This is a genomic window from Pseudoalteromonas sp. BDTF-M6, assembly GCF_018334135.1.
Lineage (GTDB): Bacteria > Pseudomonadota > Gammaproteobacteria > Enterobacterales > Alteromonadaceae > Pseudoalteromonas.
On sequence record NZ_JAGXTQ010000004.1, the window covers coordinates 230,687 to 288,080 of the forward strand.

A 57,394-nucleotide genomic window follows, 5' to 3' on the forward strand; every position below is an offset into this window, starting at 1 on the left:
AGTTTAGACCGAGTTAGTGATCTTTACTTGGTATTTTTACGGTAGTTTTTGTTACCAAGGTGGTTTTTTGTTTAATCTAGCATGCCAATAAGTTACTGGCATGGCGCCGCTATGGAGCTAACCATACCTGATTAGTGGACAAAAGCAATGCGTACACCGCCTATAATAGACGGTGTACTGTACTGATAGCTATAGGTTTTCTTCAGCAAAAGAGGCTAAACGACTGCGCACCACGCCATTGAGGTTAACCGTCGCACTGCCCTCAAAGTCCTTAAAGCGCTCAACAATGTAGGTTAAACCCGAAGTCAGCGGGGTTAAATAGCTGCTGTCGATTTGCGCCAGGTTGCCGGAGCAAATCAGTTTGGTGCCGGCGCCACAGCGGGTAATAATGGTTTTTAACTGTGAGGCGGTGAGGTTTTGGCTCTCATCCAACAGCACCACGGCATTCTGAATACTGCGCCCACGCATAAAGTTCACCGACTTAAACTGAATGTTAGCCTTTTCCATAATGTAATTGCGGCTGGATATGGGGTTTTCATCGCTCTTATGTAACACCTCCAAAGAGTCGGTGATCGCTGCCAGCCAGGGCGCCATTTTTTCTTCCTCGGTACCCGGGAGGAAACCGATGGATTCGGCTATTTCCGGGGTGTTACGAGTTACAATCAATTTATCGTACACGCCTTTTTCGATGATCATTTCCAGTGCACAGGCCAAAGCTAGAATGGTTTTACCGCAGCCTGCCGGGCCGGTCAGCAGCACCAACTCAACATCGGGGTCGAGTAAGGCATCCATGGCCATGCCCTGGTAGATATTCTTTGGCTTAACACCCCAGGCATTACGCGACATTAAGCGTTCAACGCCGAGATCTTTTAAGGTGATATGGGTATCGTTATACTCCACCACCCGAGCGGCAAAATGCCCGGTTTCATCAAGCAGATATTCGTTGGCAAAAACATCCGGCACCAACTCACGTGACACATGATGCAAGGCATCGCGCCCTTGCTGCTCGGTTTCACACTCGCCAACTTGTTGCCAAAAATCCCCTTCCACCTTTTTATAGCCAGAGGTCAATAGGGCCACGTCGTCGATCAACTGATCGGTACGGTAGTCCTCAACATAATGCAGCCCGGCACCCTTGGCCTTTAAGCGCATATTGATATCCTTGGTGACCAATACCACCTTGGCATCGCTGTATTGTTTTTGCAGATACACCGCACAGTTGATAATACGATGGTCATTTTCATTGCCCGGCAAACCGGAAATGCTGTCGGCAAACAAGTGGTCATTCACTATGATCAGCTTGCCGCGCTGCTGCTCCGGCGCCCGCTTGTCGTCTGGCAATAACACCCCCTTCAGCATTTGCTCCGGGGTGGCATCACGCAACACTTCGTCGAGGGAGCGAATGGCAACGCGGGCATCGCGGCTGACATCGCGTTTTCGGTCCTTAATATGGTCGAGCTCTTCGAGTACCGTCATAGGAATGACGACGGCGTGTTCTTTGAAACAGAGGAATGCAAGGGGGTCGTGAAGTAATACGTTGGTGTCGAGCACGTACATTTTACTGCTTTTAACGAGGCGGTCTTTATCCATAGCGCGTTCCTAATTTGTCTTTATTATAACTGCACCTTTACAGCTACACTAACAAGGTGGTTATGCCTTAGTGGCATACTTCAAGTTTAGTCTATGGTCACAAAAAGACGCTTTGATGACGGCAAAAAAGTAGAGAAAAAGTGCCGTTTTGCATTTGCAAAAAGCGCCGTCTTTTGCTGCTGTATATTTTCTAAACAAGCACCACACTATTTATCAGTTTTCAGGTGATAATCACCAAGTTGCACGCTAATATAGCCGCCTTTTTTTGCTCGGGCCGCCACGGCCCAAGCCTAGATAACCCAAAGTCGAGATTGAACACGAAATGAATTTTTCCTTAGGTCAACGTTGGATCAGTGATACCGAGTCGGATTTAGGATTAGGTACCGTAGTTGCATTGGAAGGACGCCAAGTTAACATCTTATTCCCCGCCAGCGGCGAGAGCCGAGTTTATGCCCAGGCCGAAGCGCCGGTCACCCGAGTGCTTTTTAACCCCGGCGATGTGATCCGCAGTGCCGACGAGTGGGAACTCACGGTCAGCGAGGTGGTCGAGCAAGATGGTCTGTATACCTATAAGGGCACGCGCGTTGACAACGATGAACCGACCGAGCTTAAGGAAACTTTTCTTGACCACTTTATTAAATTCAATAAGCCGCAGGACCGCCTTTTTGCCGGCCAAATTGACCGCTTTGACCGCTATACCCTGCGTTACAACACCTGGCAGCATAGGTTTCACCGCGACCAGTCGCCCCTTAAGGGCCTGATCGGCCAACGCGCCAGCCTGATTGAACACCAATTGCACATTGCCCGTGAAGTCGGTCAACGTTTCGCCCCTCGGGTTTTACTCAGCGACGAGGTGGGGCTAGGTAAAACCATAGAAGCGGGGATGATCTTACATCAGCAATTGCTGACCGGTCGCGCTGCCCGCGTTTTGATCGTGGTGCCGGAAAACCTGCAACACCAGTGGTTGGTAGAAATGCTGCGCCGCTTCAATCTGAAATTTGCCATTTTCGACGAAGAGCGCTGCGCCGAGGCCTTTGCCGACAGTGCCAATGTGTTTGAGACCGAGCAGTTGGTACTGACCAGCCTGGAGTTTCTGACCAAGAAAAAACGCTGGTTCGAACAGGCCACCCTGGCCGATTGGGATCTGCTTGTGGTTGACGAAGCACACCACCTAAGTTGGTCAGTGGATAAACCCAGCACCGAATACCTGCGCATCGAGGAACTTAGCCGAGATATTGCCGGCCTCATCCTATTGACGGCCACCCCGGATCAATTAGGCCACCAAAGCCATTTTGCCCGTTTGAAACTACTCGATCCGGATCGCTTCTATGACTATGACGCCTTCGTTGAGCAAGAGCATCACTATAAAGACATAGCCGATGCCGCCAATGGTATATTACAAGAGCAAGGGCTTAGCTCTGAGCAACAGCAAGTACTTACCAACTTGCTGGGCAGCCAAGGTGAAAAACTCCTGACGCAATTTAACGAGGGCGATACTCAGGCCAAGGAACAGATACTCGAGCAACTGCTGGATAGACACGGCACCGGACGTATTTTGTTCCGTAACAGCCGCAGTGGCATTAGCGGCTATCCGCAGCGCATCCTGCACAGCTACCCCATGACCATGCCGAGCCAATATAAAACCGCCATGAATGTGATGGGCAGTCTAGGCAACAACGGTCCCATTGAACTCAGTGCCATGCGTGCCCTGTTCCCGGAGAAGATCTTCCAGGAATTCGAAGGCGCCAATGCCAGTTGGACTCAATTTGACCCGCGCGTGCAATGGCTGATCGACACCCTCAACGGCAACAAGCCCGAAAAGATGCTGGTGATCTGTGCCAAGGCCGAAACTGCACTGAGCCTCGAGCAAGCACTGCGCGAGCGCGAGGGCATTAAAGCGGCGGTCTTCCATGAAGGCATGAGCATCATCGAGCGCGATCGTGCGGCGGCTTTCTTTGCCGACATCGAAGACAGCGCTCAGGTGTTGATCTGTTCTGAAATCGGCTCCGAGGGTCGTAACTTCCAGTTTGCCCACCATTTAGCGCTGTTCGATCTGCCGCTTAACCCGGACTTGCTGGAACAACGCATCGGTCGTCTTGACCGTATCGGTCAAACCCAGGACATTAAAATTCATGTGCCTTACTTTGAGCACAGCGCCCAGCACACCCTGCTACGCTGGTATCACGAAGGGTTGCATGCCTTCGAGCACACCTCAACCACGGGCCATATGCTTAACCAGGAGTTTGGCGATGAGTTGCTGCAGTTGCTTGCCCACAATAGCTATCAGGATGAGGTGTTAAGCGAGTTGGTTGAACGCGTCGATGGCCGTTATGGCGAGCTTAAGGCGCAAATGGAGTCCGGTCGAGATCGCCTGCTGGAGCTACACTCCAGTGGTCAGGGTAAGTCCGAGCATCTGGTAGAAGATATCAAGGTGGTCGATAACAGTTTTGAGCTGCCCACCTATATGATCAATGTGTTTGATACCTGGGGCGTCAACCAGGAAGACAAGGGCGAGAACAGTATTGTGCTCAAACCCACTGAGCACATGCTCGGGGCTAATTTCCCAAGCCTGAAGGATGAGGGCATGAGTATCACCTTTGACCGTGATACCGCCCTGGCTCAGGAAGATTTGCATTTTATCAGCTGGGATCACCCCATGGTTGAAGGGGCGATGGAAATGATCTGCGACGACGATTTCGGTACCGCGTCTGTGGCCTTGCTGAAAAACAAGAAGCTGCCGGCGGGCACCTATTTTGTCGAGCTGATTTATATCGCCGAGGCCATGGCACCGAAATCGCTGCAACTGGGGCGTTACCTGCCACCAACTCCGGTGCGCGTACTACTTGATAAAGGCGGTAATAACCTGGCGGAAAATGTGGCCTTCGATGCCTTTAATCAACAGCTCAATGCGGTTGGCAGACAAACCGCTTCTAAGCTGGTGAATGCCCTGCAAAGCGCCATTCACCCGCTTATTGAGCAGGGTAACACCTTGGCACAAACGCAGATGGAGCAATTACGTGCGACCGCCAAAACCGCCATGCATCAGGCCGTTGATAGCGAGCTGGAGCGCTTAACTAGCCTCAAAGAGATCAACCCCAATATTCGCGATGAAGAGCTTAAACATTTTCAGCGCAGCCGCGCCGAGATGGATGACTATATCGATAAAGCCAAGGTAAAACTCGACGCCATTCGCTTAATCGTTGTCAGTCACTAGGCATTTCTTTAAAATGGCCGGCCAAGGGTCTGTTGACCCTAGCTAGAGGTCGGCCATGCTTTTAAACTACAATCCCCCACGTTTCCCCTATCTGCAGATCATCTATCAGGATGACGACCTGCTGATCCTGGATAAGCCCAGCGGCCTGCTCACGGTGCCGGGAAAAGACCCTAAACATGCCGATAGCCTGATTCGACGCGCCAATGTCGTCTTTCCCAGCGCCAAAATCGTGCACCGTTTGGATATGGCAACCTCGGGGGTGATTTGCCTGGCGCTCAATAAAGAAGCGCACCGCAACCTCAGCATGCAGTTTCAAGATAGACAAACGGCCAAGGAATACATCGCCATTGTCGATGGCCATCTTAAAGAACAGGCGGGTTCGGTGGATTTGCCGCTGATCTGCGATTGGCCTAATCGCCCCAAGCAAATGGTCGATATGGAAAAGGGCAAGCCATCGCTAACCCATTATGAGGTGCTCGAATACGGTGAGAACAACAGTCGGGTTCGTCTAACCCCCATAACCGGTCGCAGCCACCAGCTGAGGGTGCACATGCTTTCACTTGGCCATGTGATCCTTGGCGATCGCCTATACGCCTATCCCGAAGCCAAGGCCCGCGCACCGCGTTTGCAATTACATGCCCACTGGCTGACCCTGAATCATCCCAGTAGCGGCGAAAGCATGACCTTTACCGCCCCTTGCCCCTTCTAACCGCAACGGGGAATCCTTCGGCTAGACCTAAACTATTTCCGGGTACGGTCGATAACGGGCGTATGGATTTTCTTGAGATTGAATTATGCTCCGATGCTTACTGCTATTCTGCCTATTTTTGACGGCGCCGCTGTTCGCCAATGAGGTCGCCGGTAATGAGCAATCGATCACGCTTTTGGCTCAGGGTGAAGAGTTTCAAATAATACATCGTCCGGCCATGGCGGCAGAGCACCGCGGTGCGGTGATCCTCATCCCTTCCCTGCATGACCCCTACGGTAATCGCCAGGGCTTCGCGCGCTTACGTCTGGCCCTTAGCGAACAAGGGTACAGCAGCTATTTGGTAGTTAACACGCGCCTGGAACAAAAGGAAAGCGAGCCTCTCGGCACGGTTGAGCCTGCTGGAAAGATACCCGAACAGGGGATTCTGCCTAAAAACCAAAGCCCTGCCCATGGCGACAAGCCCACTTATGTTCCTTCCTATCAACAAGCCATAACGGAAAAGGCACTTAATACTCATCGGCGCCTACTTGAGGCCCGCCTCGAAGCCACCTTTGCCCATGCTCAAGCCAGTGGTCGCCCCATTAGTCTTATCGCCGTGGGGCAAAATGCCGGTCTGTTAAGTGAATTCCTGAGCGATTATCCGGATATGCAACTCCAGGCCTTTATCAGTATCGGAGCTTATTTAAGCGACCCACAGCGCCACCAGCATATAGGTGCTAATTTATCTGTGTTGGCCACGGCGGTGTTGGATGTGCACAATCCGGGGCAACATCCTTGGGCCTTGGCTCAAAGAGCTCAGCGCCAGCAATGGGCACAAAAGAATCATAAGCTGGACTATCGCCAGATCTGGTTTTCCGCGGAGCTGATTGATGCGCAGCAAACACAGCGCTTAAGCCGCGAGATAGACGGTTTCTTACGCCGCCTTTTTTAGGTATTCGTAAGCCGCCTGAATATCTTGGCTCTTCTTTTGTGCCAAGCGCATCATGTGCTCGGGCAAGCCTTGAGAAACTAGCTTGTCCGGATGGTGTTGCGCCATCAGCTTGCGATAGGCTTTTTTCACCGTGGAGGCATCGACTCCCTCTTCCAGTCCTAAGATATGCAGTGCCTGAGCCCGGCTCATGCCACTACTGGCACCGCTGGGTGTGCGCTGCTGCTGGTGTTGCTGATGAAACCTCTGCTGTTGCTGGCGAAAAGCGAACTCGGCCTGATAGCGCTTGAGAATAAAGCTAAAATGCGTTTTGCTGACGCCCAGTCCCTTAGCCACTTGCTCTAGCAACACTTTTTCCTGTGCCGCCAGGTGACCATCGCTGAAGGCCATTTGAATCTGAATCTCTAAAAATAACTGGATCAGGTCGAAGCGTCCGGCAAAATGCTCGCGAAACTCCCGCAAGGTAACATTCATGGAAAAATCATCGGCTTTACCGGCGTTAAACGCCAGTTGTGCTTCGCGCTTGTCCTCACCGGTCAGGCCCATTTCTTCCATAAAGGCGGTGGCGGCGCGAATATGCAGCTCGTTCACTCGGCCATTGGACTTGGCTATATGTCCCATCATCGCAAAACAGCTGGAGAAAAACAATGCCTGGCGCTCGGATACATCGTCGTTATTAAAGAAACCACGAAATCCACCGGCATTATCAAAATCCTGTTTCAGACTTTTATCAAACAGATGACCAATAAACAGGCCCAGGAATAAACCAAAAAAACGGCCAAACATAAAGCCAAAACAGGCACCGAGCACCTTACCCCACATTCGCGCTAACCCTTGTTATTTGAATTTGCCCCCACATAGTGACGAAAAATCATCGAACTAACAAGCACAAGCAAGCATCAATTGAGACAGATATTGACCATAAAAATGACGTATTTGTGGGTACTTGGCGGATGTAATTAGCCAAAAATTGCTTTATTATGTCATGCTTAATTCTAGGGTCTGTTTATCTTTGTGGTTTACTTTATATTCAGCCTAAACGCAGAAAAAACAATAAAGGTCAACAGACCTAATACTTCTGGCAACTAAGCTAAGGTGAGTCAATGAATAAATTATGGGGCATGATAGCTATAGCCCTATATGGAACCCAAGCCAGTGTCGCACTTGCCGCGGTGGAACAGGCGATGGATGCCAAGGTACCCGCTTCCGAACGGAAAACGTTCACCGCGCCTGTGCAAGCCTCTGGACACATCCCCCATTGTCTTGCAGTGACCCGTCCGGCCCCGTGGCAAGCGCCCAATTTACCCTTAGGGGTGATTGAAATCGTCGCCGACGATGTCGAGTTAATCGGTCAGGCCAGCGCCCAGTTTGACGGCGATGTAGACATCAGCAGCAGCACCATGATCCTTAACGCCCGCTCGGCGTTAATTGATAAACAGCAGGGTCTGCTTAATGCGCAGGGGCCGCTCACCTATCGCGATGGTGTCGCCATTATTACCAGCCGCGGCTTAAATGCCAGCCTAGATGACTCCAATATCAAGTTGCTGGCCGCCGACTACCAGTTGACCGAACAACAAGGCCGAGGTGGCGCCGAACAATTGCAGGTGTCGCAAGAGGCACTGACCCTAAGCAATGCCAGCTTTACTACCTGCCCGGTGGATGACGAAACCTGGTCTATTAATGCCGATAAAATTATTTTGTCGCAGCAAGAAGGCTGGGGCGAGACCTATGGCGCCACGCTAAAAATCTACAATACCCCGGTCTTGTATTTGCCCTATTTTACCTTCCCCATTGACGATCAGCGTAAAACCGGCTTTTTAGCGCCCCAGCTATCGAGCTCGAATCGTTATGGTGTGGAAACCATTACCCCTTATTACATTAACCTGGCGCCGAATTACGACCTTACTCTGACGCCCCGTTATATGTCGAAAAAGGGCCTGCAGCTAAAATCGGATTTCCGTTATCTCACCGAGACCAGCCAGGGCCGCCTTGGATTGGAATACCTCGACTCGGATAAGACCGAGCGTGAGCTAGGCAGTCGCTACCTTTATCACTGGCAGCAGCAAAGCTATTTTAACGACCAGTGGCGTGCCGGGGTCGATATCACTAACGTCAGTGACGATAACTATCTCACAGACTTAGGCTCTAGTTACGCCAGCAAAACCGACACCCACCTGGCACGCTCAGGCATTCTCACTCATTTAGGCGAGCGCTGGCGTACCGATATACAGATTCAGGACTATGAAGTACTGGGCGACCACCTTGAGTCCTACACCGCCTTACCGCGTATTGGTTTTGCTCAGACTCAGGCCTATCAATTGGGTTGGTTTGACGCCAGCATCAATGGCGAGATCAGTCACTTCCGCAACAGCACCCGGGTGATAGACGAAGCGACGCGTTTGCATATCGAGCCTAAACTGCGTTTCAGCGAGGAGCGTTATGCCTGGTCTTTCTTGTCTGAATTCAGCCTCTTGCATACTTACTATGATCAGCAAGGGGAGCTGGAGGGCACCGAGTTTGAAGAAACCGTGCATCGAACCTTACCTAAGGTGCGCCTGTACAGTCAGTTGAACTTCGAACGAGACACCAGCTTGTTTGTCGATAACGGGATCCAGACCCTGGAACCACAAATCCAGTACCTGTATACCCCGAACAAGGATCAAAACAATATCGGCTTGTTCGACACCACCAAACTGCAGGACGACTTTTTCGGCCTGTTCCGTGACCGTCGCTTTTCCGGCGTCGACCGCGTCGCGGCGGCGAACCAGCTCACTTTAGGTGCGACCACCCGGGTATTCGATCATAAAAATGAAGAGGTGTTTAACCTAAGCGCTGGTCAAATCTTCTATTTGTCGGATTCTGCCAAACCCACGGCTCAGGATTTTGCCGATGAAACCAGCTACGACTCACTGTTTGCCAGTGAAGCCATGTGGCATTGGCACCGCCGTTGGTACCTGTCCGGGGGAATTCAATACGACATTGACGGCAGTCAAATGATTCAATCTCATCTGACCTTAGACTATAAGGGTGACGACAATGAGTTGGTGCAATTGAACCATCGCTATGCAAACGATGTCTCAGGGAATACAATTGAGCAAGTCGGCATGTTTACCAGTGTGCCCATCGATGACAACTGGCAATTCGTTGCCAGCTACCACCGTGATATTGAATCCGGGCGTAGCATCGAGGTATACAGTGGGGTACAGTACGAGTCGTGTTGCTGGGCGGTACAGATTACCGGACGCAGACAAATCGAAACAGACTTGAATCAAAGTATTAACCAAGAGCAAGCGGTCTTCGACTCGGGGATCGGCATCAAATTTGTCCTTAAGGGACTCGGAGGCAAGAGCAGTTATGATGCACAAGAAATACTTAAAGAAGGCATTTTTGGCTACCGTCGCCCCTACTTCCTTACTAATTAAAGCAATAACAACTATGAATTTTAGACGTTTTTTAGCAACCAGTGTTCTCGCCCTCGGCCTCAGCCAAGGTGCTATCGCCAAACCACAACTGATCGATCAGGTGGTGGGCACAGTCAATGAAGGGGTCATTTTACAAAGTGAAGTTGACGCCATTATCAACCGCGTAAAAACTCAGGCCAAGGCCAGTGGTCAGGAACTACCCAGCGACGAAGCCCTGCGCGTCCAGGCCATTGAGCGTTTGATCGACCAAACCCTGCTGCTGCAGATGGGCGAGCGCATGGGTATGGAAATTTCCGACGGTCAGCTTGACCAAACCCTGGCTAACATGGCCCGCGATCAAGGCGGCACCATTGCCGATATGCGCGCTTCTATCGAAGCCTCAGGTGAGAGCTTCCAGCAGTTCCGTGAGGATATCCGTAAAGAAATCACCACTCAGCAGGTATTGCGCGCCAACGTTGACCGCCGTATTTATATCAGCCTGCAAGAAATTGAAAACTTGCTGAAAATCATGGATCAGCAAGGTGGTAACGCCGAAGAATACGACATCGGCCACATCCTGATCGACATTCCCAGCGGCGCCAGCGCCGAAGACATTGCCAGCTCTCAGGAACGTGCCACCAAGGTTATTGAGATGCTCAATGACGGCCAGGAATTTAAGCGTATCGCCATCGCCTCATCAAGCGGTTCAAAAGCCCTTGAGGGTGGTCAGTTAGGCTGGATGAGCACCAATGAAATGCCTTCATTATTCGCAGAAGCGGTAAAGGGTAAGAAAAAAGGTGAAATCATTGGTCCACTGCGCAGTGGTGCCGGCTTCCATATCATCAAGGTACAAGACGTACGCGGTCGCCAGGTTGTGGAAACCGTCGAAGTTCGCTCACGTCATATCCTGTTGAAGCCATCGATTATCCTGAGTGAGGAAAAAGCCCGCTCTATGCTGGCAGGGTTTGTTAAAGACCTGCGTGCCGGTGAAGCCGACTTTGCCGAACTCGCCAAGGAATATTCTGAAGACCCGGGCTCGGCGCTTAAGGGCGGTGAATACGATTGGACCGATCCAACTACCTATGTGCCGACCTTCCGCGACACGCTAATGGCATTGGAAAAAGACGAGATCAGTGAGCCGTTTCGCTCTAATTATGGTTGGCACATAGTGCAACTGCTTGATAAGCGCGTTGCCGATAAAACCGACCTGGCCAAGAAAAACCGCGCGCAACAGCTGTTGTATAACCGCAAATTCAACGAAGAAAGCTTTGCTTTCCAACAGGAAATTCGCGAACAAGCACACATTGATATTTTCGCAGAGGAATAAAGGCCATGACGTTGCGTATCGCTATCACCCCAGGTGAACCGGCTGGCGTGGGTCCGGACTTGCTGATTGCTCTGGCGCAGCAAGCGTGGGACGCACAATTGGTTGCCATTGCCGATGCGCAACTGCTGCAGCAGCGAGCCGCCACCTTGGGCTTGCCGCTAACACTTATCCCTTTTGACGAGCAAGCCCAGGCACAGCCAACCGCCGCGGGCACCCTGTTTTATCATCAGGTAGACCTGGCGGTGGAAGCCATTCCCGGCCAGTTGGATGAGCAAAATGGCGAGTATGTACTCGACACCCTGCGCATCGCCTGTGAAAAAAATATGGACGGCACCTTCGATGCCGTGGTCACGGGGCCGGTGCATAAGGGCATTATCAATAAGGCTGGTATTTCCTTTAGCGGCCATACCGAATATTTTGCTCAGCAATCCAACACCCCGGATGTGGTGATGCTGCTGGCCACCGAAGGACTGCGCGTGGCCTTAGTGACCACCCATATCCCGCTGGCCTACGTGGCTAAAGCCATTACTCCCGAGCGCCTCGCCAAGGTCATAGGTATCCTAGATCACGATTTGCGCACCAAGTTTGCCATTGAGCAACCACGGATTTTAGTCTGTGGCTTAAATCCTCATGCCGGCGAAGGCGGACACCTGGGGCGCGAAGAAATCGAGGTGATGACACCCACCCTTGAGGCCCTCAATAATCAGGGCATGCACCTGATCGGCCCACTGCCCGCCGACACCCTATTTCAAGATAAATATCTTGATGAAGCGGATGCGGTACTGGCTATGTATCACGATCAGGGGCTACCTGTGTTAAAATATAAGGGTTTTGGAAATTCAGTAAATATCACCCTTGGCCTTCCCTTTATTCGGACCTCCGTTGATCATGGTACAGCCCTAGATCTGGCGGCCACCGGCCAAGCAGATGCCGGCAGTTTCCGCGTCGCCCTGAGCGAAGCGATCAAACTGGCGAGCAAAAAAGCGCAGAGACAATGACAGATAAAGTACACTTAGGACACCGAGCGAGAAAACGCTTCGGGCAAAACTTCCTCCACGATGAAACCGTCATCGACAAAATCGTCACCGCGATTGACCCGCGTCCGGGCGATAACCTGGTCGAAATCGGCCCAGGCTTAGGCGCCATTACCGAGCCGGTCACCGAGCTGACCGACCACCTGAACGTGGTCGAGCTGGATAAAGACCTGGCGGAGCGCTTGATCCATCACCCCTTTATGGCACCGAAACTGACCGTGCATCAGGGTGATGCGATGAAGTTTGACTTCTCTAGCCTGCTTAACGACGAGCGCAAGCTGAAGATCTTCGGTAACCTGCCTTACAATGTCTCGACGCCTTTATTGTTCCACTTATTCGAGTATGTGGACAACGTCGAGCACATGCACTTTATGCTGCAAAAAGAGGTCGTTAATCGCATGGTTGCAAGCCCAGGCTCAAAAGCCTTTGGTCGCCTTAGCGTCATGACCCAGTATTACTGCCACGCTATTCCGGTCATCGAAGTGCCGCCAACTTGCTTTAAACCGGCACCGAAAGTGGACTCGGCCGTGGTTCGCCTGGTACCTAAGGCGCCGGAGAAACGCACCGCAAAAAGCACCAAGTTGCTTAATACCGTGTGCCTTGAAGCCTTTAACCAGCGTCGTAAAACCTTGCGTAATAGCCTGGCGAACCTGCTTGATGCCGAGCAGTTACAGGCATTGGGCATAGACCCTAGTATCCGCGCAGAAAGTTTAACGCTACAGCAGTTTATCGATATCGCGAATTGGTTATATGACAACAAGCAGTAACTCAGAGTCGGCCATTAAAGTCATGGTAGAGACCTTCTACGTTGAAGGTCAATCCGAGCCGGAACATGACAAATATGTGTTCGCCTACAACATCACCATCAAAAACCACAGCCTGAGCAGCGCCAAGCTGCTTAGTCGCTACTGGCTGATCACCGATGCCAACGGCAAGGAAGTGGAGGTCGAAGGCGAAGGCGTGGTCGGTGAGCAACCAACCATAGGCCCGGGTGAGAGCTACAGTTATACCAGCGGCGCAGTACTAGACACGCCGGTGGGCACCATGCAGGGCTATTATGTGATGCGCAGCGAATTCGGCAACGAATTCCAGGCGCCTATCGATGTATTCCGTCTTAGTTGCCCGAATATTCTGCACTAACCCATGGCCCAGTATGCACTTGGCGACATCCAGGGTTGCTATCAAGAATTAGATGCGCTGCTAAAGCGCATCGACTTCAATCCAAGTAAAGATCATCTCTATTGCGTTGGCGACATCGTTGCTCGTGGCCCGGATTCCCTCGCCTGCTTGCGACGCCTGCATGCCATGGAACACGCCGTGAGCATTACTCTGGGCAATCACGACCTGCATCTGCTCGCCACCGTGGCGCTGGGCAAAACAGCCAATCCCAAGGATAAGCTCGCCACCCTGTTAGCGGCCCCGGATTGTCAGCAGCTGTTAGCCTTCTTACAACGCCAGCCCCTGGCCATCTGGCTGGAAAAACGCCGTATCCTGTTAAGCCATGCCGGCCTGTCACCACAATGGTCGCTGACCCAGGCGCTGCAACAGGCCCGTGTTGCCGAACAATGCTACCAAGGTGAAAACGCAGCCTACTACTTTGAACGCATGTATCAAAATGCGCCGAGCCAGTGGGCCGAGGCTAAAAACGAACTAGATAAGTTTATCTATACCATCAATGCCTTTACCCGCATGCGCTTCGTTGACCAACAAGGGGCACTGAACCTGAGCGACAAGGGCGCGCCGCACCAAGCGAGCCCGCTTATGCCCTGGTTTAAACACCCAAATCGCGGTGGTGAGAACTTTGATATTGTCTTTGGTCACTGGGCGGCGCTCGAAGGCCATACCGGAATAGCCCATATCCATGCCTTGGACACCGGTTGTGTCTGGGGTGGCAGCATGACGGCTATGAATTTGAAAAATAAAAACAAAGTATCGATACCAGCCTACCTTTCATCGTAATAAACTGCGCTCCACGGTAAAAATTGTTACATTTTCGCTATAAAACCCTCAACTTTTCGTGCCAGTCGCCGATAAGTTATATAGTCCAATGTAGTTAGGAATTTGTATGCAGCTTACCGTGAGTCAACGTATCTGGGGTGGTTTTATTATCATCACCTTGTTACTGCTAACAATTGGTGGTAACTCACTGTTTCGTATAGCCAATATTGATAGCTCGACGCAGAGTGTCAACCAGCTCTCGCTCCCGGCGCTGGAAAAAAGCTCCGAGTTACAGGTTGAATTTGCGCTCATGAGCAAGGCCGCTCTAGGTGCCTATTACAGTGAAGATTTAACCCAGCTTGGCGCACTAAAGCAAAGCTACCAGGAACAACAACAGAAATTCCACACCAGCATGGACACCTTACAAGAGGTGGTAACCGAGCAGCCCAAACTGGCCGCCCTCGCCAAACAGGTTAAGCAAACCTACGGTGAGTCGGAAGCTCAGGTGGCTCAACTCTTTAGTCAAAAGGAACGCGCCCTCACCTTAAGCAGCCAACTGCGCGAGCAGTTCGACACCATAGATCTGAATGTGGAAGACGCCATCGCCGTAACCCTGGACATTGCCGACCTCGACGGCTTGGAGGCATCGGCGCCCAGAGCCTTTGAAGCGAATCGACAAATTGAAAACCACCTAGGCTCCATCACCACCACCAGCAATGATCTATTAACCCTCAACAGCCTGCAAACTCTGGACATAGTCAAAAATGATCAGCTCTTTTATCTGACCGAGCTAGAGCGCTCTGTGGCCCTGATCTCAGCGGAGGTCAGCGCCAAGGACGAAGGCCTATTCAATGACTTGAACGGTTATCTGACGAGCATCCGTAAGCAGGTACAGGGCGACAATTCTCTGGCGCAAAACAAGGCGGCCTTGCTGCAGACTCAGGCACAAGCCAAGGCCAATCTCGACGGTTCGGAAACCACTAACGGCAAGGCCATCGCCGCATTGGCGGCCCTGGTTGAGCAGGTTCACGAGCTGGCGGCCACACAACAACAAGGGTTACGCAACGATGTAACTAAGGCCAACGTCTGGACCTGGCTGGGCATGCTTATTGCTACTCTAATCGCCATCGTCGTTGCCTTTATTACCGTCAGCCGCATCACTAAGCCCTTGGACGAAGTGAACCGGGTGCTTAATATCGTCGCTTCCGGCGATATGACTCAGCGCCTCGATGACAGCGGCAAAGACGAATTTGCCGAGCTGGCACAAAGCTGCAATACGCTTATCGACAGCCTGCGCTCGCTGATCCAAAGCATTATCTCTCGCTCAACACAATTAGCGGCAGCGTCGGAGCAAACCTCAACCATTACCAGCGAGTCGAGCCAGGCCATTGAGTCCCAGCGTGCCCAGGTTGAACAAGCGGCCACCGCCACCACAGAAATGAGCAGCACCTCGCAAGCGGTGAACGACAGTGCCCAACAGGCACTGAGTGAAATTAAAAATGCCGACGCCGAAGCCAATCGCGTGAAGGGCATTTCTAACCAGAATAAGCTCACCATAGAGCAACTGGCCTGTGAAGTGGATAACGCTTCGCAAGTGATCAACCAGCTGCATCAAGACAGCGCCTCCATCGGCGGCATTCTTGATGTGATCCGCGGTATCGCTGAACAAACCAACCTGCTGGCGCTGAACGCCGCCATCGAAGCGGCGCGGGCCGGCGAGCAAGGTCGCGGGTTTGCCGTGGTGGCCGACGAAGTGCGCTCGCTGGCGAGCAAGACACAGGAATCGACACAAGAAATTCAAACCATGATCGAATCGCTGCAAAGCGGCGCACAAGCCGCGGTTGAAGCCATGTCCAAGGGCCGCCTGCAGGCCGAGTCTTGCGTAGAGCAAAGCGAGCACGCCAGCGCCGCTCTTGATTGCATTACCCATGCGGTGGCCACCGCCCATGATGTCAGCGATCAAATCTCCTCGGCGGCCATGGAGCAGCACCAGGTCTCCCAAGAGATCAGCGAACGACTGGAACAGATCGTAGCCATCGCCGAACAAACCGCTCAAGGCGCTAATCAAACGTCGGAGTCCAGTTCTGAGGTCGCCAAATTGGCCGAAGAGCTGCGTTTATCCGTGGATGGCTTTAGGGTTTAAACCTCAACCGGAAGACCGGCCTGCCCGGTCTTCCTCTCTCCCGATTTTCTCCTAATCCCTTCTCTGCTGACAGGCATCGTGTTTGTTGTCGCTGTGGATATTTATTTGCTACAGTCATTTTTCTGCCGAGGAGGAAAATATCCATGAAAAACAAGCTTATTGCGCTAATGATAACGACGCTGGTGCCCTTTAGCACCCTGGCCGGCACCACTGTGGTGTACAACGCCAAGGGCTATACCCCAACTCAGGATGGCGAGCTCGCCCACTTTAGCACCCTAGTGATTAAAGACGGTCGCGTGCTTAATCGCGGCGATCAGCAACTAGCCAAGAGCTACCCCGATGCCGAGCGCATCGATGCCCAAGGCAAGGTCTTGCTGCCGGGGTTGATCGATGCCCATGGCCATGTGATTGGCTTAGGTCAAAACCTAATGCGCTTGGATTTGCGCGATACCCAGTCGGTGGAGCACATTGGTGAGAAGCTAAAAGCCTTTGCGGCGCAATCAACCCAGGATTGGATTATTGGCCGTGGCTGGAACCAGGAGAACTGGCCAACGAAACGCTTTGCCACGGCGGCGGACTTGGACAAATATGTCAGCGACCGCCCGGTTGTCCTAACGCGCATTGATGGTCATGCCATCTGGGTTAATACCAAAGCCATGGAACTGGCAGGCCTTAAAGGCACGGAGCCGAGCCCCGAGGGCGGCGAAATTATTCGTAATGACCAAGGACAAGCGACTGGGGTCTTCATTGACAAGGCTGAAAACCTGATCACCACCCATATTCCCAAAGCCGATGCTCGGGCTCTGTCCACTGCCTTGGACAAGGCCGGCGCCCATTTACTTAGCCTCGGCATTACCAGTACCCATGATGCCGGCATCAGCAAAGACACCTGGCAACTGTACCGCCAACGCGCCGCACAAAATAACTTACCGCTGCGCATCTATGCCATGCTGAGCGCCGCCGATCCTCAACTGGTAAGCATGCTTAAAGCCGGTAAGGTTAGCGATGCCAACGACATGCTCTCCATTCGCAGCGTTAAAGTCTATGCCGATGGCGCTTTAGGCTCCCGCGGAGCGGCATTGCTTGACGATTATGCCGACCGCAAGGGCCATCGCGGCCTGATGCTGGAAAGCCAGGAACAGTTAGAAGAGATTTTCAAAACCTGTTTTGCCCATGGCTTCTCGGCTCACACCCATGCCATTGGCGATCGCGCCAACCGCGATGTACTCAACGCCTATGAAAGCGTATTTAAAAGCACCGGCGGCAAGTTACTGCGCAATCGTATCGAGCATGCGCAAATCGTCGCTCCGAGCGATATCCCCCGCTTTAAAACGCTGAAAATTATTCCTTCCATGCAGCCGGTGCACGCCACCTCGGATATGCATATGGCCGAGCTACGCTTAAACGAACAACAATTAAGTGGTGCCTATGCCTGGCAGACATTTTTAGCGCAGGGCTCAAAGGTCGCAGCCGGCTCCGATTTCCCGGTGGAATTAGCCAATCCCTTCCACGGTCTTTACAGCGCCATCACCCGCCAGAACCATCAAGGTCAGCCGCAAGCCGGATGGCGCCCGCAGGAATTATTGACCAGAGAGCAGGCACTGCGCGCCTTTACTTTGGATGCGGCCTATAGCGCCCATCAAGAGTTTAAGCTTGGAAGTTTGGAAAAAGGCAAATGGGCCGACTTTATACTGGTCGACACCGATATTATGACTGCCCCGGTACAGGACATCTGGCAAACCCAGGTGTTACAAACCTGGCTTGGCGGCGAAAAACGCTACGAGCGCAGCGCTTCGGTGACGCCTTGATTGAACTTTAACTTGTAGAGGTGGTAGAGGTTAACCAAGGCCAGCAAGGCATTGGTTAACGCCACCGGCCAGGCATCTATGGCCAAGCCATAACAGCTAAAGGCGATACAACCGGCAAGATTGAACCAACGCAGCTTATAAACATCGCTCATCGCTAAAGAGGTGACGAGCAGCGCCGAGGCAAAATACCCTAAATATTCCCACGCCATTTGTCCTCTCCTTCGCTTTACGTTAGCATTGATAAACCACTGTGAGGGCAAGGATTCGCATGCACCACAGGGCGATTACAGAGAATAAAAAGGTCAATTCACACCACCGAGTAATAAACCGAACAATAAACACGGGAATCGTTATGCTAAGGAACAACCCGGTTATAATGTGTAAATTGACATAAAATACGTTAGACCTTCATGCTAGCGTCATATGGTTGTAACAAAAAGGACAATTGTCCCAGCAGGCTTTGACAATGTTTCAGTATCATTTTTCAACGGATCTCGTTGAGCAGCTTCTAAATTATGCCGGTAGTTATTACCAGCAGGAGAAAAAAGAAGTCTTGCTGCACCAGGATCAACCGCTACAAAAGTTAGTGCTGGTTCGCAGCGGTACTGTGTCTTTTAGTTATGATGTGGGTAACGGCCGCCGTCTTTTGCTTGGCCAGCTTGATTGTAACAACACCTTGATCGGTGAAATTGAGGCATTGAATAACCAGCCCTGCATCTATACCGTCACCTGCTTTAGCGATGTCAGCTATAACCTGATCGAACTAAAACATTGGCGCCAGGTATTGTTGGCTAACCCGCAGTTGAGCCTGTATACGGCGCAGACCATTGCCGCTAAGTTTCAGGAGAACCAAAAGGTTAACCTCGACAAACTGCTGTTGCCCCTGAGCTATAACATTGCCAAGGACTGCCTGATGCGGGCCCAAAACACCAACCCGACCTTGTTGCGTGCCTACCCTACGGTGAGTGCCGAAGCGGAGCGTTTTGCCACCACGGAGCGTGCCTACCGCCGGGTGGTAACCGAGCTGGTCGACCGGGGCCTGATCGTACGCTCAAAAGAGGGCTTGCAAGCCATCGACATTCCCGCCCTCTCGGCCTTTGTCGACAGCTTTATCTAATACCAATTCACTTAAATAGCTAATCATTCTAGCGGGCTAAATATCATGCTCACATATTTAACAGAATTGGTATAAGCATAAAAAAAGCAGCCGAGGCTGCTTTTTCATATATCTCTTTGCTTGTTACACAAACAAATCTTTAATGTTGGCAAGGTCAGACTTACCTTCTTGCAACTCTTCAGGCGTCAAACCCGATAATTCATGCGGGAACACCAACCACTCATCTGAGTCGTGGATGTAGTAGTCCGGCTTCATCGGCACCTTAGTGTTCTTCGGCTTGTAATAAGGACAAGCCACGCGAATATCCTGAGGCAGGTTTAAACGCATCAGTTCGGCCAACTTTTCCTTTAGTGCGTAAATACTGCGGCCCGAGTCGAATACATCGTCAACGATCAACAGCGAGTTATTGGCGTTGGCATTTTCAATGATGTAGTGCAGACCATGCACCTTGATCTCTTTCGACTGCTTGCCAATACCGTAGTAAGACGAGGTACGCACGGCGATATGATCTGTGTCTATGCCCTTGTAGTCATAGTACTCTTGTACGGCGATACCTATGGGTGCGCCGCCACGCCAAATACCAATGATGAAATCGGGTCGAAAGCCATCTTCATAGACTTGTGCCGCGACGCGGAATGAATCTTCCAGCAACTGTTGCGCGGTAATATAACGCTTATCTGACATAGGAGTGCCCCTAATAATTAAATGGCGATAGTGCCAGCAACTGCACTCTGCCGCCATGATCTTGAAAGACTAAAGGCGGCAGATTCTAACTTATTTATGGAACGAATGCTCTAGGCGATTAACCCTAGCCGTCATTTTGTTCCGTTTCTGGGTGATGCTCGGGCAACGACAAATTTAGTAGTATGCCAAAGATGGCACAGAGGCTAACCCCTTGTAGGGCAAATTCGTTGCCGCCTATCTGCATGCCGCCAATTCCGAAGACTAAAATTAAGGCGATGATCACCAGATTGCGCGGTGCGCTCACATCCAAATCCGCCTTCATCAGGGTCTTTAAGCCCACCACGGCAATGGAGCCGAAAAGCAGGATCATAATGCCGCCCATCACTGGCACAGGAATGGTTTGCAGTCCCGCACCCATCTTGCCGATAAAGGCCAGTACCACGGCGATAATGGCGGTCCAGGTCATCACTCTGGGATTGAAGTTTTTCGTCAGCATCACCGCCCCGGTTACCTCCGAGTAAGTGGTATTGGGGGGACCGCCAACGCTGGCTGCCAAGGTGGTGGCGACCCCATCTCCCATCAGGGTACGATGCAGCCCGGGCTTTTTCAAAAAGTCCTTACCGGTGACGTTACTAATCGCCATCATGTCGCCAATGTGCTCGATGGCCGGTGCCACGGCCACCGGGATCATAAAGGCAATGGCCTGCCACTTAAACTCAGGTGCGCTAAAGGCCGGCGCCGCAAGCCAGGAAGCCTGTTGCACCGCGCTAAAATCGACCACACCAAACGCCAGGGCACACAGATACCCGGTGATCACCCCAGCGAGAATCGGCACCAAACGCCAAATACCGCCGCCAAACACCGAAACCACTAAGGTGGCAACCAGTGCCGACATGGAGATCCACACCGCATCATGGTAGGCAACCAATTGTGCCGTGCCATCGCCGCTTTTACCCATGGCCATGTTCACCGCCACCGGCGCCAAGGCCAGGCCAATCACCATGATCACCGGACCAACCACCACGGGCGGTAACACCTTGTGCAGCATGTCCGTGCCCTTTAAGCGCACCATCACAGCCAGCAGCATGTAAGCGCCACCGGCGGCCATCAGCGCGCCCATGGTCGCGGCACTGCCGTACAACTGATTACAGGCGATAATGGGAGCAATAAAGGCAAAGGATGAGGCCAAAAATACAGGTACCTGGCCCCGCGTGATCCATTGAAATGCCAAGGTGCCTAGACCCGCGGTAAAGAGCGCGACATTGGCATCTAGCCCGGTTAACAAGGGCACCAAGACCAGGGCGCCAAAGGCGACAAAGAGCATTTGCGCGCCGGTGATCATGGTCTTAGGGGATAAAAATGCACTCATTAAACGGTACCGAAGATCTTATCGCCGGCATCGCCCAGTCCTGGCACTATGTATCCTTTTTCATTTAAATGGCTGTCTAATGAGGCGGTATAAATATCCACATCCGGGTGCGCTGCTACGGTTTTCTCTATGCCTTCCGGCGCCGCCACCAGGACAATCACCTTGATTTGCTTACAGCCAGCCTTTTTAAGCATATCCAGCGTAGCTATCATAGAACCACCGGTGGCCAGCATAGGATCGATAACCAGGCTTAAGCGCTCATCGATATTGCCTACCAATTTTTCAAAATAGGGAACTGGCTCTAGCGTTTCTTCGTTACGCTCAAGACCAACAACGCTGACCTTGGCGCCGGGGATCAGGTGCATCACACCGTCAAGCATACCCAGACCCGCACGCAAAATTGGCACCACGGTAATCTTCTTCCCTTTAATACTTTTAACGGTTAGCTCATTTCCCTGCCAACCCGTGATTGCGGTATCCGCCAGCTCAAGCGTTTTCGTTGCTTCGTAGGTCAGCAAGGTGCCGACTTCCGAAGCGAGCTCGCGAAAACTTTTAGTGCTAATGCCTTGCTGACGCATTAAACCTAGTTTGTGTTGTACTAAAGGGTGATCAATTACGTGAATTGCCATAGAAAGACCTAGTTGGAGAAATTTGCGCTATTTTAACCAGTATAGGGCGCGAACTGAATTAGATTTAAAAGCAAAAACAAAAAAACCACGGTAAGAACCGTGGTTTTTGTGCTTTTTTAGCGAATTTTGCATCTATAGCAATAATTCAATCGGTATTATAAACCCGCGCGTTCTTTTAACACGGCAATAAGCGGCGAATCCCCATAGCCATTGCTTGTTGCCCAGTTAAGGTCGGCGCCATCTTCAAGTGCACTCTTGGGCAGGCTCTTGATGATGTATTCGCCGGTATCCACCGCCTGACTTGCTACGGCGTGACGTACCAGGTTATTGCCATTACATTGCACGCTGTCGCTAACATCACGAAGCTTAATACGTGCACTACGCAAGGTTTTGCGCAGGCGGTTTTTATCATTGGCGGCAATGTATTCGCAGATGGTTACGGCGAGTCGTTCATTGGCACTGGCTGGCGCCGTATAAAACGCCGAGCCGGCCAATATGGCCGTTGCGATTACCCCAGTTAATAATTTCATTAGTTGCACCCTTTTAATACTTTTTTATTACAAAGTAGACAAATAGTTTACCAATCGGGGCAATATTTAGCAATTAGCTCACACTTCCTTACTAAGCGTGACGAACTCATAATTATGTGGATTCGTCTCATCCTGACCATGCTGTTCACGCTCTATACAGTGCCAAGGCCCTACGGCTTCATAGTCTGGAAAACAAGTATCGCCGGAGACATCCAAATCGATAAAGGTTAAATAAAGGGTGTGGCACAAGGGCAAACATTGACTGTAGATATTACCGCCGCCGATAATCATCACCTCTTCAACCCCTTCTACCATACTCAACGCCTGTTCAACCGAGGTGGCCGTTTCGGCGCCGGCAAATTGATAGTCGCCATTACGGCTGATCACTATATTGCGGCGTCCCGGCAGTGCGCGACCGATAGACTCCAGGGTTTTTCGGCCCATAATAACGGGTTTCCCTAGGGTCACTTGTTTAAAATGCTTCAGGTCGGCGGGCAAGTGCCAAGGCATATCATTGTCTTTGCCTATCACTCGGTTATGGGCCATCGCCGCTATCATGGAGATTTTCACTGCTGATTCCTTTACTCATAAAAAAGGGCGCAAGCGCCCTTAAGGTAATACATTAACGTTCGTAGATGACCTCGACATCATAGTCGTCATCATCCCAATCGTCCCAATCATCGTCGTTGTCATTGTCTTTCGTTGCGTGACGGTGATAGGTATCCCACTTAAATTCGACTTCTTCTTGCTCTTGGTGCTGCTCGAACTTGTCTTTCGGCATGGATTCAAGCAACTGCATGATATCCTGACACAGTTCCTGAGTATTCAATTTACTCGCGGCACTGATTTTATAGATATCCTGCTCAACACCCAACTCTTCAGCGATACGAGCACAGGTTTCCTCGACTTCATCCTCGGGAAGCAGGTCGATTTTGTTAAATACCAACCAGCGCGGCTTATCTGCCAGTTTCGGGCTGTACTGATGCAGCTCATTAACAATTGCAAAGGCATTATCGACCGGATCTGAACCATCGATTGGCAGCACATCGATAACGTGTAATAACACACGACAACGCTCCAGATGCTTCAAGAAGCGAATGCCCAGGCCAGCGCCGTCGGATGCGCCTTCGATTAATCCCGGGATATCGGCGATAACAAATGACTGACCCGAAGCCGGACGCACCACGCCCAGGTTAGGTACCAAGGTGGTGAATGGGTAGTCTGCCACCTTAGGTTTGGCCGCCGATACGCTGCGAATAAAGGTCGACTTACCGGCGTTAGGCAAACCTAATAGGCCCACATCCGCTAGCAACATCAATTCCAGTTTAAGGTTACGCACCTCACCCGGTGTGCCTAGGGTCTTCTGACGCGGCGCACGGTTAGTACTGGACTTAAAGCGGGTATTACCTAGACCATGGAAGCCGCCCTTAGCGACGATCAGCTTCTGCCCATGCTTGGTTAAATCACCCAAGGATTCTTCGGTGTCGACGTCGGTTACGCGTGTACCAACCGGCACCTTGAGGATTAAATCAGCGCCTTTCTTACCGGTACAGTTACGGCTTTGACCATTGGTACCACGTTCGGCGCGATGAAAGCGCTCAAATTGGTAATCGATCAGGGTATTGAGGTTTTCGTCGGCCTCAAGATAGACACTGCCGCCGTCACCGCCATCGCCGCCATCCGGGCCGCCATCGGGTACGTATTTTTCGCGGCGAAAGGAGACTACGCCACTGCCGCCGTCGCCGGCTTCTGCGCGGATTTCGACTTCATCAACAAATTTCATGATTTTTCACTTAGCGGATCTGCGATTGAATGTTTCTATTATATCAATTGCTTTTGATTAATGCTCACTAACAATGCGATTAGATAGCAGAACTAAAGCTCGTAGGCAGAGCCCGTGCAATTGAAAACAAAAAACCCCGCAAGAGCGGGGTTTTTCAGTAAGTCTGTATGCTGATTATTCAGCTACGATGCTCACGTATTTACGGTTCAAAGGACCTTTCTGTTCAAACTGAACTTTACCATTTGCAGTTGCAAATAGAGTGTGGTCTTTACCCATGCCTACGTTTGAGCCAGCGTGGAACTTAGTACCACGTTGACGAACAATGATGTTACCCGCTAGTACAGATTCACCACCGAAACGCTTAACACCTAGGCGTTTACTTTCTGAATCGCGACCGTTACGAGTACTACCAGCTGCCTTCTTATGTGCCATCTTTCTGTACCTCTAAATTAAGCGCTAATGCCAGTGATTTTAACTTCAGTGAACCACTGACGGTGGCCCATCTGCTTACGAGAATGCTTACGACGTCTAAATTTAACAATCTTCACTTTCTCGCCACGACCGTGAGAAACAACCTCAGCTGTTACTTTACCACCGTTTACGAACGGGGTACCGATCTCGATTTTCTCACCATTAGCAACTAAAAGTACTGTGTCAAATTCAACTGCTGCACCAGTTTCAACGTCTAGCTTCTCTAGACGAATCGTTTGACCTTCAGTCACACGGTGCTGTTTACCACCACTTTGGAAAACCGCGTACATAATTAACTCCGTCTGTGCGCCCTCAAATCGACGCAACTAAATATTCTTCAATAGGGCGCGAAGTCTACGCTAAAACACCCTTCTTGACAAGCGTCTTTTTCAATAAATTATTTGAAAAAATGGCGCCGATGAGGACATGAAAAAATTTTCCCTATTTTATCCTTTTTTGGCCGCTTGCCAAGTTCATTACGCACTTTTTAAGCAATTAATTTGCCTTTGGTCGTTTTTTTGCTACCTAGCCAATAAAAAAGCCCCTTTATGGGGAAAGTGTCGAGCTGAAGCCAAAATTAATGTACAATTCTCGGCGCATTTCCTCGGACAAACGACGTGGCACGGAGTTAAATGGATATAAAGGCTATCCAGACGCTTATCGCTGACGATATGAACAGCGTCAACCAGTTAATATATGCGCAGATGCAATCTGATGTTGCTCTGGTCAATCAGCTTGGCCTCTATATAGTCAACAGCGGTGGCAAGCGTGTTAGACCTATGCTCGCCCTATTGGCGGCTCGCGCACTGGGTTATCAAGGTGATAAACACATTACTTTAGCAACCATAGTGGAGTTTATTCACACCGCTACCCTGTTGCACGACGATGTGGTCGATGAGTCGGCGCTACGCCGTGGCGAACCAACGGCCAATGCCGAATTCGGTAATGCCGCCAGCGTCCTGGTGGGCGACTTCATCTACACCCGCTCATTTCAGTTGATGGTCGGTCTTGGGCAAATGCGCATCATGGATATCCTCGCCGATGCCACCAATGTGATTGCCGAAGGCGAAGTGTTGCAGTTGATGAACTGCAACGACCCGGACACCACAGAGCAAAGTTATATGCAGGTGATTTACTCGAAAACAGCCAAGCTGTTTGAGGCCGCGACTCAGTTAGCCGCGGTGATCACCGAGCAAGATGCCGATGTCGAAGAAGCCCTGCGCCTCTACGGTATGCACCTGGGCACCGCCTTCCAATTGGTAGACGATGTGCTCGATTACAGTGCCGATGCCGAAACCCTGGGCAAAAACATTGGTGACGACCTCGCCGAAGGCAAGCCCACACTGCCCCTAATTTATGCAATGACCCAGGCCGAGCCGGCTCAGGTCGAGCAAATTCGCACCGCTATTGAACAGGGCAATGGTTTAGATCATCTTGACGACATTCTTACCACCTTGGCACAAACCAAGGCCCTGGAGTTCACCATGGAGCGTGCTCAGCAAGAAGCCGATAAAGCCATTGCCGCGCTCGACTTTATGGCCGCCAGTGAGTTTAAAGACGCCTTAGTAGCACTGGCCAACATTGCCGTTAAACGCGATCACTAGGCTTGGTTAGACTAACAACGAAAAAGGCCAGCAACTGCTGGCCTTTTTTATGACTTCATTGGCAGAACACTTATGCCATGGCGTTTTGTAATTTCTTCATCGCGCTTTTCTCAAGCTGACGAACACGCTCCGCAGAAACCTGATACTTTTCAGCCAGCTCTTGTAGCGTCGCCTTTTCATCGACCAACCAACGCGATGACACTATGTCTTGTGAGCGTTCGTCCAGGGTTTTTAGCGCCGAGAATAAGCGCGTATGCGACTGTTCTTGCCACTGCTCCTGCTCCACCGACTCGGCTAAATCCGAGCTGTTGTCCGTCAGGTATTGAACCGGTGAATAGCTCTGGCCAACGCTGCTATCGTCTTCATCATTGGTCAGATCAAAGCCCATATCCTGGCCGCTCATACGCGACTCCATCTCACGGACTTCTTTTTCGCTCACACCCAGCTCATTAGCCACAGTGGTCACTTCTTCTTGGTTAAACCAACCAAGACGCTTTTTATTCTTGCGTAGGTTAAAGAACAATTTACGCTGCGCTTTGGTGGTGGCCACCTTAACGATACGCCAGTTCTTTAATACATATTCGTGAATTTCGGCCTTAATCCAATGCACAGCAAATGATACCAAGCGTACGCCGACACTCGGGTCGAAACGTTTTACCGCCTTCATCAGACCGATATTACCTTCTTGAATCAGATCCGCCTGTGGCAAACCGTAGCCGCTGTAGCTCTTAGCAATGTGCGCAACGAAACGCAGATGCGACATGATCAACTGCTTAGCAGCACTTAGGTCACCCTCATCCTGAAGCCTGGTAGCCAAACGGCGCTCTTCCTCGGCCTCGAGCATGGGAATGGTGCTAACAGCCTGCAAATATCCTTCGATGCTCGCGCTTTGTTGGCTTACCGGTAATGCTAGTGCATTTAAATTTGTGCTCATTATTCACCTCGGATGATAAATCTTCATCTAAATTTAGCACTCTTTTAGCGAGAGTGCTAAAGCATTGTAACCTTTGACCGCGCGCTTATCAAGAAGTTCTCAAAGATCGAAAAAACCAAACTAAAACACTGTTTTTATTGAATTAATTACCTTTTATCGCCAATTTAAAATATGACAATTTGATAACAGTGAAAGTTTAGGCGAAGAAAATCTAGCGTGCAGGCAGTGAACATTGAGTGAACTTTAGCAGTCGTTAGCAGGCTTAACAACCATGGCTAACGACTACAGAAGTGATTAAACCTTATCCGGTTCGATTTCTTTAATATAGCGGCGTACCGACAGGTAAGAGCCGCTGAAGCCAAGTATCACGGCCAGGCCAATAAGGGTAATGAACTCATCGGCGCTAAGCCCTTGCAATATAAAGCTGGATTGATAGATGCCGGTTACCTGCGCCACTGCCGACTCCAGCCACCACATCATTAGCAGATTACAGATCAGTGCTACAAAGCCACCGACCACTCCATACCAGATACCTGTCCATAAAAAGGGTGCCTGAATAAAGCCATTGGTGGCACCGACCAGCTTCATCACCTGAATTTCACTGCGTTTATCCATGATAGATAGACGTATGGTGTTACCTATGATCAAGATCACCGAGGTCAATAATAAGGCGGCGATGGTGATCACACTTTCCTTAAGCAAGTTAAGAATGGCATTGAGTCGCTCCAGCCACTCTATATCGAGCTTACCAAAATCGACTTCGCGCTCTTGCTGCAACTTGCGTAATAACGCTTTTGCCGCCTCAGGTTGACGATGACGTTCGGTGGGAGTGACCAGGACCACATCAGGAAGCGGGTTGGCATCGAGATAATCCAGGGCATTGGCAAAGCCCGATACCTGTTTAAATTCTTCCAGAGCCTGGGTTTTACTGATCAAGCGCACGTCTTCCACTTCGCTGAATAACGCCAGGCGCTTTACTAGGGTTTGCACCTGTTGCGCCGACATCTCCTGCTTTACAAATAAGGAAATCTCCGCGGCATTATCAAAACCACTGCTGACCTTCTGCACATTTTTTACCACCAGGTATAAGGTGGAGGGTAAGGTAAGGCTTAAGCCCAATACCAAAATGGTCATCATAGACGCCGCCGGCGTGCGCCACATTTCACCTAGGCTTTGGATGCCCTGACGAATGGTATTAAAGAGACTAAAATACCAACGGGTAAAAAAGGAGTGGCCGGTGCGTTGATACTCGGTTTTACGGCCTTTAAACAATAAACTCATATTCTTGCCTCCGGCGCTAAGGGGTCGCTAAGCAGGCGGCCATTTTTCAGCGTAAGGCTACGGTATTTCATGCGGGCAATAAGGCCAAGATCATGGGTGGCGATCAGTACCGAGGTGCCGTGCTTATTAAAGTCTTCAAATAATTTGAGAATTTCCATCGAGAGCTCAGGGTCCAGGTTACCGGTCGGCTCGTCGGCCAGTAATACAGGGGGAGAATTAACGATGGCACGGGCGATACCAACCCGCTGCTGCTCACCACCGGACAAGGTCAGTGGATTACATCGGGCTTTATCCCCTAACCCTACCTTTTCCAGTGCCGCCGACACGCGTTTTTCGATTTGCTTTCGGTGCGCGCCTTCGATAACCAGCGGCAAGGCGACGTTATCAAAGACTGAGTATCTGTCTAATAAGCGATGATTCTGGAAAATAATGCCAATATCGCGGCGCACATAGGGAATTTGCTGCTGCTTAATGGCACTCAGGTCGACGCCGTTAATAGCCACACTGCCCGCTGAAGGACGCTCCATCAGGCTGATCAGTTTTAACAGCGTACTTTTACCGGCACCACTGTGACCGGTTAAAAAGGCAAGCTCTCCCTTTTTTATATGAAAGCTTACCTTCTCCAGGGCTAAGTGGCCGCCAGGATAGGTTTTACTCACATCTTGGAATTTTATCATTATTATTATGTCCCAATTTGTACTAGCCGCTACTGCTGGCCGTTATTGCTCACCGCTAAAAAGTGCCTCAATAAAGTCATTGCTGTTGAAGGTACGAAGGTCGTCGATGCCCTCACCCACACCTATATAACGAATCGGTGTTTTGAATTGATTGGCGATCGCAAAGATCACGCCACCCTTGGCGGTGCCATCCAGTTTGGTCAGAGTAATACCGGTTAAGCCCACCGCCTGGTCAAATAACTTCACCTGGCTAATGGCATTTTGACCCGTACCCGCATCTATGGTCAACATCACCTCATGGGGGGCATCGGCATCTATCTTCTTCATTACCCGAGCAATTTTTTCCAGCTCTTGCATCAGGTTGTCTTTATTCTGTAAGCGTCCGGCGGTATCGGCGATAAGAACATCAACATTACGGGCCTTGGCTGCCTGGAAAGCATCGAATACCACAGACGCGCTGTCGGCACCGGTATGCTGAGCAATCACCGGAATATCATTGCGCTCGCCCCAAACCTGCAACTGCTCAACGGCGGCAGCACGGAAGGTATCACCAGCGGCCAGCATTACGGATTTACCTTGCTGCTGGTACTGCTTTGCCAACTTGCCTATGGTGGTAGTTTTACCCACACCATTGACGCCCACCATCAAGATCACGAAGGGACCGTCTTTTTTCTCAACATCTAACGGCTGTTCGGCACTGGCCAGCATATCGGCCATTTCCTGCTTCAATAGTTCATACAGGGCGTCACCGTCTTTTAACTGCTTACGATCGGCGGCATCGGTCAAATTATCAATCAGTTTTACCGTGGTATCGACACCCACATCCGCGGTAAGCAGCTGGGTTTCCAGTTCTTCAAACAAGTCGTCGTCGATTTTCTTGCCGGCGAATAAGGATGCAAAGCCGGAGCCAATATTCGATTTGGTTTTTAATAGACCTTTTTTAAGGCGAGAGAAAAAGCCCGACTTTTTCGGTTCCTCAGCCTCTTCTTGCTCAGCTTGCTCTTGAGCCGCTTGTTCGGCAGCAAGACGTTCCCGCTCAGCTTGCTCTTGAGCCGCTTGTTCGGCAGCCAAACGCTCTTGCTCAGCTTGCTCTTGAGCCGCTTGTTCCGCAGCAAGACGTTCCTGTTCCGCTTGCTCTTGAGCCGCTTGTTCGGCAGCCAGACGCTCTTGCTCAGCTTGCTCTTGAGCCGCTTTTTCGGCAGCCAGACGCTCTTGCTCCGCTTTCTCTTGAGCCGCTTGTTCGGCAGCCAAACGCTCTTGCTCAGCTTGCTCTTGAGCCGCTTGTTCGGCAGCCAGACGCTCCCGCTCAGCTTGCTCTTGAGCCGCTTGTTCGGCCGCTAAACGCTCCTGCTCTGCTTTTTCACGAGCAGCCTGTTCCGCTGCTAAACGTTCCTGCTCGGCTTTCTCTTGAGCCGCTTGCTCGGCCGCTAAACGTTCTTGCTCTGCTTTCTCTTGAGCCGCTTGTTCCGCAGCCAGACGCTCCTGCTCTGCTTTCTCTTGGGCCGCTTGTTCGGCCGCTAAACGTTCCTGCTCAGCTTTTTCGCGCACCGCCTGTTCGGCAGCCAAACGCTCTTGCTCAGCTTGCTCTTGAGCCGCTTGCTCGGCCGCTAAACGCTCTTGCTCGGCTTTCTCACGCGCCGCCTGCTCGGCAGCCAGACGTTCTTGCTCTGCTTTTTCACGTGCTTCTAGTTCGGCAGCCAGACGTTCCTGCTCAGCTTGCTCTTGAGCCGCTTGCTCGGCCGCTAAACGTTCCTGCTCCGCTTTTTCACGTGCTTCCTGTTCCGCAACTAAACGTTCCTGCTCTGCACGCTCTTCGGCTAGACGCTGTTGCTCTAGCTCCTGCTCTTGCTGTTCCTGCTTATCTTTTTTGCCTAAACCGAACCAAGACAGAAACTTACTTTTTTTAGCCATAATCTGAAACCGTAAACTCAATATTGACGTGGGCCATGGGTCTAGCGCACAGGTATCAACCCGCAGGTATCGACCGCCCCCACTCGGGCCGCTGTTGCTAGCGACAAATATTATTTATAATTGCGCGTTATATTATCATTTTCCCCGCATATGGAAAAAGCATAAGTGAGTAAAAGCATGATCGGCCGACGAAAAACGGTAAAAAATAGCCCCAAAAGCCACTCTGGCGCCGGACAAATCCGTATTATCGGTGGTCAGCATAGAGGACGAAAGCTACCGGTTCATGACGTTATCGGTCTGCGGCCAACAACGGATCGCCTTAAAGAAACCATTTTTAACTGGTTAATGATGGATGTGCGTGATGCTCGAGTGCTGGATTGCTTTGCCGGAGCCGGAAGCCTTAGCTTTGAGGCACTGTCGCGCTTTGCCAGCGATGCCACCTTGCTTGAACTCGATATCAAGGCAGCCAAGCAACTGGAAGAAAATGCCAAATTGCTTAAGCTGACCAATGCCAAGATCATTCGCGGCGATGCCATGGCATTTTTACAGCGCCCAGCAAGCGGCCAGTTTGATCTGGTGTTTGTCGACCCGCCCTTTAACCGTAGCCTCAGTACGCCATGTTGCGCCGCCCTGGAACAACAGGGGTGGCTGAGTGAACAGGCGCTTATTTACGTCGAAGTGGAAAGTGATAATCAGGATTTTTGCGCACCTGCCAATTGGCAGATGCTAAAGGAAAAGCAAGCTGGGCAGGTCTGGTGCCGACTTTACCAACGCGTTGAGCAGGCCTAGCGTTAGCTGAGCCTGCCAAATACTATTAAATTTCTACACCGATATTCGTTTGTCCATCGGCCACCGCCAGTTGACGCAGCGCCTTAGCACTGTCTTTATCGAGTCGTGTCATGGCGGCAACAAAGTCGATTAACTCCCCAAGCACCTCAATTTCATATTCCATCAAGGGGTGCTGATTCACATCCTGCGAGCTATAGGGTTGTTCATCGAGCTCAAATTGATATTCGATCAGCCGGGCAACGGTACCCTGCGCTATCTTACATACGCTCACATATTCTTGTTCGTCTTTACTTTGTAAACCCTGAAGCAAGGTCAAAAGTGCGGTAGCAGCATCGATAGCAGGATAAACACCAAACACATCAAAGTCGTTCACCTCGGGCACGTTAGGCTCTACCTTTTCGACCAACTTATCTATGCTGATCTTGCTCTTAGGTAGGAGTATCTTCTCCCAGCATAGTGCCAGGGCGTTGCGCAACACCTCGGGCTCACCAAACTCAAGGGCTTCACTAAAGAGCGTATAGTTGGGCAGCATGCGTTCTAACAAAGCCGCCGCAAGGGCCGCCTTTTGCACCGTATTCAACTCACGAATACGCTGAAAGTTATTGGGCTTCTTCATTTTTATCTTTCATACAGGACCAGCACAAATCAAAGCTAGCGGGATTCCACTGCCGGCAATGCTGACATTGCCATTTTGCTGCTGGTGTTTTTGATTGGCGGTATTCTAGCAAGATTTTTTTGGCCGCGGGCAGTTTTATGTCGTATACCCAGACACTGACCGTGGTTTCGGTGAAGGGGATTTCACCTAGCGCCCCTTGCAGGGCCTCACCCTTGAGCTGACATTGGATGCCGGCATGCTCAAGCATGCCTTTAACTATGTTGGCCTCGACGCTGTGCTCAGCGTCAAAGGCCTTCACCCATTTAAAGCTCATTTAGCGTGAACCTGTGAGCGTAAGTCACTTAGGCGTCGCTTTGCAGTTGCTTCTGGGCGTAGTCAAACTTAAGTTTATATTCCATCATTTTTTCTTGCGCCTGCTCAAGCTCGTCTTTTAGCTCAAGATGCTCAGAGCGCAAACTGTCGAACGCCTGACGCGCTTGCTTCGAGTCATTGTCGATACGTGAACGCAGGCTTTCATTGCGCTGTTGCTCATCGCGATGGCGCGAGCCCAACTCTTCAACCTGAGCTCTTAATTGCTCAAGTTCCTGGCTTTCTTGTTCACAGCGACTTTGTACCTGTTCAAGCTCGGCACTGATAGCACCTTTCTCTTCATCGAGGGCCTGGTTTTGCTCTTCAAGCTCGGCTAAACGCTGTTGCAGCTCGGCATGTTGCTGCTGCCACTGCTCTTGCTCTTGCTTCAATAAGCTGTGCTGTTGCTGAGCCTGCTCTTTTAGCACTTGCTCGTGTTGCTGCTCTTGCTCTTGCAATTGCTGCTGCAACTCATCGATGGCGGCAAGCTGCTCACTTAAACTGGCTATTTCTTGCTGCGCTTGTTGATATTGCTGCTCAGATTCTTGCTGCTGCGCTTGGAACTCGGCCAGCTGCTGACTCAGCTGCTCGTTCGCTGCTTTTTGCTCGGCTAACTGTTCCTGTTCGGCATTAAGCTCATTACGCAACTCTTCGCCTAGATTCTTTAAGCGCTGCACCATCACCTGCTGGTTTTCACCTTCTTCGGTCGATTCATTCAACTGCTCGGATAGATCTGAAAGCTGTTGATTTTGGCGGCTTACCAGCTGCTCATAATGAGCAAGCTGTTCTGAAATGGCTTCATTTTCTTTTTGTAACTCAACAAGCTGCTCTGCGGCTTGCTCGCTGCCTTGTTGTTGTTCGGCCATTTCCTTAAGCTTTTCCTGCCAGGCAATATTGCTTTGACGCTGACTTTCCAATGCTTCTTTAAGCGCCTTATTGTCTTTTTCAAAGGCTGCTTTTTGTTCTCTTAGGGTCGCTACCGCGCCCAGTAACTCTTCACGCTCGCCTTGCGAGTTGTAATTGTCGCTTTCCAGCTCAGTTAACTTGTGCTTAAGCGCCGCCAGCTCATGTTGTTTTTGCTTTAGCTGCACGTGTTCATCGGCATACTGAGCATTTTCTTGTTGAGCTTCGAGTAATTGGCGATTCTGCGTGGCATAACGCTCTTTTAAGGCCGCCAGCTCACCGCGCGCCTCTTCGAGTTGTTCGGCATCGTCGGCATTGTGTTTATTACCTAATTGAGCGGCAACGAGCGCAATACTCAATTGTTGACCTAGTTGTGCGGCGAATTGACGCAGCGGTTGATTATCAGAAGAGTCAGCCAGGGCGTTATTTAATTGCTCCGGCTCAACGTTAAATAAATCTGCACAGCGCTGTGCGAACTCCTGTGCCAATTTATCTGGTACCTCTTGCTGTTGAGGTTTACCATTGTTGATAGCCATTTTTCCCCCTTAACATAGACGTATCGTGCTGCATTTATCACTTAAACCGAACATCTATTTCGCATATATATATGCTTGATTAAACTTGTCTAATGCCTTAGTTTCTAAGGCCGACAGCAAAATTGTTAATATTAAGCCTGTTATTTGTAAAAAAGTCTAGCCTATAGTTAACATTCCACTATTATAAACGTCAATAATGGAAAAAAGATGACATTAACCACGCCTGCACTGCTTTTTCCGGCCATTTCCCTACTACTTTTGGCTTACACGAACCGCTTTTTAGTGCTGGCTCAATTGATCCGCGAACTCAATGCCCGCGAGGGTGAGCACATTAGGCCTTTTGTGGCTCAGCAAATCAATAACTTAAAGAAAAGAATTCGCCTTATACGGACCATGCAGGTATGGGGTGTGGCCTCTTTTTTATTATGTACTTTGGCAATGTTTGCGCTGTTTGTACAGGTTAATTTAATCGGCACAATTTTATTTGGTATCAGTTTAGTAGCCTTGATGATCTCGCTGCTCACTTCGCTCTATGAAATCCATATTTCTTGTGACGCCATAGCCATTGAACTCGAATCCATAGGGCAGAAAAAGTAATACTTTAGAATTAAAAGAAGATGAACGGAACACTTAGACTATAAAGCCCATTATTTCCAGTAAATATCGGCCAGTTTTGAGTATAAAATTCTTACTTTCGGGACGCTTATTTAGGCTTTTAACGGCCCAGTGAAAAGGACTTTTTAGCCGTCCCCCTATTTATTTGGGGTACAATGTACTAATATTGAACTCGGCTACAAAGCAAAGACCTATATACTTACTTTAAGGGATTTAAAAGTGAGATTTGAACAATTAAAGCAGTTTTTAGCACTCGGCTCGTTACGCCATTTTCGTCAGGCCGCAGAACAAACCAACATCAGTACTTCAGCATTAACCCGCAGTATTCAAACACTCGAACAAGAAGTGGGTCATCAACTGGTAAAACGCTCTACTCGCTCGGTAATATTAACGGAGCAAGGGGAAATGTTCCTGCATTTTTGCAGACGCACCCTGGACGAATATAACCAGATAGTTCAGCGTTTAGATCACAGCCAAGGCAAGCGCGATAATCTCTTAGTGGTTGGTTACACCAACTCAGCCAGCACCATAGTGCCAATTTCCTGCGGCCAATTTATGGCCCGGCATCCGGAAATCAAAATTGAGATGCAGTTGCAAGAAAGCGCTGCCCTATACTCCATGCTAAAGCGCGGCGAGATAGATATCTATGTCAGCGAAGAAGACCAAGACAACAACACCATAGATATTCATCTGCCAGACCAATTACTGCTCTTTGCTCGCAAGGATCACCCCCTTGCCAGCCAAGATTGCATTACCCTGGAAGATCTTGCTCCCTACCCCTTGTTTGGCTGTTTTTCACAAAGCCTGCACGTACAAAGCATGATAGGTGAAGCCGCTCAGTTGCTTAACAAGGGCGATGATATTCGTTTGGGTAGCCTGGGCGAAATCATTAGCTGCGTTAACAACAACCACAATATCGCCATTGCCGCCATCGAGCATGCTAAGGCCCTGAGCGCTCACCCGGAATTGGTTCAAATCCGCTCCAATAGCAGTGCCACTGCGGCCCGCTTTGTGGTGAAAACCCAGCAGACCTCGCAACCACATAGCCATCTTGATGAGCTCCTGACAGTTATCACGCAAACGGCCAATGCGCAGGGCTTAGAAGCATAAAAGTAATACCGTTGATAAAGTTCTCACTGCTTTTCTTTTTCAGCGGTATACTTAGCCACCTTTAACTTCCCTGCCCCACATGTGAATACAGAACTGTTGTTTGACCGTGTCCTTGATGATGTCCATCAGCAAGGCTACGCCATTATTGAGCAAGCACTGTGCCCGGACCTCACCGCGCAACTTTACGCCACAGCACAAGCACAGCTATCGGCATTTTCTCCGGCCGCCATAGGCCGTCAGGAAGAGCTGCAACTAAACAGCGAGGTAAGAAAGGATAAGACCTTGTGGTTTAGCGGCGACTGCGCAGCAGAGCGCGATTATTTGGCTGTCATGGAAGCATTGCGTTTGACCGTAAACCGCCACTTTTATTTAGGCTTATTCGACTATGAATGTCACTTTGCCTACTACCAAGCAGGGGATTTCTATAAAAAACACTATGATGCCTTTAAGGGGCGTTCGAACCGGGTGTTAACCACGGTTTTTTACCTCAATACCCCACCCCAGGGCGGTGAACTGGTGATTTACAAACCCCGCTCCAAGGAGGTGGCTGAGCGAGTGTCTCCCAAGGCCGGCACCTTAGTGGTATTTGAAAGCGAGCGCTTTATGCATGAAGTACTGGCGGCGCAGCAGCCACGCTTTTCTATCGCCGGCTGGTTTAGAAAAAACACCTCCATTGCCGGGGTAATCGACCCGCCGCGCTAAAAGCAAAACTCTGTGATGCGCCCAGTCTGGGCGCTTTATCAAAACAGACTGATGGCCAGGCCGATAAAAATGGCCATACCCACATAATGATTATTCAAAAATGCCGCAAAGCAGGCATCCTGATCACGCTGACGACTTAAATAAAGCTGCCGTAATAACAGCAAGGCGGCCACCAAGAGCCCAAGCCAGTATGGCCAAGCCAATTTCGCCGAATAACCTATGTACACCAAGATGGCCATAAACAGGGCGTTAAGAAGCGCCACCATGGCCAAATCAAAGCGCCCAAAAAGAATCGCCGTGGACTTAATGCCAATTTTCACATCATCGTCCCTGTCCACCATGGCATAAAGGGTATCGTAAGCCACGGTCCACAAGAGATTAGCCACAAACAGCAACCAGGCCTGCATAGGCACGGTTTCCAGGGTAGCCATATAGGCCATTGGAATAGCCCAGCTGAAGGCCGCCCCCAGCACCACCTGAGGCAAATGGGTGTAGCGCTTCATAAAGGGGTAACAGGCGGCCAAAGCCAAAGCCGCAAAAGACAAAGCTATGGTTTGCCAGTTGAGCAGCAACACCAGCATAAAGGCCATGATCACCAGTAAGGCAAAGAGGCTAAGGGCCTCACCGGCGCTGACCTTGCCGGCGGCCAAGGGCCGGGCCTGAGTACGAGCTACGGCACCATCTACCTTACGGTCGGCAAAATCATTGATCACACAGCCGGCGCTGCGCATTACAAACACCCCGGCGGAAAATATCACTATCAACTCAAGATCAGGCCATCCTTCGGCCGCCAGCCACAGGGCCCATAGCGTCGGCCACAACAGCAATAAGGTGCCTATGGGCTTATCGGTGCGCATAAGCTGTTGATAGTGAGGCCTGTGTGCCCAATGCAATGCTGCTAACTTCATAGGTACGGATAGGCTCCCGGTAAAAACACCTCGCACACCATGATCTCTTGCCCGGTTAGGTTAAAGCGACTGCGACGTCCCCATAAGGGCTGGGTCGGCAAGTTAAAGGACTGAGTTAAGGCTTGAAGGTCGCTATTGGCACTAAAGTCGGCAACCTGCAATTGCTGACGGGACAACATGGGGTCTTGAAAAATCACTTCGCCCAAAGGCGTATCGCCAAGATGAGTTAAATCCACGCCCTGCTCAGGATGAGCATGACAGGGGATCCAACTTTGGGCATAAACCATGGGACGGTTATCGCAAAACAAGATCACTTCGCGCACACGTAACTGCGCGCTAGTACTGCTAAAGATGTCGCTTTGGTAAGTATCGGCGGCCACAAGGCGCTCACTGAGCACCTCAACGGCAAACTGCTGGGATAAAGATTTAAGCCGCTGGGTAAGCGAGTTTGGCTCGACTAACCAGTCAAGCAATTGCGCTGATAAGGCGACGCACTCGACATTTTGCCATTGCGCCTGCAGCGAAAGAGGGTAAGTAGGCAAAGGACCACTCGAATAAATCAAAAAAACACCAGCGGATCATACCACTGCTCAGGCAAGGGCTAAAGAGATGTGTTTACCACTGCGTTATTACATTTGCCCTGGACGCAAAAACGACAAGCACGTAAAGTAACGCTAACGGAATTTATTATAACGATCACACATTATGCGCTTTGCAACTAAGCTGCTATTCGCACTGACTTTATTACTTACCATTGGGGCGCCCAACAAGGCCCTAGCCGACGTTGGCTATTATGGCTTTGAGCCCGATATCGTCGCCAATTACATCAGTGTCTCGGGGCGTAAACTCGGCTATGTGCGCGTCACCGTCGACCTGATGCTCGAAGACATCAACAACCTGGCGGTGGTGGAGCATCATATGCCGCTGCTACGCGATGCCATAGTCGAAATTCTCTCGCAAGAGCCGGAAGAAAAAATCAAAAGCCTGAGCGGGCGTGAAGAAATCCGACAAAAATGCCTTGAGCGCATTAACACCCTGCTGCAGCAGGAAACCGGTCAGGATATTATCCGCGACCTGCTCTTTACCAAGTACCTCTACCATTAATAGAAAGTAAAAAAGCGACCTTAGGTCGCTTTTTTACTGCCGCTCAGTATTGCGACTCAATGCCATAAACACCGCAATCAGCATCCCGCTGAGCAGGCCACCTAAGTGCGCCCAATTGGCCATGGGCATAAAGAAGGTATCGGTAAAACCGAAGGCCAACCACAGTAATAAGAAGCCTATCATGCCCTTGGTCATCATGGGCTTGGTCTTTGCCAGCAAGGGATATATCCAGCAAAAGCCGACCTGGGCATACACCACCCCGGAAAGGCCACCAAAATTAGGCCCCACCATTAGATACTGTGCCCAACTGCTGACCAAGGAGCCGATAATAAACACACTGATCAGTGTCATTTTTGAGGTTTGCCGCTCAATGGCCGGGCCCAGGGTCAGCCACCATAACACATTAAAAATCAGATGAATGGCGGAGAAATGGACGATAGAGGGCGTCAACCAGGATAAAGGCTGTGTGGGATTAAACTGCAGCAGCGGAAAAATCTCGGCGAATTGACCGAGCAAGAACAAGGCATAGATCAGCACACTCACAATGCTGATGCCCTTAACCAGCAGGCTTAATTGGTTAAAGCGCTGCAACAGGTTCAGTTTGGTGCCGCCGTAAACCAGGCCCGAGTCGGTGCGCCCACTTTGCCACGCGGCATCGGCATAACGGGGGTGATCCGGCTGCGCCTGAAATTCCTGCCATAATGGCTGAACCTGATGAAAGTGCTCCGGGGCAACACCAATAATCACATGGCCCTGCTCGCCTTGTCGGAGCGCGCCCACAAAGCCCTTGGTGCCGATATAATCGACAAAGCCTTGCGCCGCGCGCACATTATTGGTGCTGCCAAGTTCTATCATTTTTCAACCAGTTCCGGAAATTGTGTGGCCCAGGCCGAGAAGCCGCCATCCATAGTATAGACATCATCAAAGCCCTGCTCGGCCAGATAACCCGCTGCACCTTGTGAGCTAATACCATGATAGCAAACAACAATAATTGGCTGGTCATACTCTTTATGAAGCATAAACTCACCGATATTACTATTGCTTAGGTGCTCGGCCTTGGGAATATGTCCGGCCGCAAAGGAGTTGGGATCGCGAATATCCGCAATCACCACATTTTCATCATTTAACAGGGCCTGGGTCTGCGCCACTGAAATATGTTTGTATGCCATAGTGTTGTAACTACTCTTGTAAAACAAAAGGCGGCCTCAGCCGCCTTATTTTTGCTCATTATGCCCAGTCTAAAATGACTTTACCAGACTGGCCGCTAAGCATGGTATCGAAGCCTTCCTGGAAGTCATCGATATTAAATTCATGGGTAATAATGGGTGAGATATCCAGGCCCGATTGGATCAGGCTGGCCATCTTGTACCAGGTTTCGAACATTTCTCGACCGTAAATACCCTTGATGATCAAACCCTTGAAAATAACCTGGTTCCAATCAACGGCCATATCCGAAGGTGGAATACCCAGCATGGCAATTTTACCGCCATGGTTCATGTTATTGAGCATGGAGTTGAACGCCACCGGCACACCCGACATTTCCAGGCCCACGTCGAAGCCTTCGGTCATGCCCAGCTCTTTCATCACGTCTTCGAGCTTTTCCTGGCTTACGTTAACGGCGCGGGTAGCACCCATTTTCTTAGCCAGATCAAGACGGTACTCGTTAATGTCGGTGATCACCACGTTGCGGGCACCCACGTGCTTAGCAACCGCGGCGGCCATAATACCGATAGGACCGGCACCGGTGATCAACACGTCTTCACCCACCAGGTCGAAAGACAGCGCCGTGTGCACCGCATTACCGAACGGGTCGAAAATAGACGCCAATTCATCCGGAATATTATCTGGAATTTTAAAGGCATTGAATGCAGGGATAACCAGGTATTCCGCGAAGCTACCCTCTCGGTTTACGCCCACACCAATAGTGTTGCGGCACAGGTGTACACGACCAGCGCGACAGTTACGACAGTGGCCGCAGGTAATGTGGCCTTCGCCAGAAACACGGTCGCCAATTTCGAAACCGCGCACTTCCTGGCCCATGTCCACCACTTCGCCCACGTATTCATGACCGACAACCATGGGCACAGGAATGGTGTTTTGCGCCCACTCATCCCAGTTGTAGATATGCACATCGGTACCACAAATGGCGGTTTTGCGAATTTTGATCAGTAGATCGTTATGACCTACTTCCGGCTTAGGGGCATCCGTCATCCAGATGCCTTTTTCTGCCTTAAGTTTTGATAATGCTTTCATCAATGCGCTTCCTTAAATAACGCCCAACTCTTTACCAATACGGGTAAAGGCTGCAATCGCTTTATCAAGCTGCTCTTTGCTGTGAGCAGCTGAGATTTGCGTACGAATACGCGCCTGGCCCTTAGGTACCACAGGGAAAGAGAAGCCAGTAACATAAATGCCTTCGGCAAGTAGCTTATCCGCCATTTCACCGGCTAGCTTGGCATCGCCCAGCATCACCGGAATGATGGCATGGTCTTTACCCGCACAGGTAAAGCCTGCGGCTTCCATTTGCTCACGGAAGTAAGCGGCGTTTGACCACAGGGTATCGCGTAGCTCTTTACCGTCGGCCAGCATCTCTAATACCTTAATAGAGGCGGTGACGATTGACGGTGCCAAAGAGTTAGAGAACAAGTATGGACGCGAACGCTGACGCAACCACTCGACAATCTCTTTCTTACCCGAAGTATAGCCGCCCGAAGCGCCACCCAGGGCTTTACCCAGGGTACCCGTGATAATATCGACACGGTCCATGACGCCACAGTATTCCGGCGTACCACGGCCGTTTTCACCTACGAAACCAACGGCGTGAGAATCATCCACCATCACCAGGGCATCGTACTTGTCGGCCAGGTCACAAACGGCTTTAAGATTACAGATAACACCGTCCATTGAGAACACGCCATCGGTGGCGATCAGCTTGGTTTTAGCACCCGCTTCGTCGGCGGCGATCAATTGCTGCTCAAGGTCCGCCATGTCGTTGTTAGCATAACGGAAGCGCTTGGCTTTACACAGACGCACACCGTCGATGATGGAAGCGTGGTTTAATGAATCTGAGATAATGGCATCGTCGGCACCAAGAATGGTTTCGAACAGGCCGGCGTTGGCGTCAAAACACGACGAGTACAAAATAGTGTCTTCGGTTTGTAGAAACTCGCTGATTTTCGCTTCAAGAGTTTTATGAATGTCCTGCGTACCACAGATAAAGCGTACCGAGGCCACGCCGAAACCGTGATCGCTCAAACCTTGCTGTGCCGCTTTGATCAGCTCAGGGTGGTTAGCTAAACCCAGGTAGTTGTTGGCACAAAAGTTAATAACCTTGTCGCCACTGGCTACTTGAATTTCGGCTTGCTGTTGTGAGGTGATAATACGCTCGCTTTTGTACAGGCCATCGGCTTTAACTTGCTCGATTTGTGCTTGCAGCTGGCTATAAAACGCAGAAGCTCTCATAAATTTCTCCAATACTTGAACCGACTCTCTTGGCCGGGCCGGTTCAGCGGTTAATAAATATTTGCGGGTATTGTAAAAGGTTTGCGGCACAATTGCATCGTTTGTCGTTCATCGCGGCACCTATAATCATGCATGGAACGAGAATAAATACCCAGGCTGTATCTAAGCTTTTATCAGGGCGGGTACTTCGGCAAGGGAGTCACAGACCAGGTCGGCATCTGTCAACGCCTGCTCGGCAAACTCCTGACCGCTGCGCACCAGAATCTTAGTGCCTATGCCACAGCGCTTGGCCGCCAGCATATCACCGTGTTTATCGCCAACCATGATGCACTGGCCTGGCTCTAACTCAAACGCCTCTATGCCCTGTTGCAACATGCCGGGCTCGGGTTTACGACAATCGCAGTCAACGCCGTAGTCGCCTTGGCCCTTAGTGGGGTGATGGGGGCAATAATAAATGGCATCCAGCTGGACGCCGTGCGCGGCGAATTGCGCCGTCATCCAGTCGCTCAACTCGGCAAATTGTGCCTCGTTGTAATAACCCCGGCCAATGCCCGACTGATTGGTGACCACAATTAAACGATAGCCCATCTGCTGCAAGGCCAGACAGGCAGCAAACACGCCGTCGATAAATTCAAAGTCTTCGGCTTTGTGGACATAAGCATGATCGACGTTGATAACCCCGTCTCTATCTAAAAATACCGCTTTATTGCTCATAATCGGTGCTCTCGTACTACCTTATCGAACATGGCAATCACATCATCCACGCCAATACGGTCCATCAGCTCCCCCTTGGCACGCACGCCCCAAGGCAGTTCACTGGCTGGCTTACCGTATTGTTCTTGCACCGCCTGGTTATACACCTCAACCACATACTCCTGATACAGATAGGGTCCGGTGCGCTTGGGATTGGAGTGGGCATACAGGCCGATCACCGGCGTGCCCTGAGTCACGGCCATGTGTGCCGGACCGGTATCCGGTGCCAACACCAGGGTCGCCAGACCCAACACACAGGTTAATTCTTTTAAGCTGGTTTTACCCACCAGGTTGAGCACCGGCTGCTGACAATGATTGATGATCTGCTCGGCAAGCTGCTGCTCCATCGTCGTAGGTCCACCACTAATAGCGACGCGGAATCCCTGTGCCATGGCATGCTCGGCCACCGCGGCATAACGCTCCGGTAACCAGTTGCGCTCGGCCTTACTTGCCGCTGGGCTTATCACCAGCAGGGGCTCACCATCGTCGCCCACCAGCTTCATGGCGTTTTGCTTGTCCGTGTCGCTGAGCGGCATTTGCCAATGAGGGGTAAAGTCGGTGACGCCCAGTTGCTCGGCAAACTGCAAAAAACCTTCTAACACGTGGGGCTGTTCTTTGGCGGCAATACGACGGTTGATAAACCAGCTATGCAGCTCTTTAGAGCGTGCCTTGTCGAAGCCGATTTTGACCTTGGCGCGAATACAGCGACTCGCCAGCCCGGCGCGAAAGGCCACCTGCATATTCAGCAGCACATCGAATTGTCGCCCGTTAAGCTGCTCACGCAGGGTTTTAAACGCCTGGCGCCCCTGCTTTTTATCAAACACCACAAACTCAACGCCGGGTAAACCGTCGAGTAACATGGCCTCGACCTTACCTATTACCCAAGTAATTTTGGCTTCGGGATGCACCCGTTGAATGGCTTGTACGGCGGCCACCGCGTGACAGACATCACCGATGGCGGATAAACGAAGAATACAGATAGATTGCACGGAATTGAGTTGCAAAACGAGCGTCCTAAAGCAAAAGTCTGAGCAAATGTTAAAGCAACGCCAGCGCATTGCAAGTTCAATAAGAAGTTTACCCTGCGAGTTTATCGTTGCGGTAAAAAAAGCTACACTGGCAAGCTCCTGCAGCCAATCTGTTTATTTGGGTCTGTTTATTATGCAACTGACTTCCCTTGCCCCGACGCTTACCCTGTTTACCCCGAATGCCGATGTCGGCGAGATCACCAAACAATGGTTTTCTCCCGAACACTGGTTGGCCCAGGATAAGGTGTATGCACAGAAAACCGGACGCGCCACCGCCTACTTTTTCGCCCAAGACGATTTGCGTGCCGTACTTCGTCATTATTGGCGCGGCGGCTTGGTTGGTAAGGTATTGCAAGATCAGTACCTCTATACCGGCATAAAGGACACCCGAGTCTACCGCGAATTTGCGTTGATGTGTGACCTATATCAACAAGGCCTGCCGGTGGTCGAGCCCATTGCCGCCTTGGTTAAGCGCTCCGGTCTGATTTACCGCGGCGACATCATTACCCGCGCCTTAGAAGGGGCACAAAGTCTGTGTGAACGTCTGCAGGCCGGCCCCTTAAACGAGCACACCCTAAAGCGTATAGGCCAAACCTTGGCTCGCTTCCATAAAGCCGGGGTCTATCACGCCGATTTGAATATCAATAATATTCTCTTTGATGGCGAAGATGAGGTGTACGTCATTGATTTTGACAGGGGGGAGGTACGCCAGCCAGATGAACAATGGCAGCAGCAGAACATGGCCAGATTAGCGCGCAGCTTTGCCAAGGAAGCCGGTCGTCAAAGCACCTTTCATTGGCAGGAAAAAGACTGGTTGTGTTTAATGGCAGCCTATCAGCAAGCACTTACCTACTGATAAGGCTTGCTGATAGGATAAACGGCGAATTAAGAGCGGATTTTGCTGATCACGTTGGACGTTGAGCAGCCGTTTAGAAACTCCAGCACCTCAACCTGACCACCGTGACGCAATACGTGCTCGGCACCGGCGATCTCTTCCACCTTGTAATCCCCGCCTTTAACGAGAATATCCGGGCTCACCTGCTCGATAAGCTTGGCCGGGGTGTCGTTTTCTTCCACCTTTCCGAAGGGGATCACCCAGTCCACCGAGGCCAAGGCACTCAGTACCATGGCACGCTCTTCAAGCGGGTTGATAGGACGCTCAGGGCCCTTTAAGCGGGCAATGGAATCATCGGTATTTAACCCCACCACTAGGCGGTCGCCCATGGCCTTGGCCTGGGCCAGATAACGCACATGACCGGCATGGAGAATATCGAAACAGCCATTGGTGAACACGATTTTCTCACCATTTTGCTTGGCAAATTCAATATGCTGCAACACGGACTCAAACGGCGCCTGATAATGCTCGCCATTTTCGCGCAGGTATTGTCCCAACTTACGGCTGAGCTCCTCCGGCGAAACGGTGGCGGCACCGAGTTTGCTTACCGCAATACCGGCGGCAATATTAGCCAGCTCCACCGCATCCGCTGGGGCCATGCCGGCACCTAGCATCACGGTCAGGGTAGCGATCACAGTATCACCGGCACCGGTAACATCACTGACCTCACGCACCTGGGCGGCAAAGTCGTGCTTTTCGGTGGCGCTGATCAGCGACATGCCCTGCTCGGAGCGGGTCAACAACATGGCACCTATGCCGGCCTCGCGAATAAGTGCACGGGCACTGGCGGTCAACGCCTGCTCATCACTGCTGTCACCGCCGGCTAGCCTGAATTCATTGAGGTTTGGGGTGATATAATCGGCACCACGATACAGGCTAAGCTGCGGCGATTTAGGGTCAACCAACACGGTTTTACCGGCATCCTTGGCAACGCGGATCATCGCCTCAATCAGGGTCAGTGAACCCTTGTTGTAGTCGGAGAAGAGGACAAAGTCGTAGTCATCCACCACGCGCTCAAGGCGTTGTAGCAACAATTGTGAATGTTCTTTATTGAATTGCTCTTCCTGATCCAGACGCACCACCTGCTGATGGCGGCTGATCACCCGCATTTTCGCTATGGTCGGCAGCTCCACCACCTGCACCAGCTGCGAGTCGATGTGTTCTTGCGCCAAAATGCGCTGCAGGGTTTGCCCGCTTTCGTCATCGCCAATCAAACCGAGCAAGGCCACCTGACCGTCGAGTCGGGCAATGTTTTTAGCGACGTTAGCGGCACCACCGGCCTTGTCTTCAAGGCGGTTTACCTTCACCACGGGTACCGGCGCCTCCGGTGAGATGCGTCCGGAGTCGCCATGCCAGTAGCGGTCGAGCATCACATCGCCAACCACCAACACCTTGGCTTTATTTAGATTTTTAAGTAATCCCAGATCCATGCTTACTCCGCTACCAGCATATCAAGCGCTTCACACAGCCAATGGCCGATAAACATATGCGCTTCTTGAATGCGAGCGGTTTCATCATTGGCGATGATAATCGGCAACTTGGCGATGTTTTTCACCTCACCACCGTCACGGCCGGTTAAGGCCACGGTGTAAGCACCGATTTCATTGGCGGCCTGTAAGGCCAGATTGATATTGGCACTGGTGCCCGAGGTGGTCAGACCGATCACCAGGTCTTCTGGCTTACATAAGGCCTGCACCTGGCGTGCAAACACGGTATCGAAGTGATAATCGTTAGAGTGAGCGGTGAGGATCGAGGTGTCCGTGGTCAGGGCGATCGACGCCAAGGGACCACGCTCTTTTTTATAGCGCACTACAAATTCAGCGGCCAGATGCTGGGCATCGGCGGCACTGCCACCATTCCCAAACCAAATCACCTTGCCACCGGCTTGCAAAGCCTGATGACAGGCGGCCAGTAATTCGGTTGCTTGCTGTTGATACGTATCCATGACTTCAAAGAGCGCGCGATGGCGGGCAAGGCTATCCAGGTAGGAAGCCGCGAGATTGTCGGTATTGACCATTTTCGATCCTCATTCACGAGTTTTAACGGCATTATTCCAAAGAGTATTTAGAATTGCACGTTTTTGTCTTAGATTGGCGGCTATCGCTGGGCATCCATCCTCAGGTTGCCCACACGCAAAATGAGTTAATAAAGCTTAACTGTTAACTTAAATGCCACATTTGGGTACTGCCATTGCCACCCCGGCTTTGTTATTATTAGCCAGTATTGAATTAAATCAGGCTTAATTAAGTGACCCAGCACGGAAGTAATCCCTTAATCGGCGCAGACCAATTACAACAAGCTAAGCGCATATTATATATGAGCCATCTGGCGCTGGGTGATTACGTCTATCAAGGGGTGTTTTTACAGCAGCTGGCCGCCACTTACCCGCATTTAGAGATAGATGTTTGGTTCGATGACTGCCGCGAGCAACGTAAAAGCTGGCACGGCGGGCGCAATCAAATTTTAGGCCAGTGGCTCGAAAGTGAGCCCAATATCAGTCATATCTACGCCAACCCAGATTCCGAGCAACAGCGCCAACAACAAATACAAGATGCACAGCAGCGCCATTATGATCTGGTGTTTTTTATCGCCACCACGCGCAGCGAGCGCTTCTGTCATTATGCCCGACTGATTGCCGGCGACGGCTGTGCAGTGGGCGCCTATGCGCTCAATGCAGTGCAACGCTGGCAGCACAAAGAGGTCATTGCAGCCCTCGATGCCAGTATAAAGGTCAGTAAAAGCACCCGATTCGATCATATTAGCGATTTTTACCGCCATCATTTTCACGCCTTGGTTGCCATGGACTCCCCGGCACGGGCGTTTCAGCAATTACGCGTACCACAACCTTATTTGGATGCGCTGCAAAATAGCGACGAGCTGGATAATTTCGTTTTTATCAACCATCTGTCGACCACGGAAAAGCGTGACTGGCAACTGGCCCAGGTGTTTGAATGCATCGCCACCTTACACCAGGCGCAACCGACCTTACGCTTTGTGATCAACGCCACCAATGAGCAGATAACGCAGGTGCAACAACAGGTGCAAGGCAACGACCAGCTAAGGGGTATTAGTATCAGTACCTTTAGCGCTAAACGGCATTTTTATGAGTTGCCGGCAATGATCAGCCGCGCTCGTCTGGTGATCAGTGTGGAAACGGCGATTATGCATCTGGCCGCCAGCTTAAACGTGCCGGCGCTGGCGCTGATCCGTGCCAAAGCGCATCAATGGCGTCCCTTGGGGCCGGGAGAAATTCTGGTGGGCGGTAAGCGCGTCGATAGCATCAGCGCGCAAACCGTGGCCGACAAGGCCCTGGCGCTGTTAGCCAAGGCCTAGGCTGCTCCTCACCTACCGCTCAATTACCAGTAAAGCGAGATAGAGGCGTGGCCGTAACTTTCGTCAAACACGTCGTTGCCATAGGTCACCTGAGTTTCCACGCGATACCCATCAATCATGCTGCTATTGAGTAGCTGAAGTTCCTGAGCACCGCTGTACTGGGCCGAGTCATTATCCTGCAGGGTCAGCTTTAGCTGCCATAAGGAATCCATATCCTGCTGATAATCCAGCACCAGGGCATGCACCTCGGCGGGCACACCGTCGCCAAAGATACGTCGGTCGCCGGCGTAATGACCAAACACGAAGCCATCGTTGGTGTTGCCAAACTTATACAGGCCATTGGTATACCAGGATGTTTTCCACTTATTGTACTCATAGCGCAGGGCCACATCCGAGGTTAGCTGAGGCAGGTAGGCACCAAAGGAGGTGACCTGGTTGCCCAGGCTGAAGTTGCTGCCGCCCTGCGTGTCTTCACCGCCGTACTCAAAGTAGATTTCGGTAGGCATGCCCCAATCGAAATAGAAGGTTGAGGTTACCGAGGCCAACTGGTCGCCTAATTCGCTTTCCCTTTCTTCGGCGCTATAGCTGTTATCGCTGCCGGCGGGGTCGAAAAAGGCATCGATTACATCGCCAAAGTCCACATCGCGGGGACCACCGCCAAATTGCATAATACGGTTAAAGCCCAGTTTCCACCCGTTTAGCGGCTCAAGGCTGATATGGGTTCCGGCGACGCGTGGCTTACCATCGTACCATTCGCCCTGATAGCGGATCCCCTCTTTGACCTCTTCCAGCTCGGTGTAGAAGAGTTCAAAATCAAAATTCCACCAGTTATGCGCCGGCGCCACCATGCCCAATGAGATGGAAGGCGAGGCTTTGGCATTGGTCGAGATCATCTGAGCACTGGTTTTAAACGGAGAGAACCAATGCTCCTTGTAACCAATATTAAGCTGGAGATCTTCACCGGCAATGGCCACAAAGGTGTTATAGGGCACCAGGTCGCCCGCTTCGGCGCGGTATTCCACCCCTACCTGCATCAACATCATATCGTTCGGGCGCCAAATGCCCTCGAACATTACCTGGCCCCACTCATCCGTGGTTAAGCCTCGTTGATTGGCCAAAGGCGTGGTTTGGTCGTGCTCATAACGCAGGGTCACACCGGCACGGGTGATGTTGTCATCGCCGCGGTAGCGCGAGAGTTTGTCGCTGATAGAGCGAAAGAGTGCCGGGTTCTGCTCTTTTAGCTGTGCCAAGGCCTTATCGATATCACTAAAGCGATAGGGCTTGCTCATGGGCGTACCCGTGGTTTGCACAAACATGCGATCCAATTGCTGTTCTAAATTTACGTCATAGCCTACCGGCAGGTATGCCGTGGGCTTGGCCGCGGCCACACCACTGAATGCCAATAGCAGTGCCGCACCTGCCACCGAGGTGGCGAGTTTATGTCCTTTCATGCGATTTCCTAACGCCTTAAAATAATGCGAAAAGATTACCAAATTTATGGCCATTACTCAGCTGTTAAATTGTAAAGTTTTGGCACCGGCCTGAACTCGGGTTACACTAACGCTTTGCAATTTCTGGTCAGTGATTCTTTTGTTTGCACGCTTTTTATATTCCCTTATTCTGCTGATTCTTATGCCCTTGGCATGCTTTTATTTGTATGTACTACGCGGACGCAAAAACCCGGGCTACAGGCAACACTTTGGCGAACGCTTCGGCTTTACCGACGCCGGCGGCGACATCATTTTACATTGCGCCTCCGTCGGCGAAGTGCTGGCCACCGCACCACTGATCAAAGCCTTGCTTAAAGATACCGACCACTATCGCTTAGTGATCAGCACCAACACGCCGACCGGACGAGAGCAAATCAATCAGCTCTTTAGCAAAGAAATCAAGGCCGAACGCGTACAGGTATGTTATTTGCCTTTCGATTTACCCCTTGCACAAAGACGCTTTATCCGCCGTACCCGAGCAAAAATGCTGGCTATTATTGAAACCGAACTCTGGCCAAATTTGTTACAACAAGCCCAGAAGGCGGGCCTTGCTACCCTGGTGATTAACGCCCGCCTGTCTGAAAAGTCAGCACAAGGTTATGCCCGCGTAGCCCCTCTGACTCGTGCAATATTGCACGACATCGACTTACTTGCCTGCCACCATCAAGACGATGGCCAGCGCTTTGTACAACTTGGCCTGGCGCCGCACAAGTTGAATGTTACCGGCTCCATCAAATTTGATATCAGCGTCAATGATGCGCAGCGCAGCCAAGCGCAGGCGCTCAAAAGCCGCTTAGGCGAGCGCCCTATTTGGATTGCAGGTTCAACACACCCGGGCGAGCCCGAGCTACTGATTGCCGCTCATAACAAGGTACGTGAAACACAACCCGATGCGGTGCTGATCATTGCCCCGCGCCACCCCGAGCAATTCGACAAAGTTGCGCAGCTGCTTAGCGAGCAAAACATCTCATTTAGTCGCCGCAGCGAGCGTGCACACCAAGGTGAGGCCATCTTACTTGCCGACACCTTAGGTGAGCTCACCATGCTCTACGGCGCCGCCGATGTCGCCTTTATTGGCGGCAGCCTGATTGAGCGCGGTGGCCATAACCCGCTCGAGGCCTGCGCCCACGGCATACCTGTGCTCAGCGGCCAACATACCTTTAATTTTGACCATGTTTATCCGGCCTTGATAGACGAAGGCGGCGCCCTCTGGGTTGATGATCACAACCTGGTCGACACCCTAAACAGCCTGTTTAGCGAGCCGCAAAAGTGTGCCGAGATGGGTGCCAGTGGCCTTAAGGTGGTACAGCAAAATCAGGGCGCTATTAACAAAACCCTGGCGCTAATCGAGGAGCAAATCAATGCATAAATGTGAAGCGGCCATGCGCCAATGGGTGAGCTCGGTCATAGTCAAATACAACTTCTGCCCCTTTGCCCGCCAGGAAGTGGAAAATAACGCCATTCGCTATTATCTAAGCGAGGCCACCGAGCTCGAAGAGGCGGTGCTCGACACCTTAGAGCAATGCCGAGAGCTGGATAATCACCCCGAAATAGAAACCACCTTGGTATGCTTTACCCAGGGCTTTAGCGACTTCGACCAGTTCTTAGATTTGATCGATTTAGCCAATGCGCTGTTAGTCGCCCAGGGCTTTGAAGGCACCTATCAACTCGCCCACTTTCACCCCGAGTATGTGTTCGCCGACGCCGATGAAGACGACGCCGCCAATTACACCAACCGCGCCCCCGCTCCCTGCTTGCATATTATCCGCGAAGAAAGCATGGAACAGGCCCTGGCCAACTATGATGAACCGGAGAGCATCCCCGAGCACAATATGCGTTTGGCGCGCCGCAAAGGCGCGGACTTTTGGCAAGCGCTACTTGAGAAGTGTGGGCACAAATCTGTGCGGTAAGATTTTGTAGGTCGGTGCTTCGCGCGACACCTGTTTTCAAATTTAGATCTTGTCGGGTCGCCGACTTCGACTTAGAGGAAATGCTAAGTTCAGTGTTAATAATTCATCCCTGAAGCTGGGTTCCTGTTCGTGACGAAGTTACGGCATCCATGCCTCCACCTCCTCGTGCTGCGAAGCCATGCTTCGGTCACTCGTCTCGTCGCCCCTAAGAACCCCGAGGCGCACATAACAAAGCATTTAAGGTGGATTCCCAACGCTTGGCATTTTCAGTTTGAATTAGCTTTAAGTGTTTACGGTACAATGGCTTAGGCAGGGTGGAGGCGTTGCTCACCACTTAATGCGGCGTTACCATCGTCCACTATTGGCACTTAGCGGACTGTCGAACACATCCAAACTCACAGGTATCGATCTTCCCGTTTGGATTCGCGCTGAAGAAATCAGATTTTGTTGTGGAGTGTGTTGTTGAGAGCGAGGCACGATGCCGAGCTAGATTTACCAGTACAGGGATGTGCTGTTAAATCGCCTCAATGACTAAGCGGAGCGTTTAACAAAACGCTGAGTTCGTAAGCGTTAGCGAATCACGGGCGCCTTGGGGTTCCAAGGGGCGGTTGGCGCAAACCGCCCATTGGTTGCCGTCTCCGGCCTCTCGCTGGCTCAAGGCGTTCGCTTGCTAAAAATAGTCCACCGGACTATTTTCTTAACGCGCTCACCCAACGCGACAAGATCTGAATTTGAAATGCCATGTAATTCGGCATTATTCAGCCATTATGAAACCCTGAATTAGTAGTTGTCAGACTGCTAGGTAACTGCTCCTGCGTTACCCTAGTACCGCCATCCATGCCAGCAAAACCTGACCTACAGGTTTGGGGAAACAAAAAAGGCCGATGTATAAACATCAGCCCTATAAAAACGCATTAGTTGGCGTTCCGGCAAGATATATCAGCCCACAACAAGGTTGTCAGGTTGAAACCTGACCCACAGGTTTGGGACAAAAAAGCGCCTCAGTCGGCGCCCCGACCCAAATTACGCTGGTTTTAGCGCTGCCTTCTTCTCGTTATACCCGCGGATCAACTCATCCACGGTATCCTGACAGTATTCGCGAATACCCGAGACCAGCATGTGCTTCTCACCACGGCCAATTACTACGCCATTTTCAATCAGGTCAAAGCGCAAGATGATCTTGCCGCGCTTGCCTTCATAGCTGAACTCGTGCTCTCCTTCGCGCAACTCGGGAGCGTGAGCATCAAGGGTGTCCATATGAATGCTCATGGACTCATAGATGATCATCGGGCGCGCCGGGTTAATCATCACATCTTGCTTACCCATCAGCGGGATCACCACGTGTGGGAAGGCCTTACCCGAGAATTCCACATAGTTCTTGATCAGCGCGTTGGTCAGGGTCTTACAGGCACTGTTAGCGCCTTCACGAGCCACGCTCAGATAGCATTTGTCGCCGTCTTTAATATCGAACTGTTCGCTGCCCTCTGGCATGCCCAGTTTAACGCCTTCGTCCACCATGTTGGCAAAGGTAAAGCGCATTTGCTCATTAATACCGTACTTATCAAGCACCACTGAAAACAGCAGATCCCCTGGCACACAGAATTTTTTCGCTTCAACATCGTGAAGTGGATTGAAATCATCGGCCACGGCTTTGGCAAAACGACTGCCCTGTTCACGGGTAATACACACGTGGGTGCCAAAATCTTGATAATACTGCTCTAACATAGCTGCTCTACTTGAGTACAAAAAAACTGCGGCAGTGTAACAAAATTTACGCACTGAGAGGTCGTATCTGTTGCTTTTTCCTTTAAAAAGGCACAAAAAAGGCCGCTTTGCGGGGCAAGGCAGCCTTTTTTCTTAGAGTGCGACCTAGTTAAAGTCGCGGTAGGCTTTTTCTAGCTTTTTCGCCTGCTTTTTCGACACACCAAGGTGCTCTAACGCCAAACGCAGGCGTGCACGGGACATGTCCGAACCCAGGATTTCCATGGCATCTAGCACGGAAGTTGACGACTTCTTGCCGGTAATTGCCACGAAAATAGGCTCAAGGAAATCTTTAATCTTCAGCTCGTGGAAAGTGGCCACCTTTTTAGCAATGGCGAAGATTTCCGATTTTTCCCAATGGCGCAGCGTTTCCAGCTCCCAGATAAAGAATTGCAATGCCTGACGCACCACATCTTCTTCAACCTTACCATCGGTTAGCAGCGCCGGATCATAGTGCGGCATACCGGCAACAAAGTGCCCGGCCAGGTCAACCAGATCAGAAAGCGTATCGATACGGGCTTTCGCTTCCGGCAAAATGCGGCGCAGCATGTCGCCATTGTATTTCCAGTCAACGAAGCGCTGAATTAGTTGCTCGTCGCTGAAGTCTTCACGTAACCAGGTACCATTCAGCCATTTCAGCTTCTCGATATCGAATACCGGGCCGCCCAGAGAAACGCGTTTCATATCGAAGTGCTCGATCATCTCTGCCAGGGTGAACTTTTCACGCTCGTCCGGCATCGACCAGCCCATGCGGCCCAGGTAGTTCAGCACCGCTTCCGGCAAGAAGCCCATTTCTTTGTAGTAGTTGATAGAGGTCGGGTTCTTACGCTTGGACAGCTTAGACTTATCCGGGTTACGCAGTAACGGCAGGTGACCCAGTACCGGCGCTTGCCAGCCAAAGTCTTCGTATAGCTTAAGCAGTTTTGGCGCCGAGTTGATCCACTCTTCACCACGGAAGATGTGGCTGATCTGCATATGGTGGTCGTCCACCACATTGGCCAGGAAGTAAGTCGGGAAGCCGTCTTGCTTCAACAGCACCTGCATATCAACGTTTTCCCATGGGATCTCAATCTCACCGCGCAGGTAGTCGTTAAATTTAAAGCTGCCTTCGGCAGGGATTTTCATACGGATAACGTAGGGTTTGCCCGCTTCCAGGTTTGCCTTCACTTCGTCGTCGCTTAGCAACAAGCCACGGCCATCGTATTTAGGTCGCAGGCCCTCGGCCATTTGCTGCTCACGCATTTCGTCCAGCTCTTCGGCGGTGGCGAAACAGTAAAACGCCTTGCCCTCTTCAACCAACTGGTGCGCATATTTTTTATATAGATCAGAGCGCTCAGACTGACGATAGGGGCCGAACTCGCCGCCCACATCCGGACCATGATCCCACTGCAGACCTAACCACTGCAGGCTGTCCATAATGGCTTGTTCCGACTCCGGCGTACTGCGCACCTGATCCGTATCTTCGATACGTAAAACAAACTCACCGCCTTGCTGCTTGGCAAAACAATAGTTAAATAGGGCGATATAGGCAGTGCCTAGGTGCGGATCACCGGTCGGTGACGGGGCAACACGGGTACGAACAGTCGTGCTCTGGGTCATGCTAGCGTCTCTTTCAATTAGCAACTAAAAATTTGCTGCAAATGCTAGCACAATGGCGGGTAATTTCGTAGAGGAAAACGCCGCGACAGGGCACCTGAGTGCGAGAAATTTCAGCACCCAGGGGAAATCTTGGAATCTTAAGGTTAAGCGGCAATTTTATCCAGATAGGCGACGATATCCGAAGATTCGTACATCCACTGCACCTGACCATCTTCTTCAATGCGCAAACAAGGCACTTTCACCTTGCCACCCTGCTCCGCCAGCTCCTGACGGTAGGCGTTATCGCCTTTGGCATCGCGGGTTTCAATGTTCAGACCGTTACGCTTAATAGAGCGGCGCACCTTTACGCAAAACGGACAGGCATGGAATTGATACAGTGCCATGTTGGCGGTCTGCGTATCCAGCTGTTGCTGCGCTTGCGGGTCGCGCTTTTTGCTGCGCGGGGTAAAGATAAAATTAAAGAATAAAATAATGCGGCCTAACAACCAGCGAATGACTTTCATAACAACTCTCATCACGACAAAATCAAAGGCGCGAGTGTATCACGCGGTTAAAATTGCGCCAAGGGAAGTGCACGCCCCTGGCTCCTGTCGAAAGTTATTACCGAAAACGGCTGCTGTAAGCTGTCGCTAAGAGCTAATCCCGAAAGCTGACAAAGTCATCGCGATGGATCAGCATGGCGCCATTGTCATAGCCCAACACCTGCGCCTTAGACTGCTCCGGGTTCGCCAGCAGCTGCTGCAACTCCTCACTGTGATAACGGGCCACGCCCTTACCCACACTGCAGCCCTGACTGTCGAATACCTGCACCAAATCGCCGCGGCTAAACTCGCCGGCAAAACGGGCAATGCCGACGATCAGCAAACTGGCGCCTTGTTGTCTGAGCGCCTTCGCCGCACCATCATCCACATAAATGGCTGCCTTGCTGATGGGGCCGGCCAACAGCCAACGTTTGCGGGTGTCTTTGGGTGCCGTCAGGCTGACAAAGCGAGTGCCCAGCTGCTGGGTTAAACAGTTGCTGATCACGTCCTCGCCATGACCGGCACTGATGATCACATCGACCCCGGCATGGCGGGCAATGCTCGCCGCCTCGATTTTCGTAGCCATGCCGCCGGTGCCCACCGCCGTGCCACTGCCACCGGCCAAAGCCTTAATGGAGTCATCGATATGACGAATTTCCGGGATCAGCTCGGCATCCGGGTTGGTACGCGGATCGGCGCTAAAAAGCCCGGGTTGATCGGTGAGCAGCAAGAGTTTATCGGCATCCGCCAATACCGCCACTCGGGCCGAGAGATTGTCGTTATCGCCCACCTTGATCTGCGCCGTCGCCACCGCATCATTTTCATTGATAATCGGCACCGCCCCTTCTTTAAGCAGCGCCATCAGGGTATCGCGGGCGTTGAGATAGCGTTCACGATCATCGAGATCGGCGCGGGTTAACAGCAACTGCCCCACCGGCACCTTATACAGTGCAAACAGCGTCTGCCAGGTGTGTACCAACTGGCTTTGGCCTATGGCCGCCAGCATCTGCTTTTGTGCCAGGGTTTCATTACCGGCGCTGCGTCCCAGTAACTCACGCCCGGCGGCCACGGCGCCGCTGGATACCAGCACGATACGGTTGCCAGCTTTTTGCAGCTGCACGCATTGGCGCACCAATTCCACCATGTGTGCCCTGTCCAGCCCCTGGCCGTTATTGGTAAGCACACTGGTGCCTAATTTGATCACTATGGTTTGCACCGCGTTTGGCCCCGCTGATAAATTAAAAGAAGTTCATTTTTACCCCAAGCTTGGGCGATTAAACAAGTTAAATTAATTCAACTGTGCTAGCATCGCCGCACATTTTCACCACACTAGTTATCTCTTATGCCAGCGAGCCTTTGTCTGATCATTGCCACCTTTTTATGGGGAAGCTCTTTTATCTCTTTAAAGTATGCAGTGGGAGTCTATGACCCGACTGTGGTGATTTTTTTGCGCATGCTCACCACCCTGGCGGTGTGCCTGTGTTTATGGCGTTTTGTAAAGCGCTTTGAATACCAAAGTGGCGATTGGAAATACCTGCTGGGCATGAGTCTGGCCGAGCCCTGTTTGTACTTTTTATTCGAAGGCCATGCCATGGAATACACCTCTGCGTCTCAGGCCGGGGTGATAGTCTCCTGTTTACCGCTGATCGTCGCATTCTTGGCCTTTTTTATGCTCAAAGAGCACATTAGCCGCGCCATTATCGTCGGCTTTACCCTGTGCATCGGCGGCAGTGTGCTGCTGACCAAGGTCTCGCCAAGCTCGGAGCAAGCGCCCAACCCCTTACTAGGCAACACCCTGGAATTCCTGGCCATGGTCTGCGCCGCCTTTTACACCGTGAGCGTAAAACGCCTGTGCAGTCGTTATGCACCGCTAACCCTTATTGCCTTGCAGGGTCTGGCGGGCTCGATTTTCTTTGCGCCCTTTTTACT

The 57,394-nt window shown here is 51.2% G+C and carries 56 protein-coding genes (1 of these 56 only partly in view); 23 read left to right on the plus strand and 33 right to left on the minus strand.

Going from position 1 to position 57,394, the window contains the following annotated elements; genetic code table 11:
- Positions 1–189: 189 nt before the first annotated feature.
- Positions 190–1,590, minus strand: a complete 1,401-nt coding sequence (locus KD147_RS10915) for a PhoH family protein (RefSeq protein WP_212547884.1) — start codon at positions 1,588–1,590, stop codon at positions 190–192.
- 322 nt (positions 1,591–1,912) lie between these two features.
- Here KD147_RS10915 and rapA point away from each other — a divergent pair, with 322 nt between their 5' ends.
- The 3 genes from rapA (at position 1,913) to KD147_RS10930 (ending at position 6,444) form a co-directional block, all read left to right on the plus strand.
- Positions 1,913–4,804, plus strand: coding sequence for an RNA polymerase-associated protein RapA (rapA, locus tag KD147_RS10920; protein WP_212547885.1), 2,892 nt, complete (start codon positions 1,913–1,915; stop codon positions 4,802–4,804).
- A 55-nt stretch (positions 4,805–4,859) separates the two neighbouring features.
- The gene (gene rluA / locus KD147_RS10925; RefSeq protein WP_212547886.1) at positions 4,860–5,513 is read left to right on the plus strand and encodes a bifunctional tRNA pseudouridine(32) synthase/23S rRNA pseudouridine(746) synthase RluA; all 654 of its coding nucleotides are present in this window, start codon (positions 4,860–4,862) and stop codon (positions 5,511–5,513) included.
- Between the two features lie 85 nt (positions 5,514–5,598).
- Positions 5,599–6,444, plus strand: coding sequence for a DUF3530 family protein (locus KD147_RS10930; RefSeq protein ID WP_212547887.1), 846 nt, complete (start codon positions 5,599–5,601; stop codon positions 6,442–6,444).
- Here the strand turns inward: KD147_RS10930 and djlA are convergent.
- Positions 6,427–7,263: a co-chaperone DjlA gene (djlA, locus tag KD147_RS10935; protein ID WP_212547888.1), complete on the minus strand. Its 837-nt coding sequence runs from the start codon at positions 7,261–7,263 to the stop codon at positions 6,427–6,429. The two genes, KD147_RS10930 and djlA, sit on opposite strands and share 18 nt — an antisense overlap.
- Positions 7,264–7,625: 362 nt before the next feature.
- On the opposite strand from djlA, the gene lptD reads away from it, so the two are divergent.
- The 8 genes from lptD (at position 7,626) to KD147_RS10975 (ending at position 18,092) form a co-directional block, all read left to right on the plus strand.
- The gene (lptD, locus tag KD147_RS10940; protein WP_212548058.1) at positions 7,626–9,863 is read left to right on the plus strand and encodes an LPS assembly protein LptD; all 2,238 of its coding nucleotides are present in this window, start codon (positions 7,626–7,628) and stop codon (positions 9,861–9,863) included.
- Between the two features lie 13 nt (positions 9,864–9,876).
- Positions 9,877–11,169 (plus strand): peptidylprolyl isomerase SurA, encoded by a 1,293-nt coding sequence (gene surA, locus KD147_RS10945; protein ID WP_212547889.1) that lies wholly within the window; start codon positions 9,877–9,879, stop codon positions 11,167–11,169.
- A gap of 5 nt (positions 11,170–11,174) precedes the next feature.
- Complete coding sequence (pdxA, locus tag KD147_RS10950) at positions 11,175–12,167, plus strand: 4-hydroxythreonine-4-phosphate dehydrogenase PdxA (protein ID WP_105255791.1); 993 nt, start codon at positions 11,175–11,177, stop codon at positions 12,165–12,167.
- The gene (gene rsmA / locus KD147_RS10955) at positions 12,164–12,970 is read left to right on the plus strand and encodes a 16S rRNA (adenine(1518)-N(6)/adenine(1519)-N(6))-dimethyltransferase RsmA (RefSeq protein ID WP_212547890.1); all 807 of its coding nucleotides are present in this window, start codon (positions 12,164–12,166) and stop codon (positions 12,968–12,970) included. The genes pdxA and rsmA overlap by 4 nt, the downstream gene beginning before the upstream one ends.
- Positions 12,954–13,343: a Co2+/Mg2+ efflux facilitator ApaG/CorD gene (gene apaG / locus KD147_RS10960; protein ID WP_105188279.1), complete on the plus strand. Its 390-nt coding sequence runs from the start codon at positions 12,954–12,956 to the stop codon at positions 13,341–13,343. Before rsmA ends, apaG begins: the two co-directional genes overlap by 17 nt.
- Positions 13,344–13,346: 3 nt before the next feature.
- Complete coding sequence (locus KD147_RS10965) at positions 13,347–14,162, plus strand: symmetrical bis(5'-nucleosyl)-tetraphosphatase (RefSeq protein WP_212547891.1); 816 nt, start codon at positions 13,347–13,349, stop codon at positions 14,160–14,162.
- 106 nt (positions 14,163–14,268) lie between these two features.
- The gene (locus KD147_RS10970; protein ID WP_212547892.1) at positions 14,269–16,284 is read left to right on the plus strand and encodes a methyl-accepting chemotaxis protein; all 2,016 of its coding nucleotides are present in this window, start codon (positions 14,269–14,271) and stop codon (positions 16,282–16,284) included.
- A 143-nt stretch (positions 16,285–16,427) separates the two neighbouring features.
- On the plus strand, positions 16,428–18,092 hold the full coding sequence (locus KD147_RS10975) for an amidohydrolase (protein ID WP_212547893.1): 1,665 nt from the start codon (positions 16,428–16,430) through the stop codon (positions 18,090–18,092).
- Here KD147_RS10975 and KD147_RS10980 read toward each other — a convergent pair.
- Positions 18,062–18,301 (minus strand): YgjV family protein, encoded by a 240-nt coding sequence (locus tag KD147_RS10980; protein WP_105255796.1) that lies wholly within the window; start codon positions 18,299–18,301, stop codon positions 18,062–18,064. The two genes, KD147_RS10975 and KD147_RS10980, sit on opposite strands and share 31 nt — an antisense overlap.
- A gap of 257 nt (positions 18,302–18,558) precedes the next feature.
- Here KD147_RS10980 and KD147_RS10985 point away from each other — a divergent pair, with 257 nt between their 5' ends.
- Positions 18,559–19,209 (plus strand): Crp/Fnr family transcriptional regulator, encoded by a 651-nt coding sequence (locus KD147_RS10985; RefSeq protein ID WP_105188284.1) that lies wholly within the window; start codon positions 18,559–18,561, stop codon positions 19,207–19,209.
- Positions 19,210–19,332: 123 nt separating this feature from the next.
- On the opposite strand, the gene KD147_RS10990 is transcribed toward KD147_RS10985, so the two are convergent.
- The 8 genes from KD147_RS10990 to rplU all read right to left on the minus strand — a co-directional run bounded on the left by KD147_RS10990 (position 19,333) and on the right by rplU (position 24,965).
- Positions 19,333–19,893 carry a phosphoribosyltransferase gene (locus KD147_RS10990; protein ID WP_105188285.1) on the minus strand — a complete coding sequence of 187 codons (561 nt, stop codon included), beginning with the start codon at positions 19,891–19,893 and terminating at the stop codon, positions 19,333–19,335.
- A gap of 124 nt (positions 19,894–20,017) precedes the next feature.
- A complete protein-coding gene (locus KD147_RS10995; RefSeq protein WP_212547894.1) occupies positions 20,018–21,262 on the minus strand; it encodes a uracil-xanthine permease family protein in 1,245 nt (414 codons plus the stop codon).
- Positions 21,262–21,891: a uracil phosphoribosyltransferase gene (gene upp, locus KD147_RS11000; RefSeq protein ID WP_105255798.1), complete on the minus strand. Its 630-nt coding sequence runs from the start codon at positions 21,889–21,891 to the stop codon at positions 21,262–21,264. Before upp ends, KD147_RS10995 begins: the two co-directional genes overlap by 1 nt.
- Positions 21,892–22,046: 155 nt before the next feature.
- Positions 22,047–22,421 (minus strand): DUF3718 domain-containing protein, encoded by a 375-nt coding sequence (locus tag KD147_RS11005; RefSeq protein ID WP_212547895.1) that lies wholly within the window; start codon positions 22,419–22,421, stop codon positions 22,047–22,049.
- A 78-nt stretch (positions 22,422–22,499) separates the two neighbouring features.
- Positions 22,500–22,979 carry a type 3 dihydrofolate reductase gene (folA, locus tag KD147_RS11010; protein WP_105255890.1) on the minus strand — a complete coding sequence of 160 codons (480 nt, stop codon included), beginning with the start codon at positions 22,977–22,979 and terminating at the stop codon, positions 22,500–22,502.
- 64 nt (positions 22,980–23,043) lie between these two features.
- Positions 23,044–24,204, minus strand: coding sequence for an Obg family GTPase CgtA (cgtA, locus tag KD147_RS11015; protein WP_212547896.1), 1,161 nt, complete (start codon positions 24,202–24,204; stop codon positions 23,044–23,046).
- A gap of 174 nt (positions 24,205–24,378) precedes the next feature.
- Positions 24,379–24,636, minus strand: coding sequence for a 50S ribosomal protein L27 (rpmA, locus tag KD147_RS11020; protein WP_105188290.1), 258 nt, complete (start codon positions 24,634–24,636; stop codon positions 24,379–24,381).
- Between the two features lie 17 nt (positions 24,637–24,653).
- Complete coding sequence (gene rplU, locus KD147_RS11025; RefSeq protein ID WP_105199571.1) at positions 24,654–24,965, minus strand: 50S ribosomal protein L21; 312 nt, start codon at positions 24,963–24,965, stop codon at positions 24,654–24,656.
- A gap of 342 nt (positions 24,966–25,307) precedes the next feature.
- On the opposite strand from rplU, the gene ispB reads away from it, so the two are divergent.
- Positions 25,308–26,279, plus strand: a complete 972-nt coding sequence (gene ispB, locus KD147_RS11030) for an octaprenyl diphosphate synthase (RefSeq protein ID WP_105255801.1) — start codon at positions 25,308–25,310, stop codon at positions 26,277–26,279.
- Between the two features lie 70 nt (positions 26,280–26,349).
- Here ispB and rpoH read toward each other — a convergent pair whose 3' ends face one another.
- The 4 genes from rpoH to ftsY all read right to left on the minus strand — a co-directional run bounded on the left by rpoH (position 26,350) and on the right by ftsY (position 31,082).
- Positions 26,350–27,213, minus strand: a complete 864-nt coding sequence (gene rpoH, locus KD147_RS11035) for an RNA polymerase sigma factor RpoH (RefSeq protein WP_212547897.1) — start codon at positions 27,211–27,213, stop codon at positions 26,350–26,352.
- A gap of 294 nt (positions 27,214–27,507) precedes the next feature.
- Complete coding sequence (gene ftsX / locus KD147_RS11040; protein ID WP_105255803.1) at positions 27,508–28,494, minus strand: permease-like cell division protein FtsX; 987 nt, start codon at positions 28,492–28,494, stop codon at positions 27,508–27,510.
- Complete coding sequence (ftsE, locus tag KD147_RS11045; protein WP_105255804.1) at positions 28,491–29,171, minus strand: cell division ATP-binding protein FtsE; 681 nt, start codon at positions 29,169–29,171, stop codon at positions 28,491–28,493. Before ftsE ends, ftsX begins: the two co-directional genes overlap by 4 nt.
- A 42-nt stretch (positions 29,172–29,213) precedes the next feature.
- A complete protein-coding gene (gene ftsY / locus KD147_RS11050) occupies positions 29,214–31,082 on the minus strand; it encodes a signal recognition particle-docking protein FtsY (protein WP_212547898.1) in 1,869 nt (622 codons plus the stop codon).
- A 177-nt stretch (positions 31,083–31,259) separates the two neighbouring features.
- Here ftsY and rsmD point away from each other — a divergent pair, with 177 nt between their 5' ends.
- Positions 31,260–31,871 carry a 16S rRNA (guanine(966)-N(2))-methyltransferase RsmD gene (gene rsmD, locus KD147_RS11055; protein ID WP_212548059.1) on the plus strand — a complete coding sequence of 204 codons (612 nt, stop codon included), beginning with the start codon at positions 31,260–31,262 and terminating at the stop codon, positions 31,869–31,871.
- 25 nt (positions 31,872–31,896) lie between these two features.
- Here the strand turns inward: rsmD and KD147_RS11060 are convergent, their stop codons facing one another.
- Genes KD147_RS11060 through KD147_RS11070 form a run of 3 tightly spaced genes read right to left on the minus strand, consistent with a single transcriptional unit; the run spans position 31,897 to position 34,274 of the window.
- The gene (locus KD147_RS11060) at positions 31,897–32,487 is read right to left on the minus strand and encodes a YjaG family protein (RefSeq protein ID WP_212547899.1); all 591 of its coding nucleotides are present in this window, start codon (positions 32,485–32,487) and stop codon (positions 31,897–31,899) included.
- On the minus strand, positions 32,471–32,800 hold the full coding sequence (locus tag KD147_RS11065) for a putative signal transducing protein (RefSeq protein WP_212547900.1): 330 nt from the start codon (positions 32,798–32,800) through the stop codon (positions 32,471–32,473). The genes KD147_RS11060 and KD147_RS11065 overlap by 17 nt, the downstream gene beginning before the upstream one ends.
- A 28-nt stretch (positions 32,801–32,828) precedes the next feature.
- Positions 32,829–34,274 (minus strand): coiled-coil domain-containing protein, encoded by a 1,446-nt coding sequence (locus tag KD147_RS11070; protein WP_212547901.1) that lies wholly within the window; start codon positions 34,272–34,274, stop codon positions 32,829–32,831.
- A gap of 207 nt (positions 34,275–34,481) precedes the next feature.
- On the opposite strand from KD147_RS11070, the gene KD147_RS11075 reads away from it, so the two are divergent.
- The 3 genes from KD147_RS11075 (at position 34,482) to KD147_RS11085 (ending at position 36,701) form a co-directional block, all read left to right on the plus strand.
- Positions 34,482–34,871 (plus strand): DUF2721 domain-containing protein, encoded by a 390-nt coding sequence (locus KD147_RS11075; protein WP_212547902.1) that lies wholly within the window; start codon positions 34,482–34,484, stop codon positions 34,869–34,871.
- 237 nt (positions 34,872–35,108) lie between these two features.
- Positions 35,109–35,999 (plus strand): LysR family transcriptional regulator, encoded by an 891-nt coding sequence (locus tag KD147_RS11080; RefSeq protein WP_105255811.1) that lies wholly within the window; start codon positions 35,109–35,111, stop codon positions 35,997–35,999.
- An 81-nt stretch (positions 36,000–36,080) separates the two neighbouring features.
- Entirely contained in the window at positions 36,081–36,701 is a 621-nt protein-coding gene (locus KD147_RS11085) for a 2OG-Fe(II) oxygenase (protein WP_212547903.1), read from the plus strand.
- 38 nt (positions 36,702–36,739) lie between these two features.
- Here KD147_RS11085 and ubiA read toward each other — a convergent pair whose 3' ends face one another.
- Together ubiA and KD147_RS11095 are read right to left on the minus strand one after the other, a co-directional pair.
- Positions 36,740–37,609, minus strand: a complete 870-nt coding sequence (gene ubiA, locus KD147_RS11090) for a 4-hydroxybenzoate octaprenyltransferase (RefSeq protein WP_212547904.1) — start codon at positions 37,607–37,609, stop codon at positions 36,740–36,742.
- Positions 37,606–38,172 carry a chorismate--pyruvate lyase family protein gene (locus KD147_RS11095; protein ID WP_105255814.1) on the minus strand — a complete coding sequence of 189 codons (567 nt, stop codon included), beginning with the start codon at positions 38,170–38,172 and terminating at the stop codon, positions 37,606–37,608. Before KD147_RS11095 ends, ubiA begins: the two co-directional genes overlap by 4 nt.
- Positions 38,173–38,314: 142 nt before the next feature.
- On the opposite strand from KD147_RS11095, the gene KD147_RS11100 reads away from it, so the two are divergent.
- Entirely contained in the window at positions 38,315–38,713 is a 399-nt protein-coding gene (locus tag KD147_RS11100; protein ID WP_105255815.1) for a flagellar basal body-associated protein FliL, read from the plus strand.
- A gap of 33 nt (positions 38,714–38,746) precedes the next feature.
- On the opposite strand, the gene glpG is transcribed toward KD147_RS11100, so the two are convergent.
- From glpG to KD147_RS11130, 6 genes are all read right to left on the minus strand, one after another.
- On the minus strand, positions 38,747–39,568 hold the full coding sequence (glpG, locus tag KD147_RS11105) for a rhomboid family intramembrane serine protease GlpG (protein ID WP_212547905.1): 822 nt from the start codon (positions 39,566–39,568) through the stop codon (positions 38,747–38,749).
- Positions 39,565–39,882: a thiosulfate sulfurtransferase GlpE gene (glpE, locus tag KD147_RS11110; RefSeq protein ID WP_105188307.1), complete on the minus strand. Its 318-nt coding sequence runs from the start codon at positions 39,880–39,882 to the stop codon at positions 39,565–39,567. The genes glpG and glpE overlap by 4 nt, the downstream gene beginning before the upstream one ends.
- A gap of 58 nt (positions 39,883–39,940) precedes the next feature.
- Entirely contained in the window at positions 39,941–40,966 is a 1,026-nt protein-coding gene (gene tdh, locus KD147_RS11115) for an L-threonine 3-dehydrogenase (RefSeq protein ID WP_105188308.1), read from the minus strand.
- 12 nt (positions 40,967–40,978) lie between these two features.
- On the minus strand, positions 40,979–42,175 hold the full coding sequence (locus KD147_RS11120; protein ID WP_105255817.1) for a glycine C-acetyltransferase: 1,197 nt from the start codon (positions 42,173–42,175) through the stop codon (positions 40,979–40,981).
- A 162-nt stretch (positions 42,176–42,337) separates the two neighbouring features.
- Positions 42,338–42,889 (minus strand): D-glycero-beta-D-manno-heptose 1,7-bisphosphate 7-phosphatase, encoded by a 552-nt coding sequence (gene gmhB / locus KD147_RS11125; protein ID WP_105255818.1) that lies wholly within the window; start codon positions 42,887–42,889, stop codon positions 42,338–42,340.
- Positions 42,886–43,986: a glycosyltransferase family 9 protein gene (locus KD147_RS11130; RefSeq protein ID WP_212547906.1), complete on the minus strand. Its 1,101-nt coding sequence runs from the start codon at positions 43,984–43,986 to the stop codon at positions 42,886–42,888. The genes gmhB and KD147_RS11130 overlap by 4 nt, the downstream gene beginning before the upstream one ends.
- Positions 43,987–44,089: 103 nt before the next feature.
- On the opposite strand from KD147_RS11130, the gene KD147_RS11135 reads away from it, so the two are divergent.
- Positions 44,090–44,812 (plus strand): 3-deoxy-D-manno-octulosonic acid kinase, encoded by a 723-nt coding sequence (locus tag KD147_RS11135; RefSeq protein ID WP_212547907.1) that lies wholly within the window; start codon positions 44,090–44,092, stop codon positions 44,810–44,812.
- 29 nt (positions 44,813–44,841) lie between these two features.
- Here KD147_RS11135 and hldE read toward each other — a convergent pair whose 3' ends face one another.
- Together hldE and KD147_RS11145 are read right to left on the minus strand one after the other, a co-directional pair.
- Positions 44,842–46,281: a bifunctional D-glycero-beta-D-manno-heptose-7-phosphate kinase/D-glycero-beta-D-manno-heptose 1-phosphate adenylyltransferase HldE gene (gene hldE, locus KD147_RS11140; RefSeq protein ID WP_105188312.1), complete on the minus strand. Its 1,440-nt coding sequence runs from the start codon at positions 46,279–46,281 to the stop codon at positions 44,842–44,844.
- A 2-nt stretch (positions 46,282–46,283) separates the two neighbouring features.
- Positions 46,284–46,868 carry a D-sedoheptulose-7-phosphate isomerase gene (locus KD147_RS11145; RefSeq protein ID WP_212547908.1) on the minus strand — a complete coding sequence of 195 codons (585 nt, stop codon included), beginning with the start codon at positions 46,866–46,868 and terminating at the stop codon, positions 46,284–46,286.
- A 230-nt stretch (positions 46,869–47,098) separates the two neighbouring features.
- On the opposite strand from KD147_RS11145, the gene KD147_RS11150 reads away from it, so the two are divergent.
- Positions 47,099–48,184, plus strand: a complete 1,086-nt coding sequence (locus KD147_RS11150; protein ID WP_212547909.1) for a glycosyltransferase family 9 protein — start codon at positions 47,099–47,101, stop codon at positions 48,182–48,184.
- 23 nt (positions 48,185–48,207) lie between these two features.
- On the opposite strand, the gene KD147_RS11155 is transcribed toward KD147_RS11150, so the two are convergent.
- Entirely contained in the window at positions 48,208–49,635 is a 1,428-nt protein-coding gene (locus KD147_RS11155) for a capsule assembly Wzi family protein (protein WP_212547910.1), read from the minus strand.
- Between the two features lie 139 nt (positions 49,636–49,774).
- Between KD147_RS11155 and waaA the strand changes: the two genes are divergently transcribed.
- Positions 49,775–51,043, plus strand: a complete 1,269-nt coding sequence (waaA, locus tag KD147_RS11160; RefSeq protein WP_283247844.1) for a lipid IV(A) 3-deoxy-D-manno-octulosonic acid transferase — start codon at positions 49,775–49,777, stop codon at positions 51,041–51,043.
- Positions 51,036–51,584 carry a DUF1415 domain-containing protein gene (locus tag KD147_RS11165; RefSeq protein WP_105199546.1) on the plus strand — a complete coding sequence of 183 codons (549 nt, stop codon included), beginning with the start codon at positions 51,036–51,038 and terminating at the stop codon, positions 51,582–51,584. The genes waaA and KD147_RS11165 overlap by 8 nt, the downstream gene beginning before the upstream one ends.
- A 1,023-nt stretch (positions 51,585–52,607) precedes the next feature.
- On the opposite strand, the gene KD147_RS11170 is transcribed toward KD147_RS11165, so the two are convergent.
- From KD147_RS11170 to proB, 4 genes are all read right to left on the minus strand, one after another.
- A complete protein-coding gene (locus KD147_RS11170) occupies positions 52,608–53,309 on the minus strand; it encodes a DUF3581 family protein (protein WP_212547911.1) in 702 nt (233 codons plus the stop codon).
- 144 nt (positions 53,310–53,453) lie between these two features.
- Positions 53,454–54,944, minus strand: a complete 1,491-nt coding sequence (gene gltX, locus KD147_RS11175) for a glutamate--tRNA ligase (RefSeq protein WP_105188321.1) — start codon at positions 54,942–54,944, stop codon at positions 53,454–53,456.
- Positions 54,945–55,087: 143 nt separating this feature from the next.
- A complete protein-coding gene (locus tag KD147_RS11180; RefSeq protein WP_105188322.1) occupies positions 55,088–55,447 on the minus strand; it encodes a glutaredoxin family protein in 360 nt (119 codons plus the stop codon).
- Positions 55,448–55,580: 133 nt separating this feature from the next.
- Positions 55,581–56,669 carry a glutamate 5-kinase gene (gene proB / locus KD147_RS11185; RefSeq protein ID WP_349304692.1) on the minus strand — a complete coding sequence of 363 codons (1,089 nt, stop codon included), beginning with the start codon at positions 56,667–56,669 and terminating at the stop codon, positions 55,581–55,583.
- A 138-nt stretch (positions 56,670–56,807) separates the two neighbouring features.
- Here proB and KD147_RS11190 point away from each other — a divergent pair, with 138 nt between their 5' ends.
- Positions 56,808–57,394 carry the 5' portion of a DMT family transporter gene (locus KD147_RS11190; protein WP_212547913.1) on the plus strand. The gene runs 358 nt beyond the window's last position, so the window shows 587 of its 945 coding nt (coding positions 1–587); its start codon is at positions 56,808–56,810; its stop codon lies beyond the right edge, outside the window.

Coding starts and splice junctions, on each gene's coding strand:
- KD147_RS10915 (WP_212547884.1), bottom strand. CDS start 1,590: ATGGATAAAGACCGCCTCGTTAAAAGCAGTAAAATGTACGTGCTCGAC.
- rapA (WP_212547885.1), top strand. CDS start 1,913: ATGAATTTTTCCTTAGGTCAACGTTGGATCAGTGATACCGAGTCGGAT.
- rluA (WP_212547886.1), top strand. CDS start 4,860: ATGCTTTTAAACTACAATCCCCCACGTTTCCCCTATCTGCAGATCATC.
- KD147_RS10930 (WP_212547887.1), top strand. CDS start 5,599: ATGCTCCGATGCTTACTGCTATTCTGCCTATTTTTGACGGCGCCGCTG.
- djlA (WP_212547888.1), bottom strand. CDS start 7,263: ATGTGGGGTAAGGTGCTCGGTGCCTGTTTTGGCTTTATGTTTGGCCGT.
- lptD (WP_212548058.1), top strand. CDS start 7,626: ATGGATGCCAAGGTACCCGCTTCCGAACGGAAAACGTTCACCGCGCCT.
- surA (WP_212547889.1), top strand. CDS start 9,877: ATGAATTTTAGACGTTTTTTAGCAACCAGTGTTCTCGCCCTCGGCCTC.
- pdxA (WP_105255791.1), top strand. CDS start 11,175: ATGACGTTGCGTATCGCTATCACCCCAGGTGAACCGGCTGGCGTGGGT.
- rsmA (WP_212547890.1), top strand. CDS start 12,164: ATGACAGATAAAGTACACTTAGGACACCGAGCGAGAAAACGCTTCGGG.
- apaG (WP_105188279.1), top strand. CDS start 12,954: ATGACAACAAGCAGTAACTCAGAGTCGGCCATTAAAGTCATGGTAGAG.
- KD147_RS10965 (WP_212547891.1), top strand. CDS start 13,347: ATGGCCCAGTATGCACTTGGCGACATCCAGGGTTGCTATCAAGAATTA.
- KD147_RS10970 (WP_212547892.1), top strand. CDS start 14,269: ATGCAGCTTACCGTGAGTCAACGTATCTGGGGTGGTTTTATTATCATC.
- KD147_RS10975 (WP_212547893.1), top strand. CDS start 16,428: ATGAAAAACAAGCTTATTGCGCTAATGATAACGACGCTGGTGCCCTTT.
- KD147_RS10980 (WP_105255796.1), bottom strand. CDS start 18,301: ATGGCGTGGGAATATTTAGGGTATTTTGCCTCGGCGCTGCTCGTCACC.
- KD147_RS10985 (WP_105188284.1), top strand. CDS start 18,559: ATGTTTCAGTATCATTTTTCAACGGATCTCGTTGAGCAGCTTCTAAAT.
- KD147_RS10990 (WP_105188285.1), bottom strand. CDS start 19,893: ATGTCAGATAAGCGTTATATTACCGCGCAACAGTTGCTGGAAGATTCA.
- KD147_RS10995 (WP_212547894.1), bottom strand. CDS start 21,262: ATGAGTGCATTTTTATCCCCTAAGACCATGATCACCGGCGCGCAAATG.
- upp (WP_105255798.1), bottom strand. CDS start 21,891: ATGGCAATTCACGTAATTGATCACCCTTTAGTACAACACAAACTAGGT.
- KD147_RS11005 (WP_212547895.1), bottom strand. CDS start 22,421: ATGAAATTATTAACTGGGGTAATCGCAACGGCCATATTGGCCGGCTCG.
- folA (WP_105255890.1), bottom strand. CDS start 22,979: ATGATAGCGGCGATGGCCCATAACCGAGTGATAGGCAAAGACAATGAT.
- cgtA (WP_212547896.1), bottom strand. CDS start 24,204: ATGAAATTTGTTGATGAAGTCGAAATCCGCGCAGAAGCCGGCGACGGC.
- rpmA (WP_105188290.1), bottom strand. CDS start 24,636: ATGGCACATAAGAAGGCAGCTGGTAGTACTCGTAACGGTCGCGATTCA.
- rplU (WP_105199571.1), bottom strand. CDS start 24,965: ATGTACGCGGTTTTCCAAAGTGGTGGTAAACAGCACCGTGTGACTGAA.
- ispB (WP_105255801.1), top strand. CDS start 25,308: ATGGATATAAAGGCTATCCAGACGCTTATCGCTGACGATATGAACAGC.
- rpoH (WP_212547897.1), bottom strand. CDS start 27,213: ATGAGCACAAATTTAAATGCACTAGCATTACCGGTAAGCCAACAAAGC.
- ftsX (WP_105255803.1), bottom strand. CDS start 28,494: ATGAGTTTATTGTTTAAAGGCCGTAAAACCGAGTATCAACGCACCGGC.
- ftsE (WP_105255804.1), bottom strand. CDS start 29,171: ATGATAAAATTCCAAGATGTGAGTAAAACCTATCCTGGCGGCCACTTA.
- ftsY (WP_212547898.1), bottom strand. CDS start 31,082: ATGGCTAAAAAAAGTAAGTTTCTGTCTTGGTTCGGTTTAGGCAAAAAA.
- rsmD (WP_212548059.1), top strand. CDS start 31,260: ATGATCGGCCGACGAAAAACGGTAAAAAATAGCCCCAAAAGCCACTCT.
- KD147_RS11060 (WP_212547899.1), bottom strand. CDS start 32,487: ATGAAGAAGCCCAATAACTTTCAGCGTATTCGTGAGTTGAATACGGTG.
- KD147_RS11065 (WP_212547900.1), bottom strand. CDS start 32,800: ATGAGCTTTAAATGGGTGAAGGCCTTTGACGCTGAGCACAGCGTCGAG.
- KD147_RS11070 (WP_212547901.1), bottom strand. CDS start 34,274: ATGGCTATCAACAATGGTAAACCTCAACAGCAAGAGGTACCAGATAAA.
- KD147_RS11075 (WP_212547902.1), top strand. CDS start 34,482: ATGACATTAACCACGCCTGCACTGCTTTTTCCGGCCATTTCCCTACTA.
- ubiA (WP_212547904.1), bottom strand. CDS start 37,609: ATGAAGTTAGCAGCATTGCATTGGGCACACAGGCCTCACTATCAACAG.
- KD147_RS11100 (WP_105255815.1), top strand. CDS start 38,315: ATGCGCTTTGCAACTAAGCTGCTATTCGCACTGACTTTATTACTTACC.
- glpG (WP_212547905.1), bottom strand. CDS start 39,568: ATGATAGAACTTGGCAGCACCAATAATGTGCGCGCGGCGCAAGGCTTT.
- glpE (WP_105188307.1), bottom strand. CDS start 39,882: ATGGCATACAAACATATTTCAGTGGCGCAGACCCAGGCCCTGTTAAAT.
- tdh (WP_105188308.1), bottom strand. CDS start 40,966: ATGAAAGCATTATCAAAACTTAAGGCAGAAAAAGGCATCTGGATGACG.
- KD147_RS11120 (WP_105255817.1), bottom strand. CDS start 42,175: ATGAGAGCTTCTGCGTTTTATAGCCAGCTGCAAGCACAAATCGAGCAA.
- gmhB (WP_105255818.1), bottom strand. CDS start 42,889: ATGAGCAATAAAGCGGTATTTTTAGATAGAGACGGGGTTATCAACGTC.
- KD147_RS11130 (WP_212547906.1), bottom strand. CDS start 43,986: ATGCGCTGGCGTTGCTTTAACATTTGCTCAGACTTTTGCTTTAGGACG.
- KD147_RS11135 (WP_212547907.1), top strand. CDS start 44,090: ATGCAACTGACTTCCCTTGCCCCGACGCTTACCCTGTTTACCCCGAAT.
- hldE (WP_105188312.1), bottom strand. CDS start 46,281: ATGGATCTGGGATTACTTAAAAATCTAAATAAAGCCAAGGTGTTGGTG.
- KD147_RS11145 (WP_212547908.1), bottom strand. CDS start 46,868: ATGGTCAATACCGACAATCTCGCGGCTTCCTACCTGGATAGCCTTGCC.
- KD147_RS11155 (WP_212547910.1), bottom strand. CDS start 49,635: ATGAAAGGACATAAACTCGCCACCTCGGTGGCAGGTGCGGCACTGCTA.
- KD147_RS11165 (WP_105199546.1), top strand. CDS start 51,036: ATGCATAAATGTGAAGCGGCCATGCGCCAATGGGTGAGCTCGGTCATA.
- KD147_RS11170 (WP_212547911.1), bottom strand. CDS start 53,309: ATGTTAGAGCAGTATTATCAAGATTTTGGCACCCACGTGTGTATTACC.
- gltX (WP_105188321.1), bottom strand. CDS start 54,944: ATGACCCAGAGCACGACTGTTCGTACCCGTGTTGCCCCGTCACCGACC.
- KD147_RS11180 (WP_105188322.1), bottom strand. CDS start 55,447: ATGAAAGTCATTCGCTGGTTGTTAGGCCGCATTATTTTATTCTTTAAT.